Genomic DNA, 57671 nt, shown 5'->3' on the forward strand with positions numbered 1-57671 from the left:
TAATGGTCATGCCGTCTTTAATGCTTCGTAACACTTGTTTGCGAAAGTCGATTGAATAGGTCATCGTTTATTTCACTAAATGAATTGGTTATAAATATTGTATCGGTTTTATCTAAGATTGACTATATTGCTAATTATGTATCATGGAGTTTTATAATGAAAAAGAATGTTTTATCATTAATCGTCGGCGCCAGCCTTGTATTACCAACTATGGCAATGGCAGCACCCGTTAACAATAGCGATCTAATGCTAGCAAATATGCGTAATGCTGCTGTCGAGAGCACTTTACAGGCTGAAATAGAAGGTCCTGATGGTGAGTTGTTAGCGACCCAACCTGGCGCTGTAGATGTCGATATGGACATGGGTAATGAAGCAGATGAAATGAACGACGAAACTGACGATATGGATAATGAAGCAAGCGACGATAACGCAGCTTTGATGAACAACGCTCAAGCAACAACCAATGCGGCAGCAATGACTACTGCTACAACTGCTCAGGCTCCTGTACAGAAAGCTCAAGCGCCTAACATGCAACACAGCAATGCAGGCTATCAGCCTTTAATCGCTGGTGAATCGGCTACTGAGAATAACGTTGCAGATGCTGCTAGTACGTTGCAAGAAAAGAAAAAAGACAAGCGTGGTGAGTTATTAGCTACTCAGCCAGCAAACGTACAGTTCAAAGAAAACCGTCGTATCGCTGTATCACGCTAAGCAGATAGGTAGTTTGTTTGATTAGTTTGTAAGCGTACTACTTATATAAAAAGGCAGCCATATGCATATGGCTGCCTTTTTTTTATACCAAACTATAAATTTTAGCTATTTTTAGCAGTATTTACTTCTTAGTTTTAGTCACGCCAGCTTCTTGTAATAAAGCGCCGAATGTACCCATTTTACTTGGGGCTTCAGCTTTATCATTTTTTACTGGCTTACTACGATTGCTCGCGTTGTCTTTATCCTGACGCTTGCCACGTGGCTTAGACGGACGTTTGTCAGCAGCTGGACGGCTATTATTTGGACGGTCACTATTTGCATTATTATTGCGTGGACGACTGGTTTTCTCGCCATCTGTACTAGCTGTCGTAGACTTGGCAGCCGTACGGACAGGTTTTTCAGATTCAGGTTTCATGCTAAAGCCGATACGACCACGTTTCTCATCGATGGAGATAACCCGTACCGATACGATATCGCCAGGTTTGACACGGTTCATAGGATCTGCGACAAAGTCATTGGCCATCTGCGAGATATGTACCAGACCATCCTGATGTACACCAACATCAACGAAACAACCAAAGGCAGTTACGTTGGTGACTACCCCTTCTAACGTCATACCTTCGCTCAAATCTTTGATGCTATTAACATCATCACGGAAATTGGCCGTTTTAAACTCAGGACGAGGATCACGAGCAGGTTTAGCGAGCTCTTCGATGATAGCTTTGACACTGATATTATCATCATTTGCCGCTAGTGCAGTGGTGTCGAGCGTGTTTAGTACACCGTCGTTACCGATGACTTCTGGCAATGCTTTACCGGTTTGCGCCAGTAAGCTATCGACCAGCGCATAGCTTTCTGGATGCACACCAGTCGCGTCAAGTGGATTACTACCACCATGTATGCGTAAGAAGCCTGCTGCCTGCTCAAAGGTCTTAGCACCTAAACGCGGAACGTTTTCGAGCGCCTCACGGCTATCAAATGCGCCGTGCTCTTTACGATAAGTGACGATTTGCTGGGCGACATTTTTATTCAAACCTGCAATATGCGCCAAGATAGCAGGACTTGCCGTATTCACATCAACCCCAACCGCGTTCACGCTATCTTGGGTCACTTTATCCAAGCTATCAGCCAACTGGTTTTGGTTGACATCATGTTGATATTGACCAACACCAATGGCTTTTGGATCTACTTTGACCAGCTCTGATAACGGATCTTGCAAGCGACGAGCGATAGAAACCGCACCGCGTACAGATACGTCTAAATTACCAAGCTCATCAGTGGCCAGCTCACTGGCTGAATAGACAGAAGCGCCTGATTCATTAACGATAACCGCTTTGGCTTTTAATTCAGAATTGGCGGCCAAAATCTCTTTAATCATCGCATCTGTTTCACGGCTCGCCGTACCGTTACCGATAGCGACTAGATCGACGTTGTAAGTACTTAATAATTCATCAATGACTTTTTTGGCTTCATCCATCTTATTATCAGGGGCGAATGGATAAACGGTTGCGACGACAGGCTTGTCTTCGCTGTCTAGCATGACATGGCCTTGGGCAGCGACAATCGCCATTTTAACGCCATGGCGGATGCCGGGATCCACACCTAAAATCACTTTACGACCAGCAGGTGCTGACATGAGTAAATGCTGTAAATTATTGGCAAACACATCAATCGCGTCAGCTTCAGCAGTTAGGCGTTTTTCCGTCAATAAGCGATGCTCGATATGCGGACGCCATTTTTCTTTCCATAAGCTACTAGCGGCTTCTGTTAAAAACTCACGGCGCGCGTCAGGTGCTTTGGCATTAACATCGAAATGCTTGATAGTTTTTTCGATAAAGGGGGCATCTTCGCCTTCGATTTTGAGACCCAAAACATTCTCTTGGCGACCACGTAGCATTGCTAATAAACGATGGTTTGGCAGACGCGCAAGGCTTTCACTATGTTCAAAATAATCTTTGAATTTCTCACCGACTTCGCGTTTTTCTTCGCTCGCAACCGCAGATACGATACTCGCCGTTTTGGCAAAACCACTACGTAAATTATCTAGCAAGTCTAGTGCTTGTGTCCACTCATCAACGATGATGGCTTGCACGCCCGCCAATTGCTTATCGATATCGCTAAAGTCGACTTCAATCTCGTTACCGCTGTCGTCAGAGATGCTAGATGGCGCTTGATAGTCAGCCAGTGCCTCTGTTGGGGTAATCTCTTGCGTCAGTACCGCCTGAGCAGCAACGTCGAGACCAGCAGCACGTGCTTTGGCAGCTGGTGAACGGCGACGTGGACGATATGGCAGATAGATGTCTTCAAGCTCAAGCTTAGACGTCGCATTATCGATACGCGTCTGTAGCTCGTCAGTCAGATTGCCCTGTGTGCTTAGCAGCTCAGTAATTTTGAGGCGACGTGTTGCCATGTCACGCTCATAATTAAGAGACTTTTCTAAAGTACGTAGCTGCGCATCATCAAGATTCTGAGTCTTCTCTTTGCGATAACGCGCAATAAAAGGAACCGTCGCGCCTTCATCATAAAGTTTGACAAACGCATTGACTTGAGCAGTCTTAATGCCAAGCGCGCGAGCAAGCTTGTCGTGAATATTCGCGTGTGTGGTTGCATCTAAAACCTGTGCATTTGTCGAGGTTTGAGATGACGTTAAGGTATCAGTGCTACTCATATACGTATCAATCGTTGAGAAATGTAGCTTTGCATTATAGCAAAAGCTGCATGAATAAAAATCCTTTTTATCTTTTCGTTATTTATTGCGCATTTTAGGACGCAAATCATTCTATATCACACATCCTATGGACTTGTTAAACAAACGCATACAGCATTTATTATCATGGGTGATGCAATTCTCGGTGCAATCTTATACACTAAAGTATCAATAACACAAATATTGATATGTGCTGACATATTGAACAATAGTTTTTAATTTTATGAAGTGCTTATTCGTAACCAATAATTAAATAATGATAATTAATGGCAGTGTTTTTGCTCATAGCTATTTACTTGTAGTTTCTGATAACAATAATTTTTATAAAAGGATGCCTGTATGACTGATAACAACAGCCCTGACACGTTGACTCAGCGTATTTTAGTCGTCGATGATGACGCTCGTCTGCGCTCTTTGTTGCAACGCTTCCTAGAAGACGACGGTTTTGTCGTTCGTACCGCTCATGACGGCAGTCAGATGGACAAACTCATGCAACGTGAGCTTTTCTCTTTAGTCGTGCTCGATTTGATGCTACCAGGCGAAGACGGTATCAGTATCTGTAAGCGTCTGCGTGAAGACAATGCAGATATTCCTATCATTATGCTGACTGCCAAGGGTGGGGATGCAGACCGTATCGCAGGTCTAGAAGCAGGTGCAGATGATTATCTACCTAAGCCTTTTAACCCAAAAGAGCTATTGGCTCGTATCAAAGCTGTACTGCGTCGTCAAAATCGTGAGTTGCCAGGTGCGCCAAGTCATCAAATGGAAGTGGTCGAGTTTGGTCCATGGACATTAGATCTATCGACTCGTACGCTCAAACGTGATGGTAACGTAGTCACTTTGACGACAGGTGAGTTTTCAGTACTAAAAGCGCTCGTACAGCATCCACGTGAGCCATTGACCCGCGATAAGTTGATGAACCTTGCCCGTGGTCGTGAATGGGGTGCGATGGAGCGCTCTATCGACGTTCAAGTATCACGTCTGCGTCGCCTGATTGAAGACAACCCTTCACAAGCACGTTATATCCAGACCGTATGGGGCGTTGGCTACGTGTTCGTTCCTGATGAAGCTGAGGTAGAAACCATCAAAAGCGAATAACTTTTGACTGATCTAATTCCTTTTAATATAGGCCGTGTTTGTTTACTCACAAACACGTGCCAATATGATGAGCCTATTTGTGAAAAACCCAATTCTTTTTCAAAACATACCCTGCACGTTAGTGACAGGGTTTTTAGGTGCTGGTAAAACCACCGTAATTAATCAGTTACTGGCCACAAAACCTGATGACGAACGCTGGGCTCTCTTAATCAATGAGTTTGGTCGTATCGGTATTGATGGCGCACTCCTAGCCAGCTCCCAAGATAACACTCTTGAGCAAAAAAATATCGCCATTCGTGAAGTCAGTGGTGGCTGTATTTGCTGCACTAGTCAGCTGCCCTTACAGATTGCAATCAGTCGTCTGCTCAGTGAGCATCATCCACAGCGATTACTCATTGAGCCGACAGGATTGGCACATCCACGTGAGCTGATACTACAACTTAGTGCACCGCATTGGCAAACTGCCCTACAAATGAATGCGGTGATAACCGTACTGAGTGGCGAGCAGTGGCAACAGATTAAGTATCGTGATCATGATGGTTTTCAAGCGCATGTCCGTGATGCCGATGTGCTGATAATCAATCGTTATACCCAATTAGATACTAGCGAAAAACAAACCTTGGTAGAATGGATAACCACGCTAAATTCACAAGTAAAAATCATTTGGGCAGCATCAGAACTAACGGCACCTGAGGCAATAGACTCATCAGATGTCCATTCATCAGATAAGTTTGTAGCAAATAAACTTGTAGCAGGTACATACTCGACTACGTTAAACGACCAACTGAATCAGCCCAGCTCTATCATTTCGAAACAACGAAAAGTCAGTATCTCTAATCCTACAAAATCTATGATTGGTTTACAGTCTCAAGCCAATTCTTTAGCAACTGTGCCATCATCGAGTCTATCTACCGATGAGAGCGAGGCTCAGGCCAATCCTCAGACCAGTGCTGATAGTGATCTCCCCTATCGCTACCATGAAGAGCAGCAAGATTTTCAATTGGCTGGATGGCGACTACCTGCACACTACATACTAAACGCTGACGATTTACAGGATTGGTTATTAGCATTGCCAAACTGGCAACGTATCAAAGGCGTGGTACATACTTCTGATGGCTGGATGCAGATCAATTTTAACCCTGGTAGTCTAACCACCAAAACCATTGACCCACAGACGGATAGTCGATTGGAAATTATTTTGCAATTAGGCAATACTGTCGATAAAGCTACAGGAAAATCAGAAACTGAGAATGATGCCAAAGTGTCACTAGCCTTGATAGATTGGGAAGAGTGCGACCGCGAACTGATGGCACTGGTCATATAGCAATAAGCATAAAAAGGGCAGGCATTGCTATTTTATCTAGCAATGTCCGCCCTTTCTTTTTTCAACGCAACTAGGGCGTGTCCTCATTTTAAAAATGGTGATAAACATGAGATAAATCGCAGTCAAACAAGGAAAATAGCGCAGATAATATCGAGATATTAGTCAGCTATTTGACGCCGTTTGGCAAGATTTAGCCATTTTTAACCCATTTAGATGACTATCGATTGAATTGAGGACACGCCCTAACTATTTTTTAACGCAATTGACTGTCTTTACTACCACGACGATTAAACAGCTCAGCCGCTTTTGCTTCTTGTTCAAGCTCCGTCTGACAGCTAACACAATGCTGAATACCAGGCACCGCCAGTCGCCGTGCTTCTGGAATCGGCTTACCACATTCGTCACACAGCTCAGCACTTACACCTGTCGGTAACGAACGTCGCGCGCGTTCCAATGCATCATTTACCGTTGCATCCATCTGTTCGTGCTCAGCACCATCTCTTGACCAGCCACCTGCCATAATCTTATCCTATTTTTTATTCATTATAATCAGACAATACAAATATCTTTAATAACAAATAGATGGGGCTAGCTATGGTTAATTGCAACCTGCGATAGTGTATAAAACCATCAATAAAGAATGACGTAATTATTTTGACTCACCTTAAAACTTTGCTACTAGTCTTTTGGTTGTAGCTCAATGACCTGACCTCGTACGCCAATGCTCTCATCACTCATCAGGCAGACATAGCCTGCCATGATATCTTCAGGTGTTTTTAAGCTCATAGGGTTTTCACCTGGATACGCATGCGCACGCATATTGGTACGAGTACCACCTGGATTAACGCAGTTAAAACGTAGATTGGTTGTGTTCTGCGTCTCTTGAGTAAAGATATCACTCATACCTTCTACTGCTTGTTTTGATAGCGCATAAGCCCCCCAAAATGCGCGAGGATGTGTACCTACAGTGCTAGAGGTAAAGACAACAGACCCATGGTCAGCATCTTTTAATAGCGGCAATAACGCTTGAGTCAGCATAAAAGCCGCTGTGAAATTAACTTTCATCACTTGGGCAAAAGTATCGACGTCATACATCTCAAGCGGCGTCAGTTGTCCTAATACACCAGCATTATGCAATATGCCATCTAACTGGCCGACTTCTTTATTAATTAGCCCTTCGAGCTGCTGCATTTCGGCGTAAGTCGCCCCTTCTAAGTTCATCGGCAGCATAGCAGGCTGCTTACCACCAAGACTCTCAATCTCATCGTAGACGTACTCAAGCTTGCTGCTAGTGCGTCCTAACAATAAAACTGTGGCACCATAACGAGCATAGGTCAGTGCGGCAACACGGCCAATACCATCCCCCGCACCAGTCACCAAAATAGTCTTACCATCTAAGCAATTACTGGACGGTACAAAGCTACGAATATCATCATGAGTCAAAGGCTGAATAGGACTTTGAACAGTTTTTTTATTGTCTTGTGGATCGACTGATTGATTATTATTGTCACTCATGGCATTGCTCACTACTTATCATTAAATCGTTGAGGATATGTGCTTATAGTTGTAAAACTGGTGATATATAGTAGTCTATAAATACTCAAACTTACCAGACGATAGCAGTAATTTATTTAACTGCTCAGGCGTGTCAGTAATATAGTCGGCGCCCCATTTTTTCAAAGACTTTTGATCTTCAGGTGGAATATATCCATAAGCGGCCAAAATCGTTGGCATGCCAGCAGCGTTGCCAGCTTCGATATCGCGTATATGGTCACCAACATAGAGCACGCAGCCTGCCGCGCCTCGAGGGATACCCAGTTTTTCTAGCGCCATATACATTGGCTCTGGATCTGGTTTGGTACGTGATACATCATCTGGACAGACCAAAACTGCACAGCGCTGATCCAGTTGCATCTCACTTAATAGCTTTTCGGCTAAATAACGCGGCTTGTTGGTAACGATACCCCATGGCACGCCCTTTGCTTCAAGTTCAGTCAGTACCGCTTCAAGCGCCTGAAACACGCAGCTATCGACACAGATATCTGCTTCATAATCATCTAAGAACTGCTGACGAAACTCAAGCAATGCTTCCTCGCTGACTTCGAGTTGATCGTTATGTCTTAGCATCAATTGCACCATGGCCGAGGCACCCGCAGAGACTTGCTCGCGGATTTCCGCTTCAGGCGGTGCCTGCCAGTCATTTTCGAGACTCATTTTACCAATGATACGAACAAAATCAGCAGCAGTATCGATTAATGTCCCATCAAGGTCAAATAAAACAGCTTTTACAAATTGGGTCATAGTGAATGCTCTTGAGATTGATGACGTGTTTAGTGAAAGTATGGCAAATAAATGGCTGCGTGCAGCATTAAACCAATGGCTTTTGTACGGCTATCATATAATTAACATCGACGTTTTGGGCAAGCCAGTAGCGTTTGGTCAGCGGATTATAATGCAAACCGATAATATCCTGACGAACAAATCCAGTATTGAGTGCCATTTTGTCTAATTCTGCTGGCGTGATAAATTTGGCATAGTCATGGGTGCCGCGATCAAGCAACCGCAGTACATACTCTGCACCAACGATGGCAAACAGATAAGACTTAGGATTGCGATTAATCGTTGATAGTACACAGACACCGCCAGGAGCTAACAACTCATAACAAGCCTGCACGATCGAGCTAGGATCTGGCACGTGCTCTAGCATCTCCATACAAGTCACTACATCAAACTGACCAGCATGTGTTTTTGCTAACTCTTCAACAGGTATATGCTGATAGCGAAGCGTATTCTCTAACTGGCTTTGCTCTGCATGTAACGCAGCAGCTTTTAGGTTTTCTGTACCTAAATCAATTCCTGTCACATCAGCACCGCGGCGTGCCATAGATTCTGACAATATTCCGCCGCCGCACCCTACGTCGAGTACTTTTTTGCCAGAAAGTCCTTGCTCAGTGGTTTTATTAGCATCGTTTTGATAGCCACGTTTGACGTTTTCTTCTATCCAGTTTAAACGTAATGGATTGATCTCGTGTAGCGTTGCAAACGCCCCTGTGTTGCTCCACCACTCACTCGCCAAGTTATTAAATTTTTCGACTTCGCTAGGATCTACGTTGATGGTGGTAGACTCTGTACTATTGAAAGCGCTATTATTATTTTGATCATTTGAAGTTGATGAAGAATTTAAAGCAGAGCTCATGGTATGTTCCTTGATTGTCACTATCGTTATTATCGTTTACAGTGCATGATTATGTGCTTAATATTAGCATGAGAGTAGCAGTTTTGTCGTAAGCACATCGTCAGCGATTGTGAATAGGCTTAAACTTTACCCTGTTTTTTGGGCAGTATCTTGATATAGAAAAGATACGTATCTTTGTGACAATATCGCATTCTGATACTTTTGAATCTCTTAAGTTCCATATAGAAATAAAGCAGACACTTGAGAAACAGTAGATTCAAAAAGTAACAAGCAATATACCTTAAATAATAGCTAACAGCTTTACAACTATCGGTTAAGAATGCGATTCACAAGTACATACATTTTACGTTATCATAGTCGATACTTTGTTATTGTTCGATTATACTCGACACTGTCTGGTTTAGACGCTTTAAAAGCTATATATTTTAGAGTGTCATATGTTTAACAACCATATAGACACAAACCTCTTAACCCATTCTAAGTCTCCACACCTCAAGGATAAAGTATGAAACGTGTCATCACACTGACTGGTCTAGCCATGGCCATTGGACTTGCCTCTATGGGCGCACAAGCTGCAGAATATGTCGCTGGAAAAGATTACCGTGTGCTAGACAACCCAGAGAAAATCAGCGGTGATGCTATCATTGTTCGTGAATTCTTTTGGTATGGTTGCCCACATTGTAATGTGCTTGATCCGCATATGGAAAAATGGGCAAAGACTAAAGACAAAGATGTCGTATTCTTCAAAACACCAGCGGCACTTAACCCTGTTTGGGAAGCCAATGCACGCGGTTTTTATGCGGCTCAGCTTTTAGGGTTCGAAGACAAAACTCATTCTGCATTATTTGATGCTATCCACAAAGATGGTAAAAAACTGTTTGATCAATCATCATTGAGCAAATGGTATGCATCAAAAGGCGTGAATGAAAAGAAATTTAACAGCCTATATAACTCATTCGCTGTTGGTACAAAAATTGGTCGCTCACAAGAAGGCGCTAAACGTTATCAGCTTTCTGGCGTACCAGCTGTGGTGGTGCAAGGCAAATATGTAGTCACTGGTGAGAGTGCTAAAGTACCTAAAGTCGTCGACTACTTGGTCGACAAAGCCCGTGCTGAAAAGAAATAACTTAAGCAATAAATACTTGAATAATAGACATAACGCACAGTACATCCGTACGTCATGCACAAAAAAGCCAATCATAAATTGATTGGCTTTTTTGCATCTTAACATTTTAGCTATACGTCTTTTAATTACTCATTTTTAACTACTAATCTTTCAACTAATAAAATTCTAATTAATAGATTTCTAGCTTGGTTATAGATGCTATTTCTTCAGCTGCGATAAAATAGCCACTTCACGAATATAACTTGCCAAATCTGCTTTAGATTCTGCCAGCAACTCATCATCTTGCATATGTTTGGCATACTCTATCCACAATAATAACTGATACATACTGTGGTGCTCAGAAGCTTTATATTGCTTCACAAACTGCTTAAGCGTACCTTCATCATTGATATTCAGGCGCTCGTACCAGCTCTCTATTTTTGAGACTTGTTCTTTAGGAAAAAAGGCATCAAATAGTGCCTTTATCAGCTCATGGCGATTCTCTTCAATCATAAGCTTGCCAACACGTTTGGTCTGACGATTACGAGCATTGGCGCTGGTAATATCAGCCAATGCCATTAGCTCCGCCATAAAATAATCACTGGCAGGTAAGGCTTTTAGCTGTTTTTTCGATAAGCTAGCAAGCGGTATAGATAACTGCTGTAAGCGCTCATGGGCTTTTTTGAGTTCTGTGCGCGAGACGCGCATATCCTGTTCTTTCCAGTCAATCATAAAAGCTTTCCAAAATAATAATTAATAAATTAAATAGTATCTGACATCACTACCAACGACTTTTTTCGCGGTGTTTTGCCAATACCTTCACACCTTTAGGCATAGCGTCAGCAAGGCGGCGTTGTAGATGATCAGTGATAAAAACAGAGCGATGTTTTCCGCCCGTACAGCCTATGGCAACTGTGACCGTATGACGATTATTGTGCAAAAACTCTGGTAGCCAACGAGTTAAAAACTTATCAATGTCATTCATCATTTCTGCTACTTCTGGATAATCTGAGAAGAATGCGCCTACTTCGGTATCCAATCCTGTCGAGTCACGTAACTCAGGGTTCCAATGTGGATTCGGTAAAATTCTAACATCGAATACAAAGTCAGCATCGATAGGACTACCGTATTTAAAACCGAAAGACAGTAGATTGATGACAATCTGATTGTCCATGCCTATATGTTCACGCAAGCTGTCTTTTAATTGATGAATATTTAGGCTACTGGTATCAATCCTAATATCAGCATGACCAGCAATTGGCTCTAATAGCTCAACTTCTTTTTTGATAGCAGCAGGTAAATTAAAGGCTATATGCTTAGCGTTATCACTATCGATATCTTGTGACATCAAAGGATGTACACGGCGCGTCGCGTTGAAACGGGCTATCAGCGTACTCTCTTGTGCAGTCACATATAAAATTTGTACCGCATGAGATCCATAAGTTTCCTTGAGAGAAGCATACGTTACTGCAAAGTTAGATAAATCAGCACGTGGCGTTCGAATATCGACACCCAGCGCAATACGATAAATGCCGCTTTCATTGACCAGTTTATGAGCAGCATTAGGTAACAAAGACAGCGGCAGATTATCAATAGAGTAATAGCCTAGATCTTCTAAGATATTCAATACTGAGGTTTTACCAGATCCTGAACGCCCTGAGACCACCAATATACTGAGCTTATTCGTAGACGTTTGATCCGCTATCGTTGCTGCTGCATTACTATTTTGATCCTGACTTACACCCATGATCTACTCATCCAAGTCTATTATATCTAGTCTACTGCTACGTCATAAAAGCTAATTTACCACTACCAACTGATTGTCTAATAAGCGTGCTCGTCCTAGCCATGCTGCGACTAAAATAACGATGTTTTTGTTTTCTATATTAAAGGTTGTAGAGTCGCTCATAATAGAACCTAACTCATCAGTCTTTATTTCCAAATAATCAATAACAAAGCCTGCGTCACTAATACGTGTCCGCGTATCTACTAATAGCTTATCAAATGCTTGCTGACTAAGAGCCGTACTTTTCAAACTCTGCGCTAATTCTTGCAATGCTTGATGTAATACAGGAGCTACTTGTCGCTCATTTGCACTTAAGTATTGATTGCGCGATGATAGCGCTAAGCCATCATCAGCACGAACAATAGGCGCACCAATGATATTAATAGGATAACTCAAGTCACGTACCAACTGCTTAATGATAGCAAGCTGCTGATAGTCTTTTTGTCCAAATACTGCCACATCTGGTTGTACGATATTGAACAGTTTAGCGATCACAATACCAACACCATCAAAGTGTCCAGGACGTGATTGACCACATAACTTATTGGCAATAGCACCAGCCAATACAGCAGTAGGTGGTGGTAATACTGGATACATTGCATCAATACTAGGTGCAAACACGTAATCTGCATCCACTGTCGCAAGCTTAGCCACATCTGCATCTAGCGTACGGGGATAGCTGTCAAAATCTTCCCCAACGCCAAACTGAGTAGGGTTAACGAAAATACTGACCACCACTACATCTGCATGCTGCTTGGCAATTTTTACCAGCTCAAGATGACCGTCATGCAGATTACCCATCGTTGGTACTAGCGCAATGCGCTGCTGACGGTCTTGTTTGTCACGTTGCTGACCACGATAAGACTGCAGCGCTTCACGTAGTGACGAGATATCATGATAAATAATTGGAGACATGATTACTTTTCTTCTATTCACACGTTCTGTTGTTCAATAACTTTAATAACTTCAAAATCAGCTAAATTGGTGCTGCTCAGTAGGGAAGCTGCCTTCACGTACTGACTGCTGATAGAGCGCAAAAGCACCTTCGATACTGTGTGCGCTATTGCGCTCATCGGTTAAAAAGTCATAGACGAAACGTGGCACTCGACCATGCGCCATACCTAGCATGTCATGCATAACCAATACCTGACCATCAGTATCGGCTCCAGCACCAATACCAATAACTGGCACGGCAACAGCTTCAGTAACGGCTTTTGCAAGCGCGGCTGGAACACATTCTAGTACTAGTAATGCAGCACCAGCATCGACGACTGCTTTGGCATCGGCAAGCAGTTTATTAGCCGCCTCATCACCGCGGCCTTGAATTTTATAGCCACCAAATACGTTCACAGACTGCGGGGTCAAACCAAGATGTACACAAGTTGGTGTGCCTGCTTGTGCCAAGGTCGTTACCAATTCACACAGCTCTCTACCACCTTCGATTTTTATGACATGCGCCCCTGCTTGCATTAATGTGCGGCTATTAGCGACGGCTTCTGGCAGTGTCACATAACTCATAAACGGTAGGTCAGCCAATATCAGCGCGTGTTTGTTGCTACGGGCAATATTGGCAGTGTGATAAGCCATATCATTGACTGTTACAGGTAATGTTGAGTCATGGCCTTGTACAACCATGCCCAAGCTATCCCCAATTAAAATCGTATCAATTTCGGCTTTTTCCATCATTCGTGCAAACATCGAGTCATAGCAGGTCAAGCAAGTGAACTTAGTACCGTCTTTTTTAAACTTATTTAACGTAGATAATGTCGTCATATGACCCTCAATTAATCTGCAATGCCTTTGATTATCAATACTGCTACTATTCTAGCTGTGATCGAGATGTCTTAAACCAATCTCCCATCACTTAGCATCATTTACTTATAATCAATCGCTTGATAGTAATGTTAAACCTGTCCAATCGCGACTTTGTGCATAGTCACTTATCAACTTACCTGCGATGGTTAAGTTTGGTGCTAATTCTCGCAGTGGTATTAAGACAAAATTGCGCTCACTTAAGCCAGCGTGCGGTATCGTCAGTGTTAGATCAATAATCTGCGTCTCACCGTATAGCAAAATATCAACGTCCAGACTACGTTCGCCCCAACGGCGTAAACGTGCTCGCTTAGCCATGCTCTCTAACTGCTGACAAAAAGCAAGCAGCTCATAAGGAGTAAACGTTGTCTCAAAACCAGCCACTGCATTGACAAAATCTGGCTGATCTTGTGGCCCCATCGGTGCTGAAGTGTAAAAAGAAGAGACACTTACCTCACGTACCTGCTCATGTACTCGCATCATTGCAAGCGCCTGCTGTAAATGATCGGTAGGCGAACCCAGCTCATTAGCGAGGTTGCTACCCAAGCCTACATAACAGGTAACCCAGTTACTATTATCTGTACTGTTATCCATATTATACGCTTTCAGTACTAGGCTGACGGCGGCGGCGCTTCGATGGTACAGGGCCTTTGTTATCAGTTACTTTCACAGCAGGCATCTGATCATTCGTATCTTGCTTCGCTTTAGCAGCCTTTGCAGTAGTTGCTTTCACCGATTTCTTGGCTCTCGCAGGTGCAGCAGTTTTTGTAGCGTCTTTGCTATCTACTGCCTTGCTAGCTGCTACCTTTACATTTTTAGTATCGCTTTTAGCAGTTGATTCCATTGCAGGTTTAGGCGCTTTTTTCGCATACTTCGCTGCTGGCTGTGCTTTGCCATTACTGCCCTTCGCATCGCTATTGCCTTGTATTTCGATATTGCTCGTACTATCTACAGTAGGTTGACGACGGCGACGCTTGTGTGGGATCGGCTCATTATTCATACTGACTAGCGCAGGTGATCTTGCGATCGAGCGAGTTGGTCTAGCTGATGCCTGAGCTTCTGGCTGGTCAGTATTAGACGGCTGAACATTATTTAAGCGTTCAGACTTAACCGCTTGCTGTGGTGCATCTTGATCGGTTGATGGTGACTTTCGCACAGGTGTTTTACTACGCTTCGATGTATCATCAGCTGACAGTTGCTTCTGTAATGGCGGCACAACGTTCTCGTGCTCTATAACAAATAATGGCTTAGGCTTTGCCTGTTGACTTGCTGATTGTTTGTTATTGGCAAGAGACAACTGCTGTAGCTGAGCAAGCTCGTTATTGTCTTGCTCTACTTGCTGCACGTTATGTCTTCCGCTGTCATTGCGACCAGCTTTAGATTGACTGGCAGCGCGGCGGCGACGGGCTGGAATATTTGACGAATCATTTACCATTGTTTGATCATTTCTACCTTTTTCAGCACGGTCATCGGCTTTGTTTTGCTTTGTACTGTTCTGATTGGGTGCTGCATTATCAGTAGTCTGTGTTTTTGATTCTTGACGATTACGTCCGCGACCACGTTGCCCTTTTTTATAAGCACCTCGGCGAATATTTTCGTCAAATTCATCAATCGCCTGCTGTTGCTCTTGTTCAGACAAGGTTTGATACGTCTGCCACCAGTCACCCATATCGTTGGTTGACTCTGATAGCGGATGCTCTGCATCGCCACATTGCTCACGTAATAACAAAAAGTCAAAGCCAGCACGGAAACGCGGATGCTCAGATAGCTGAACGATTTGTTTGCTACGTGGGGCTGCAAGTTTCGGCTGCAATATCCAGATATCACGGATAAACTGCTCAGCAAATTTCGGAATAGCGGTTTTGATACGCTGACGGTCGATGACTTTACCAGCAGCATGCATTTGCGCTTCGGCAAATGGCATATTGCGTTTCTTAGCTTTTGCCAATTGATGCAGATAGTTTTCCCACAGTAAGGCAGCATAGAAGAAAGCAGGGTTGATACTCTTGCCCGCTGCAATACGCTTATCGGTATTGATAGCTACCTGATTGACTAAAGCACTTGGCTCAGACGGTGGATAGATAATGAGACTATCAATCGCACCCGATTCAAACAATAATGGCAATAGGGGTACTAGATAGCCACCGGTAAACATCTTTTGCGTTTCATCATAGAGACGATGCGGTGATATTTGCTCAAGCAGCGCCCAGTTCCCATCATTAAATTGAGCAGACAACGCTTCATCAAACTCAAAACCCAACTTGGCTTTGAAACGTAAGGCACGGAGCAAGCGCACAGGGTCTTCTTCGATACGTACTGGCGCATTGCCCAATAGACGAATGATTCTGTTATCAATATCATCAAGCGCGCCGCAGAAATCATGAACGATGCCTTTGAGCGGTTGATAATAAAGCGCATTAATAGAGAAGTCGCGACGGGAGAAATCTTGTTGGATATCGCCCCAAACATTGTCGCGTAGAATCATACCGTCTTGATTGGTATTAGCATCACTGGTTGGTGGACCACGGAAAGTAGCAACTTCAATCAACTCGCGACCTGAATATACATGCGCTAACTGGAAGCGGCGACCGATAATGCGGCAGCGCTTACCAAAGACATCTTTAATCTCATGCGGCTTGGCATCAGTGACGGCATCAAAGTCTTTCGGGCGCAGACCTAATAAAGTATCGCGCACCCCACCACCGACGATATACGCATCAAACCCAGCACGGGTCAATGTGGCAATCACTTCAGTAATGGAATTGGGTAATTCAGATTTGTTCAGTTCTAACTGCTTGGCGGCACGCTCGGCCATGCATCTACTCCTCGCCGGTATTCTTTAACTACCCCTGAATAACACAGCGTTTATCAGGCGGATGTACCCGCTAGTTTAACAAATTTTGGACCTACTGGGGGTGTTATGACATTTACTTACATGCTATTTTGTCAATATTGGGGTTAATTAATGCAAAACACCGTCATTAATCGCGCACGCTTAAACGTCTTTGGTTTTTCTCGACTGTTTTTGCGCCGATACCTTTCACTTTTGCTAACTCGTCCACTGTCTTAAAATCGCCAAACATATCACGATATAAAATTATCGCCTGCGCTTTACTGCTGCCGATACCATCTAACGAAACTAACTCGCTTTCATTGGCTCGATTGATATTTATAATTTTCTGCTCACGCGCTTGTGTAACAGCTTTTTCTTTCGCGATTAAATACTCATAAGCACGCTGAGGGTTGTCAAAACAAGGATCTGCATTCGCATTACTGAGTGCGACCACAGACAATACGAGACTAAAAGCGGTGGTCGTCAGTAAGCTGGCAAATGAAAATTTACGATGAGCGTTCATGTTGTTTCGCCGCTTCCCACAGTGCATCCATTTCAGTTAAGTCACTGTCCTCTAACTGCTTGCCAGCGAGTTCTAACTGCTCTTCAATATAACCAAAGCGAGATTTAAACTTGTGCACGCAGGTTAAGGTTGCTGTCTCTGCATCCAAATTTAATTTGCGTGCGACATTGACCAGTGCAAACATACAGTCGCCTAATTCTTTTTCAACCTCTCTGATGTTAGCTTTGACCTCAGCTGTAGACTTATCTGTCAGCTCATGTTTTAGCTCGGCAATCTCTTCATCTAGCTTATCCACTGCCCCTGCAATACCTTCCCAATCAAAACCCAACTTTGACGCTTGCTTTTGTACATCCTGCGCCTGCATCAAGGCACTACCCGCTTTGACTTGGTCCAAGCGTCGTTTTGATTTACCACGTGCTTCGCGTGCCTGCTGCTCCTCGAGCTTAATCTCATCCCATCGTACTTTTACTGCCGCATCATCTTCAAGGGTTTCGGCTTCAAATACATGTGGATGACGGCGAACCAGTTTTTCTTGTAAGGTCGTAATGACATCACTCATATCAAAGCGCCCTTGCTCCGCATACATCTGACAATGAAACACCACTTGCAGCAGCACATCGCCAAGCTCACCTTTGATGTCCTCATCATCGTCGCTTTGTACCGCTTCGCCTAGCTCGTAAGCCTCTTCAATGGCATACGGAATAAGACTATGATTGGTTTGCTTTTTGTCCCACGGACAGTCTGTCCTTAGTCGTGCCATCAACGCTAACAAATCATCAAGCTGGCCAGTAGCGTCTGGAGTTCCTTGCACGGGCTTGGGCACGGTAATTTTATTGTCTGAAATACTCATAAGGATGGCTCTTATCGTTTTATGTGTTGTTTGCTGATTCGTCTAATAGTTAGTGTATCATTGAACACAGCTTGGCTTATAATTGTGCTACTGACGACTTCATTTTACCACTGCCCATGCGAGAGGAACTTTATCATTATGTCCACTTCTGCGACTACCAGCTATCAACCAGCCGCAAAATTCGACCCTATTACTATCAGCTCATTTAAGGCCTATGATATTCGGGGTGAGCTTGGGGTCAATCTCGATGAAGAGATCGCCTACCGTATCGGGCGCGCGTTTGCACAGATTTTGTATCAGCGTTATCAGGCAGCGGCTCAAACCCAAGCCGATGATGTAGCAACTCTAAAACCTGCTATCGTTATCGGTAGTGATATTCGCCACTCTAGTGAGCAATTAAAACAAGCCGCTATCAAAGGCATCGTTGATGCAGGCGTTGATGTTATTGATTTGGGCATGAGTGGTACTGAAGAAGTATATTTTGCCACCAGTCATTATCAAGCGTTAGGTGGTATCGAAGTGACTGCCAGTCACAATCCTATCAATTATAATGGCCTAAAACTGGTTAAAGAACATTCAAAACCAATCAGTGCCGATGATGGTTTGGCAGAGATTCAAGCACTGGCAGAATCTGGGCAATTCACTACGAATAACCAAACAGGTAAATTACAGTTATTGACGGATAAAAGCGCGTATATCGATCATGTCATGACTTTTATCGATACTGATAAACTAAAACCACTTAAACTGGTCGTTAATTCAGGCAATGGTAGTGCAGGTCCTGTGGTGGATTTATTAGTTGATAAATTAGCACAAGCAGATGCACCGATTGAAGTGATTAAATTGCATCATACACCAGATGGTAGCTTTCCTAACGGCATCCCTAATCCAATGATAGAAGCCAATAGAGTGGCTACCCAGCAAGCCGTTTTGGAAAATAATGCTCATCTTGGTATTGCTTTTGATGGTGACTTTGATCGCTGCTTCCTATTTGATGAACAAGGTGAGTTTATCGATGGTAGCTACATCGTCGGTATGCTCGCTCAAGCTTTTTTAAATAAATACCCAAGTGAGTCAATTGTCTATGATCCACGAGTAATTTATAACACCGAAGCAGTGATAGAAGAACATAATGGTAAGGCTGTCATTAGTAAATCTGGACACTCATTTATCAAGCAAGTCATGCGGGACTCAGGTGCTGTATATGGCGGTGAAATGTCTGCACATCACTATTTCCGCGACTTCTTCTATTGCGATAGTGGCATGATTCCATGGTTATTGACCATTGAGCTGTTGTCTATCACTGGTAAAACACTATCCGAATTGGTCACAGGCTATATTGCTGCCTATCCTAGCTCAGGCGAATTAAACTTTCGTCTCACAACCTATGACGCACCAACAATTATTAGCGCAATTGAAGCTAAATTCAGCAACGAGCAACCAATTAAATCAACACTCGATGGTTTAAGTCTGAATTTTGGTGACTGGCGCTTCAATCTACGTGCATCGAATACCGAACCGCTTATCAGATTGAATATCGAAAGTCGCGGTGAGCAGCCGTTACTGGCTGCTAAAATTCAAGAAATTCAGCAATGGCTAGCAACGCAAGGTGCCGTACCAGCATAAAGTCATTAACTCAGTAAAAATCATTCTGATTGTCAGTCGAAAAAGGCGCGCTGATGAGTATTAGCGAGCCTTTTTTCTATACACAGAAAACCTTAAACCAAACTATTTAGTTCGACCAATACCCATATAGTCACCTACTAAGCTATTAATTTGCGAGCGTGTCAGGGCATTTTGCGCATCAAATACTGGCATGGCTTGCTGATTGATTTTGGCAATATCTAATTGATCTCGCGGTGACCAACTAATAATAAAAATAGCATGGGTATCGCAAAGCTGTTGATAGGGACTAGTAATCAGCTCAAGCAATGACTGTTGTTGATAAAGCTCGGCAAGCTCATGCTGTGCCTTATCGCTATAAACCAGTGTGCGAATATTATAAGACCACAGTAATGCTAACAATGGATGGATAGCTGAACCAGCGGTACGTCCTGAACCTGATTTATAACTACCGCCCCAAATCATGACTGTTTTATTATCAATGAACCCATCAAAATATTGCCAAAATTTACGGAATATCAGCTCTTTTTGATCTTCATTGATATGCACGATAGATTGCAATAGAGGCATATCCAAACTGTGTGTACGGCTTGATTGTTGCAATTTAGCCAGCTCGGTAGGCAAAGTATTACCACCGAAGCCCCACCCTGCTTTTAAATAACTGCTGCCTACCCGCTCATCCAATCCCATAATGCGACTGACTTGACTGATATCAACATTTTGACTATCAGCCAAACGTGACATCTCATTCATAAAGCTCACTCTAGTCGCTAGCATCGCCATGATACTACTGCGAGCAAACTCTATCGTTGCGATATCAGCATGATGAGTAGCGCGTGCGTGCTGCATCAAGGGCTTCAATACATTCAAGTACTGGCTGCTACTCGCTGTCTTTTCACCCAGTAGCCATAACGAAGGATTCAACATCGAGCTATACGCATCGCCATCTTGTAAGAATACAAATGGCACATAGTAGACCCAAGCACGCTGTAAACGCTGAGCCAAATCGGCTACATGGCCTAATTGCTCAATGCCGCTCATAATTATAGGTAACGCCTGCTGATGGCTTTGATTAAAAGCGGTAATCCAACTCTCTTCCATCCACGACGGCTTAATACTATCTAAAAATAACCAATAAAGCGTCACCGTATTTTGAGCATCAGTTTTGTCATGGCCTACTGCTTCATAGCCTTTTATTAGCATATCGGCACTAACTGGTAATTCCTTACTAGTAATAACCTGCTGCTGCTCATACATTTGCCACAGCGCTTGCAGATGATGCTCAAAACCATACTGTTGTATCTGCTGCGTCAGTAGCGCCTTGTCTGCGTAAAGATGCACACACTGACCGAGACTTGCCAGCACTACTGCACTGGTAATCGCCTCTATACTGTGACCAATAAGCACACAAACTGTAGAGTCAGTTAATTGGTTTGGTTCAGATTTATTGTTATATTTATTCATATGGCTACCATCTAAAGCCGTTTCCATGAGCGTGCTTTCCTATATTATTGACACACCATTATCGCTAGGACAGCTGTTTGATACGCTGTAGTAATTGGTCAGTAGACGTATCGAATAGACCTTGAGAATCTTTCTGCACGTGCTGCATAGAATGGTGTACGGAGTCTGCCATTTGCTTGCCCATCTCGACGCCCCATTGATCAAACGGATTGATATCCCAAATGCTGGCCATGACATAGACCTTATGCTCGTAGAGCGCTATCAATGCTCCTAAGCTATGCGGCGTCAGCTCATCAATCAATAATGTGGTTGACGGTTGATTCCCATGGTAGTACTTATATTTATCCGCATGAGATACTGTCTTTGGATCGACCAGATCTGTTACAGCAGCATTGCCAAATGCCAATACTCGACTTTGCGCTAGACAGTTGGCTAAAGATAATTCGTGCTGTTGTTGCAATGAGGAGTTTCGCGCCTCATCACCGTAGCGTCGCACGCAAGCGATAAAATCACAGGAAACCTGCTGCGTGCCTTGGTGTAGCAGCTGATAAAATGCATGCTGCGCATTTGAGCCAATTTCACCCCATAGAATTGGACACGTATCATAGTCAATATGATCCCCATTTCGAGTAACGGACTTACCATTACTCTCCATCTCTAGCTGGGTAAGATAACTTGGTAAATAGCCTAGCCTGCCATCATAAGGCAATACAGTGTGCGCATTTACTTGTAAAAAAGTACTGTTCCAAACAGCAAGTAAGCCTAGCAATACTGGTAAATTATCAGCAAAGTCAGCCTGTGAAAAATGCTCATCCATACTATGAGCACCACTTAATAATGCCTTAAAGCCACTCATACCAATACGAATAGCAATGGCAAGGCCTATCGCCGACCATAAAGAAAAGCGACCGCCGACCCATTCCCAAAGCTGCAACTGATGCTCAGGATGAATTCCCCAAGCACTCATTTTTTCCCTATTGGCTGAGATGCCGATAAAGTGTCGACGCAATACACTATCTTCTGTACCTGCACGGAGTTTTGCCGTCGTAAGTAGCCAAGATAATGCCGTCTTAGCATTCGATAAAGTGTCAACCGTACCAAAGGATTTGGACGAGATAATAAATAGTGTGGTCTCAGGATTTAAATGCTTGAGTAGATTATCAAGCTGCGTACCGTCCATATTGGAGACAAAATGCACTTCAATACTGGTATCTGCCCATTCGTCGAGCGCTGTAGTCGCCATGAGTGGGCCAAGATCAGAGCCACCAACCCCAATATTGACAACATCTGTAATTGCCTTGCCCGAAAACCCGCGCCATGTACCATTGCGGACGCGGTCAGATAGGCGTGCTACTTGTGACAAACTATGATGTACATCAGCGACGATATTTTGTCCATCGACTTGTAATGTCGCTGTCTCTGGCAAACGTAGCGCCGTATGCAACGCAGCACGCTGCTCGCTGGTATTTACCATCGCCCCTTGTAGTAATGAATCAATACGAGCATCTAGCTCACAACTATCGGCCAAACTCAGTAAGTTAGACAATACTGTCTGATCGATACGCTGCTTACTAAAGTCCATATACAGCGTACCAGCCTGTACACTAAAATGCTTGGCACGCTTATCATCTTGCGCAAATAACTGTGTAAGCGACCACGGATGTTTTGCAAGCGTTTGTAGTTGCTGCCAGTATTTAGAATGTCGAGCACTGCTATAGGCCTTATCGCCCTTTATCTTATTCATCAGCTATTCATCATCTGCTAATTGCTGCTCGGCAAAGTAGATAAATGCCTGCATATACGAGCGCATATCGCCTGCGTCGTAGCTATCACCGTGCATGGTCGTGACATGGACACCATATTCACTGATGAGCGCGTCAATCGCATCTGTCAGCTGAATCTCACCGCCAACTGAAGCTTTAGTATTGGCTAAGTAATCAAAGATATGGTTACTAAATACATAGCGCCCTACCACAGCCAGATTTGAAGGAGCATCAGCTAAATTGGGCTTTTCTACAAAACCAGCCACTTTAAAGCTAGCATTAATATTTATTTCTTCATCAATCTCATTAGTATTGCTGAGTTTTTCATCTAGTTGAGCGATACCATACTTATGTACGTCTTCATCCGCTACTTGATCAACCAATATCTGTGAATGACCATCTGTAGCAAAGGCATCTAACATAAAGGCCAAATTATCAGCAGACATGTTAGTGGTAAATGGATCAAGCACGACATCAGGTAACAATACGGCAAAGTCATGCTCACCAATGATTGGTCGCGCTGCCAGTACTGCATGTCCCAAACCTAACGCTTTACCTTGACGTATCATCGATACTGTTACGTCTTCTGGCAACCAATTTAAGCTATCAGCCAGCTCATCTTTGCCTTTATGACGCAATTGATTGTCCAACTCCGCATTGATATCAAAATAATTTTCAATCGCGCTCTTTTGCGCATGACCGACCAAGACAATATGCTTAATACCTGCTGCAATCGCCTCTTCAACCACGTAATGGATCGCAGGGCGATTGCCAAGCGGCAACAACTCTTTTGGCACAGATTTTGACAATGGCAGCATACGTGTACCAAAGCCTGCGACAGGAATAACGGCGTGAATGATTTTTTTCATATAAATAAGACTGTTTCAAAAGTTAAGTGAGAATAAGGTAGTAGATAAACGATGATAGCTTAACAAGTATCAAGATACATTGTATCCATTCGGGTTCATGCTCTGCCAACGCCATGTATCTCGACACATATCAGCAATCGATAATTCAGCTTGCCACCCTAACAGGGTTTTCGCTTTATCGGCACTGGCATAGCAACTGGCGATATCCCCTGCACGACGTTCTACAAACTGATAAGGAATGCTCTGACCAGATACATCAGAAAATGCAGATACCAATTCCAATACAGAAGTACCTTTACCAGTTCCTAAGTTAATAGGTAAAAAGCCTATTGAGTATTGTTGTGTCGTACCATCTTCACTTGGTCTGGTTTGTTTATCTAGATAATTCAATGCAGCCACATGACCTTGAGCCAAATCAGTAACATGAATAAAGTCACGGACACCTGTTCCGTCGACAGTAGGGTAATCATTACCGAAGATACTAAGCTTATCAAGTTTGCCGACGGCCACTTGAGAAATATAAGGCATCAAGTTATTAGGAATATCATTGGGGTCTTCGCCAATCTGTCCGGATATATGCGCGCCTACTGGATTAAAATACCTAAGAGCAATCAGGTTCCAACTGTCATCAGACACAGCTAGGTCTTCTAATATGTATTCAACAGCTAGCTTACTTTGTCCATAAGGATTGGTACAAGAACGCTTCGAGCTCTCATCGATAGGTAAAGATTCAGGGTCACCATAGACAGTGGCAGATGATGAAAAAACGAAGTTTTTTACATCATACTCTTCCATAATTTCTAACAAGGTTATGGTACCGCTGACATTGTTATTGTAATACAGCAATGGCTTTGCTACTGATTCCCCAACTGCTTTTAACCCAGCAAAGTGAATCACGCCAAAGAATTCGTGCGAAGCAAAAACTTCTCTCAGTAACTCAGGATCTCGTATATCCCCTTCGATAAACTCAATTGTCTGTCCAATAAGAGTAGAGACACGGTTAATCGCTTCACGGCTACTATTAGATAAGTTATCGTATACAACAATATCATAGCCTGCTTCGTGTAGTGCTATACAAGTATGGGAACCGATATATCCAGCACCGCCAGTAACTAATATTTTATTTTTCATAACATCGATCCGTTACTTTATGAATTAGTTATTCGTCTTTGCTCATAAATGCAACTATACTGGGAACTATAATACATTGCCAACGTAAATATATTAATAATATATATCCAATTTTCCGCTACCAATCCAAGCCGTCGACTACGTCATGAAATTCAACAACTACTTTAAGCCACTATTGTCAGGTTACTATAAACACTATCGCTACCCTAACCAGCGTTTGGCGCTAGTGGTTGGTATGCTGCCATGGAAAGATATCGTCAACGAATGGGTGTTTGAGTCGGCACATGTACAAATACAACGACACTTTGATAAGCAATATTTTAATCTTTGGCTCAAACCTTTTATCCAAAAGGTAAACCCTGTCATCTATATTTGGGGATATAAAGCGCCTCAATACTTTATTGAGTATGTCCGCGCCCAAGGTATAGACATTTTTTTCCTAGAAGATGGTTTTATCCGTTCAGGTCCTGATGATGATAGTAGCGTGCCACCATTATCTATTGTAATGGATAGCCAAGCGCCATATTTTGACACAACGCGACCAAACGATCTGACAGACCTCATTGCAAATTTTGACTTTGAGCAGGATAACTATGATGAGGTGCTAGCACAAGAGATGCTTGATTATTATGTATCGCATAGAGTGAGCAAATATAATCATCAACCTTATGTCGATGTCGCACCAATATATGGTACTAAGGATAAAGAACGTATTCTGGTATTAGGTCAAGTACCACATGATGACTCACTGAAATACGGTAGCGGTGAGGGTATTACTTTACTTGATGTAGTGAAGAAGGCAATCAAAGAAAATCCTGACGCTCAGATAATCGTCAAACCACACCCAATGACGTTAGACAACCCTGACATTGTCAGTACACTCATTGAGCTAGATTGCCTTATCCTTACTCAATCTATTCATTTGGTCGATGCACTGGAAACTATCGATCATGTCTATACGATTACGTCGTTAGGTGGATTTGAGGCTATGTTAAGAGGAAAAGAGGTTACGGTGTTGGGGCAGTCTTTTTATAAAAGCACTAAACTAAACCCTAGACAGTTATTTTATATCTTGAAGCAATATACTCTACTCTGAAATACCAAAAATTTCAGGTATCTATCGCTTAACTATATTGAAAAAATTAGTAATGCTAACTATTAATTTTCTTCTAAGCTTAAGTGATAGAGGTCTATTACGCATGTTCAACTCTCTATTTTTGCTCACCAAATTAAGATTTTCTTTAACAGTCTCTCTAATATACTTTTGACTCTGAGTCAGTACGTACTTATTATTTAACAAATTATCAATTTCTAATAAAAATTTAGAAGGTGTATTATAACTTTGTGAGAAAAGCTGCTCTCTTAATGAATCTTGTACATGAGTATATGGAGCTTGAAATAATAAAGCTTTATTAATACCCTGCTCTAACCCAGATACACTCTCAACAACCGTCCCAATATCTGACCTTCTAGAATACTCCAAACTATGCTCATCTAGCTTATTACTATAAAGTGCATCAGAATTATTTAATAAGACAATTGGTTTTCGAAAATAAAGCGCATCAAAGATTGCACCACTATAATCGGAAATCAGAACGTCAGACACAGCTAACAACTCTAAAATATCACTATACTCGCTGAAAACAATGCAGTTTTCAAAAAAACTAGAACCACTTCCCTTCTGCTTAAAAATTGAAGTATTGTGATGAGGCTTAATTAAAACATTGTATTTACAAGTAAGTCTTGTAATAGCGCCTTCATATGCGTCAATACTACTTAACTCTCCCCATGTAGGTGCATACAAAATTGTTTTCTTTTTCGAATCCAGAATCTCACTATATTTTTTATAGACTGTTAATTTATAATTTGTATTTTCCCATACATCATAATTTGGATTCCCTATAGATACAGCGGGAGAGAAAGGCTTTATTTTGGATTTCGCATAATCACCATATGTTAGGTTTAGATCAGCTAAAGTGCGCCATGTGCCATAGTTATGCGGTTCTTTAGCATAACCATACTGAATCATAACTATTTTAGTATCTTTAAATTTTACGATATCATCAAACGGTGTTTGGCATACCATTATATCAAATCTTCCATCGACTTCTATAATTCTATTTTTTGGTAATTTTATAACTCTATCACCAAACTCTGCTAATATATTTGGATCAAAAAAACATTGCTCATCATTTCTATATTCAATAATAAACGTAGAGCTTGGTATAGCCCTCAATAGAACGGAGACATGGTTAAATTGAAAAAGGTTCCAACCGATGAAAGCAATCTTAAAATTTTTCATCATTTTTTATACTACTAAGTTTCAAAGTATTTTCAATAAGTTTTCTTGCGGAAATATCATTCATCAATCTATTATTATCTTCTGACTCTAAAGCTTCTAGGTAGGCCAACCTCCCAATAATACTTTCCAATTCTGCATGTGCATAATATAATTCTTTATTAACTATCTCATCAGTGTAGTTATCCTTACCCTCTTGCCCAATAATTAAGCCTTTAATTCCAAGTAACTTAAGTTCATAGCTCAACGCAGAACCTTCAGATACACTTATATCTAACTTAGAAGCTAAGATATTGAGAGGCATTTGATCTAATAAATCATTAATGATCACATTATCAAGGTAGTCAAAATCAAGAATTTTGAATTTATGACCTTTGGGATGATGTCTTATTAACCATGTATATTTATTACTAGTAGATTTGATTACATTAAGCAAATATTGAGGTAGCTCTCTTTGTTTTTGAAGAACAAAGAGAATTATTTTTTGTCCTGAACATAAATTTTCTAGAAAATCTAAGTAAGAATCCCGACTCTCACGACTTATTGTACTTTCATTTAACCAAGAATAGCCCATTAGTAAAGGTCTATGTTTAGATTTCGACCTGAAATTATATTCAATATTTTGTACATCCAGTTTTGAGTAGACGGCAAAATAATCAGGTAATGCTTGATAACTTCTATTAGATACCTCTTCAAATCTATTATAAAGCGGCGTCCAACCTCTCTGTATCCCATGTTGTAAATCTACAGTTAAAATCCCTAAATGCTCAGCAGCAGAGATGAGTGGTGCATATCGATGATAAAAGTTTAGAAAAACAACTTTCGGGTTAATTGCTTTTAATAGTTCAATATAGTAAAGTCTAGCACTTAACTCATAGTTTAAAATATCTAACAAATCTTTTTTAGTCAATGTTTTTAGTATAGGTATATTCTCACGCATACAATTAAACAATGATTTATCATAACTAATTTCAGCACTAAAATCGTTTACAAATTTCTTGGACAAGACTAAAAGCTTTGCTGGAATTTCATATCTATCCCAATCTTCTGCTAAATTACTAGTCCTGATCACTTCATACTTTTGAACCGTTGTAAGCTCAGAAGCAGCCTTGTAATAATAATCTATATATTTATGACTTATAAGACCATCTCTTTCTAGCTTTTCTGTTGCATTCTGCATGACAAAAAAAAGTATATCTGTCTGGATTAAGTTTTTGAAGTTTTTAGCTTGAACTAACTGAGAATTATTTTGCAGTTTATTCCTTATTTTAGGGCTAAAATCCTCAAAAAAAGTCCCCTGTATTCTTGAAGCTCGCAATATATAATCATCAAAGCTTCCTAATGATACCGAGTTGATATTTGCCCATAAGTGATTACGTAGATATGGCCATAGATGCTCATCTTTATACATCAAATCATTAACAGGATAATATTGTTTAAAAGAGATCAACTGATTAAGATTCTTTTGTATATCATCATGACCTTTTAATTTATATCGTTTTAGGTAAATATCATGACATGATAAAACTGGGTGTTTGACAAACTTAATCAGCTTTCTAGCAGTTTTTCTTAAGTCTAGATTAAAATAGCTCAAAACTTATAATCCGTATTAATACGTGAGATAATTTCAGTACTTGAGATACTGACAGTTCTATCAAGATATATCACGTCACAAATATCTTTAAGCTCATCAAACTTATCTTGCCAATCACATCCCATGACTAGTACATCAGCATTATATTCAGATAAATACTTACGTTTAGCTTCCATTGATTCTTCTAAAAACACGCCATCAACGCAGCTTAGTGCTGATACTATACTCATTCTTTCGAATTCATTATAAACTGGTAAACGCCCTTTCTTTTTAGCACTAAATGCATCACTAGATATACCTACATATAACTTATCACCACACTCAGAAGCTCTTTCTAAGAGCCTAAGGTGACCATAATGAAAAAGATCAAAAGTACCGAACGTTATCACACATCTCATAATAGTCTCAACAGTTATACCCAAAAAACAGAACTGGTATGTTAGCCACACCTATCAACATACGACTAACTAAGAAGTAAATGTCTGCACTTATATTAAGGAAACCTTAAGTTTAATCACTTTAAACTTACAGAATAACGATAAGTTCTGTAACTTACCATTTTAAGTGGATTATACATATTTACTAGCTCCAATCCGCACTTATGATTTTTTAATATGAAACCACTTAATGTCCTTAGAACTCTCAAGTACATACTTTTTAGATAAATATGATATGCACTAATATTATAAACATATACTGATTATTTATGATAGTTTTGAGCTTTACTTAAAACGAAAAAGAGTAGCTTTGCAGACAGATAACAAACCATCTGTAAAGCTACTCATAAAATTAATAAACTGATTATACTAAATCTGAGCTACTGTAAACTTGTTGTAAAAGCCTTTTTTTCCTATATTTTGCTAATTGAATCTCAATGGTTAGCTACAACTTATGCAAGCACTACTCTATAATAAAAAACTACTAATCACTATAGTTAGCTATTTTTCTGTAAACATCCATTAAACTAGCTTGCTCATCTATTGAACAGTGAAGACTAAAGTCTCCGTTCAAGAATGTTTCTGTCTGCTTAAATAGCCCAGGTTTGAAATCAATGTCTAGCTGTTCATCAAGTACTATTTCTTCTTCATTGAAAGTACCAGCCCTCATTACTTTCAGCTTTTCCATTGGTTTGAAAATCAATCTATTCTTTGCTGTTAAAACCTCAATCGACCAACGGCCAGGTGCACCCCAATCAGCAAAGTAGCTAAACATAATACTGTTATTAGTTATACCAGAACCACAAAATTTGTCGGCACTATGATGCCAGACTAGAGACCCTTGTGAATATGTTGTTATTTCACTAGGCTTACCAATGAGGTGAAAAGTCAGATCAACTACGTGCGTTGAATTCGCAATAAACCAATTTTGTTTAACAATATCAGGCTTATCTAAACCTTCAATAACATTAGAACGTTCAGTAAACTCAAAAAAACAAGACCTAATACCACCGTCTTCTTCAATTATTTCTCTAGCTTTATATACCGAGGAAAAAAATCTTCGATTATAGGCGATTAATAAACTAGTTTCGTACTTATCTGCAAGCTCTTTTAAGTGAGAGATTTCGTACTGATCTAACCCACCTGGTTTCTCTACCAGAATGTTCTTAACACCATATTTAATCAATGCTGCTGTGCACGAATATAGATCTTCTACATTTACAGAAACAATTGCATGCGATGGGATAGCTGGTTCAGTAGCTAAAAAAGTGTATAATCCACCTAGGTATATAGTCTTTTGTGTGATTTTCTTACATTCTTCAGCTGATTTTTTTCCACGCCCAACTACAATAAAGTCTGAGGATAATTCTTCTAAGACCTTTACGTACTCTCGAGCCATTAAACCAGCACCAACTAACCAAGTAGTATTCATTGATAAACCTCATTGATTTTTTTCTACTAGCTTATTAAGCAAGTAGTGATTGTATCATTAACTTCTGATTTTAAAGTACCTAAAACCACTTCTATAAATGGTTCATGCAGCAAGCACGCATCCTTATATGTAGGTAGGTTACAACGACTATTCACCAGAATGTCCTCCACAATATGAGGGGTCAAGTCACTTTGATGTTCTATGATAGCGATTTTCTCTTGTACCCACTTCCAATCATTAGTAATTGATGCATAAGACACCTCACCTCGCGCCTCATCAATACAAAACCTAATAGTATCTGTATTAATATTAATTATAGTGTCAACACGATTATCATCTGTATGCCTACAATCTAAATTAACACTTGCTTTACCAATTTTACCATTTAGATTACCAAAGACTTCATAATAACCCTTTCTCTTAGCAGGTAGTACTTGTTCCACATCAATATTCAAGTTAACATTGGGACAATTCTCTGACTTTGATTGCTGCAAGAACAAAATCAAATCTAAAAAGTGCAATCCATTACATGCCAATCCCCAGTTTATACCACTTACGCTAAAGTTTATAAATTTGCTTTTACTGATATCACCCACGATATTTTTATAAAAACTAAATTCACGTCTAGAGTGATTAACCCATACGTTAATATCAAGATTGGAAAACTTATCTTTGAACTCAATATAATCCTCTGGTTTTTGGAAAAGCACTTTTTCAAGGATTAGATTCTTAACTTTTTTCTGAAGTAAAAGCTCTCGTAATATCTCCGCTCTTATTTCCGCTGCTGTAGCAATAATTACTAAATCTAAGTTATTCGATAAGCTTGCGATATCTTCACAAAACTCAACTGTGATACTTGTATTAAGATTCTCGACTATTTCATTAAACCTATTGATAGCTAACGCTCTAGCTTTTTCATCATTTTCAATTAACTGAACTTTTAAAGAACTATTTTTTAAGTTGATTTTTTTTATACCCTGTAGATATCGACTACCAAATTGTCCAACTCCAACAAGTGCTACTGTATATTCTAGTTTGACTCCGCCATCTAACTTAGTAAGAATTTCATTTGAAAGCGTTTCATGTCCTATGGAAGATAAATGCATGTTGTCCTCGAGCATACAATTGTCCTTGCCTTCTTGTATAAATGCACTCTCAAGATCTATCAAATATGCATTGTCATTTGTATTAACAACGCTACTAATAATTGCGTTATACTTTTGGGTATTAATAAAACTACGAGGTGTATTTATCTCATGCGACTTAGGGAAAGAAATAATATTCACAAAACTAATCGAGCTAGCACCCTCTTCATTTGCAAGGTTTATTATTTCCTGAAGATTACTTCCGAACTGATCAGGGCTGACATAATTAAATTCGTACTGATTTGAGATAATATCTTTACGATACTTCTTCCCAAAGTCAATAATTTCTTTCTTCACATTTAGTTCTAGCAGATCCATACCGAGCCTTTGATGCTCTAGAAATATTCTTTCAGAGCTATCATTGAGTCCCAAATGCACGATTAAATGTTTATTTTCTAAATGACCGACTATCTTGCTCCATGAGTCAATCAATCTAGATGTTGTAAGATATCTTTGCGCCCAGATACCCATCTTGTGCCCATTAATTTGTGACAGGGCATTCTGATTAAAATGCCATGCTGTAGTAGTTTTTGCGCCAAAATCATTTCTCACTGTTTCATTCGGTCGTGGTAAACCAAGTGAATCAGCTACCATGAACACATTCTGATTTTCTTCACCGAATTCAGAATTTATAATATTTTTAAAAATTCTGGACTCTTTTGCGAAATATTCATGTTCATTTTCACACAGCTTTGCAATAGCAGGTGCCTGTCCTAAAAGCTCTCTCAGTTCATAGAATACTTCGACCGCTTTAATTTTATAGCCATCAGCAAGGTAGTTATTAATTAAGTCTAGCTTAGCACCCACATTATCTTGAAATTGTTTTATTAATATCTCATTTGTAAAAACAAAGGGATTCCTTGGTATATCTTTGCGATTTGAGATTTCTAGTGTTTCCTTAATAAAATCAAATAAATTAACATTTTCAAATGGCAAATATTCGTTCACTTTAGAGTCAAAGTCAATAGTATTAAAAATTGAATTAAAACTATCAACATCATGAACATAGTAAAAACTATCAGTTTCAATCTCATCGGCAAAATTCTTAGCGGCATAGTCGCTAAACACAAAGTTTTTTATACCGTACTGGCTAGCTTCATAAGCCAAAGCAGAACCTTCCGATAATGTAAAATTAACCTTGTCAAATAATGCTCTTATATTAGCTTGATCAATAGATTCGTCTATCAATACTTGGTCATTTATTAATCCGTTGATGAAGTCATAGGCTTTAAAAAACTTCCGACTCGTAGGATGATGTCGGACCAACCAAAAAACTTGGCTCTCGGTACTTTTAATTATATTTTTATATAAGTCTTGTATTTTTTCTTGGTCTTGTAACACAATTAATCCAATTAAGCGTTTCTCACTATCAAGTTTTTTGGTCACAGAATCTGGAAACTCATACTCAAACTCTTCGAGCTTATTAAGCCATGGGTTACCTAATAATATTGCCCTATGACCCTTATTAGGGAAGTTACGTTCTATATTTTTTAACTCCTTATTTCCCCAGACTGCAAAGTAGTCTGGATAAGATTGATAACCTTTCTCTGGAATTTCCTCATGATGGTTATATAGAATGCCATCGCCTGCCTGCAATCCATGCTGAATATCTATTGTTAATATTCCTAGTTCATTAGCTGCTGAAATCAAAGAAGCGTGATAATGAAATGATGTTAAAAATATTACTTTAGGTTTAATCTGTTTTAATACAGTTAGCATCCATTCTCTAGTATGCATTTCATAATCAACAACTGAATTTAAAATATGCCTATCAACTGACATTTGTGTTCTGAATAACCCTTTGAAATTTATAAAGAAACTTTCATCATATGTGCAAAGGTTATGATAACCAACTTTTTGAAACTCTGGAGGGAGAATAGAGAGGGTTTTATATTTATATTTATGCCAAATATCAATAAAATTAGTATTAGGATTAGAGATAAACTCTATTTTTTTGCTGGACGTAATAGTTGAAGCAGCTTCAAATAATGGATCAATTAAACGATGATATATTTCACCATCAACTTCAGTACGACCAAAGCCACTATGCTGACAAATAAATAATATATCTACTTCTTCGTTTTCAAGGTTGTCAAAGGGTTTGGCACTAATAGATGCCATACTATAATCTCTAGTATATTGTGTAAATTTCGAAAAATGTGCTGTAGATAAAGCTAATGGATTTAGTTGCTTATAACTTTCTCGACCTCTCCACGTAGCATAGAGATTTACTAGCATATGGTTACGTATGTAGGGCCAGATGTATTCATCACCCCGCTTAAAGCTATTAACATTATACCGCTTGGTAAACTGATACAGCTGATTATTATAATCTGTAAGGTTGACAAATTTTAAATCTGAATTCTGAGATAGGATTTGCGATTCTTTAGACGCATTTTGTCTTAGTAATTCCTTTACCTCTGCTTTGTTTTCGTTTTCATAATATTCAAATATTAAATTTAACGCGTTTTTCAAAGGTGGTATATTTGGCACTCTTTTATTTGTGAAGTCTTTAAAAAATAGTTTAGGATCTCTTGATATTTTTTTTAAGTTCCTATTTATGTGATCTATATCTAATTTCAACATATTATTTTACCATCGTACGTGTATAGTAGATTCACAGCTATTATCTTACAAAGTAAACCCATCATCTACTGATATGGTTTGTCCGTTTATATATTCACTATTATCACTTAAAAGAAATACTAATAGACCACTGATATCAGAAGGATCTAACATCCCTTTATTCAAACATTGTTCATTATATTGAGCTAGAAACTTTTCATTCTGAGAATCAAATATACCACCTGGACAAATCGCATTCACTCTAATATTTAAACCTTTAAAATATTTAGCCATATATTTGGTTAAATGCAATAGAGCAGATTTAATGACTGCATATTCAACCACTAAAGTCATTTCCGTGCCATCATACACTTCAAACTTAGGGGCAATCACACCATAAACCGAGCCCATATTGATAATATTACCATGCCCTTGTTGCTTAAAAAAAGCACCAAACTTTTGAGAACATAAAAAATAACCACCTATATTCAGGTTGATGTTTTCACAAAAATCGTCATATTTTACATCGAAGAAATGTTTCCCGTAATTCCTATTTCTCGGATAGGCATTGTTAACCAGGCCGTCGATTTTACCAAACATATTAAATATAGAGGCAATAGATTCATTAACAGATTCTTCATCATTAATATCTAATTTAATAAAATATGGTGGTTTTGGATAACCACATGCTACACATTCTGCAATAACTTTTTGTGCTCGATCTTCGTTAATATCTGCGATTATAGCTTGCCAACCTTGCTTAGCTATTTCTTTAATAAAAGTACTACCTAATAAGCCTGCGCCACCAGTTACTACAATTACTTTATTATTATTTTGCATTATCAATACCCACTTTTTTGGATAATAAGTAAGAAACCACTTCTAAATCAATTGGATTATCAATATCTATTGAGCGCTCTTCAGGCATGATAAATAATCCTGTATTTTCATGAATTACACTTTGTCTTTTTAGCAATCCGTCACGAGTCCATGCATAAATTGATGCATTCATATCATATGTCTGAGGTGCATCCTGTCGCCTAACAACAAGAGCATCAACTGACTTACTTGTTTTCAATTGCTTGTTTTCGTCGAACTCCACCATATTAAAATATGGACTACGGCGGCTAACCGATGCAGTAATAACGTTTTCATAGTTATTCTTAATTAGGTGTGCATATGTATCTATAATATCTGAAACATCCCTTAAAGGTGAAGTAGCATCTAGGTCAATTAAATAATCGAATTCAATATCATAATATTCTTCACTTTTCTGAAAGGCGTCCTGAATAACCTGCAGCTTACCTGCAGTATCTGAGGCCATTGATTGATCTCGTTTAAAAAAAACTTCAGCTCCATATTCTTTAGCTACGCTTGCAATTTGATCAGAGTCCGTACTAATAACTACATGCTTGAATAGACCGGACTTCAAAGCTTGATCAATAGTATGAGCAATCAATGGCTTACCAGCAATCATAAGTAGATTTTTATTTTTTACACCCTTACTTCCACCTCTTGCACAAATAGTACAAAGTATTTTTTTCATATATAACCTCATAAAGCCTTTATAATTGGATTGTTAATTACAATTTCTGTGTTGAACAGTAATTTTACAAAAGAAAAAAATAATTTTGATAGAAAATGAGTGATTTATCTTAAAAGTATACATACTTGAATATAAAATTTTAAGTTTCAAAAACTCGATTTACCATATCCTCATAACTCTCTTCAGGAGTCATAAATTCTTTTTCTAGAGCACCTAATTTAACATATGGTACATTCCAATTCACGTTAGTTGAACTTCTAACAATACCTATATTTTTTACTGAAAAATCAGCATTCTCTAGGTTTTTAGTATAAAGATATGCAAGTTTCGCTCTATAAATCACTGCCTCACTACTTTCGTCCCAATTTTTTGATTTTTTGATATCGTCATAATAACTTTCTTTACTTGCAGGCTGATACAGGTCGATTGGATAATCTTTATTAGCCCAGTCATCACATACTATAACGTTTGCCTTTTGCTTGGCTAGATTTACTGTTGACGTCCCGTTCCACATTAGGAAACAATCTACATATGGGATGAGTTCATCAAGACCACATTCTCTATGGCCCAACTTATAAATTCCATCTTCATCTGAAAACCAATCTAGAAAAGATTCCAGCTCTACCATCGATATTTCATACTTTATCTCGTGCGGATGCGGTTTAACGATCATAAAGATATCATCATTTTGCAAAACAAATTGATTAGTAGCATTAGCCCAAGCCTTCATATTAGGAAACACACCCTTCATTTCTGGCACACATAGGTCACACAATCTTTTTCCCAAAATACATACAATAGTCTTATTATTTTTTTTAGCTTGTTTTATTGCTTCTAGTAGTGAATCCGAAATACCTTCTCGTTCAATGGTCTCATTAACTTTTCGACGATATTCCTCAACATATGACTCAATAAACTCATTTGAGATATTCTCAACTTCAGACCTTGCCCAAGTGTAGAAATTTTCAGATGATCCGAAAACGGCGGATCTTGAGTTTTTATGCTTAGTAAGATTGAGTGCAGTCATAGTATTATAAGTGAGAGTCTTAAGATCTACTGAATAATTTTCATAGGCTGCAGTAACTTGAACTAGAGATTCTCGTTCAGGCCTATTCAGTTGCAATGATCTGTGATAATAATACGCCCACGGTGCATAGTGATGCATGTTAGCTAGAAAAACTATAGAACTGTTATTTAATTGATTTAATAGTTCTTTATATACATATGCGTTTCTATCTATCCTTCTTTTAAATAATTGAAAATAGTACAGTGACGATGCAGAACTCCAATCAAATGTATAAACTTTTTGGTTACGCGCTATCGTTTCAAAAAAACTTTGATATAAGTTAGTACCGTTACATTCTATAATTTTTTTATCTATGTCTACTCTCCAATCACTAAAATCGTTATTCCAGTGCTTCGGTTGATTGATGACACTCATATTATCAAAGTTAAGAAGCGGTATATTTTGATTACCTAGAATTAGTTCTCTTTCGTTAAAGAAATCAATTTGACCACAAGATAAATTCAAAATAGGAACGCTATGGTTTTGTATTAGGTTACGATATAGATGAAGAGGAGCATACATAGTATTTAAATCATGTAACGGATTAATAACAATCAATCGTTTACTGTTTTTTATATTTATTTTATTTTTTAAAAATTTAAAATAAACTTCTTTTAAAGCTTTAAGATTATTGATTTGGGAGATTTTATATTGCATTGTAACTAAAGGAACAATATTAGCGATACTAATTTTATCTCCTAGAAAGCGTGAGAATATAAATTTGTCATACCAAATATTAAACAAATCTTCACGTTCAACTAGCATACCCAATCTTTCTAGAGTAGCGATGTAGTTTATAGCTCTAAATGTTGAATCGCATTCGAATCTATTAATAAAAAGCTTAAATTCTTTTTTCGCTTTGTCCGTCAATCCGTACTTAATCAAGTTATCAACGTATATTTTATTAAGCCTAAAAGCTATGCTTGTATGAGTAGATTCTTTAGAAATGTGGGAGTGTATTAGATCCATTGTCTTGTGATAGAATTCCTCGTTCTCACTGACCATGTTATATACTTCACTTAATTCAAATTGCGTCATACGACTATAGAAGAAGTTATATCTAGAATAAAAAATATTACACAATTCACTGTTATCAATATATAGTAAATTAGAAATTTTTAAAGCATTGTAAAGGTCTGAAACATTGATTTCCGATTTTAAACGCTCTTTTGCTTTTAATAGCTCATAATTTGCTAATTGAGCATATTCACAATCCTCAGTATAATAAGCCCTTATTGACATCGTGGTTAATATATATAGCTTCCTACTACCAAAACTTTGATAATTCTTTTTCATATGTTTGTTGTGATGAACAATATCGCCGAAAGTAGACTCATACACAGTATAGTTAGTATAGATAATACTTAAATGGCTTTCGCACTTTAATATATCTTCATCTTTCATTAGCATTTTTTTTGAATTTTTGTATTTTAAACAAATATCAAACAATCTATAGAAATCGTTAACTTTTATTAAAATACCTTTCGTATTCATGAAATGTGTGGCAATCCTATTAACATAGGGGAATAATACTTGCAGATTATTCAGTATGCCAAAATACCTATTTCTCACACTCTCGATTTTAATTAATGTTTTTACTTCATCTATGTAAGATACGATGAGATTATTTATTATAACTTCTATGCTTTCAGTATCTGAAATTAAGGTAAAATAAGATAATTTATCAAACGCTGTAGCACTACCGTTTACAACTTTTTCAGATAAACTATTAAAAATATAATCTAATTTATTCTCGTAATTTGTGATGTCCACACCATCGCTATATAACTCTGTTGTAATCTCATTATAAATATATTTTTTCTCTTCGAATGCTATATCTTGTTCTCCAGGAGAGCTATGATTTTCAATGTCTTTATTAAAATAGTTATTTGGAATAACAATTTTTTTTAATATTTGACCCATTGAATTTTTTATTAGCTTACATAGATAATTGAGTTTAATTACTAACATTTATAACCTTCTAATATTTAATATAGTTGATTCAGTTTAAAAAAGATACAAGGCAACCGAGCGCAAATGTATGTGTGATACTTCAAACGATGTTAACGCTGTAAATCTTCTGAAGGGGACTAACTATAGCTATCATATTTTATGGATGCGAATTTAACTTAATGTTAGTAGTTCTATTTCGTATTTTATATTACTCATTAATACGATTTATTATTTTCAATATACTGATAGCCTGTTGGTAAGTTGCTGCGTATAACCTTTCACCCAACACATCTATATGCATATCTCTATACATCATATTTCTATCAAAAGTTTCTGCTATTTCTCTCAACTTGACACCATTTCTATCTTGAACTATAAGAGTATTATTTATTAAATCTACATAAAATGTACTATTCTTACTATGGGCTATAATCTTTCGTATTGGTATCTTACTAAAATAATTTAGAATTATATTGACGTGTGTATTGCGATCAGTTTTTAGATTAAGTACGGCTAAATCTTCTGCTTCTATATCTAACTCAGATACTTTCTCTGTCATACAAGACATAGCGTCTGTAATTCCAAACAACCATTCAACGTAGTCTAATTCATGACTTAAATCTAGTAGAACACCTCCTCCCTTTTTTTTAGAAGCGCTGTAGCTTTTTCTGTAATCACCTTCTATACGCCAGTTGGGTAAGTATGAACCACTCTCAACACTAGAAAAATAAATATTTTCTTTATCTATTATTTGTTTTAAAGTCTTTAGAAGCGGGTGGTAGCGCAAAACATAACCTACATAAATATCATTCTTAGGCTTAAAAAATTTATAGTCTTCAAACAAAGGTTTTTCGCAAAAAATCAACTTATTCTCAACCTTTTGGTTTATATAACTAAGTTGTTCGAAATGCTTAAATGTCTCAGATGAAATTATGAAATAGTCGTATTTTTCAAGCGGCGCTTTATCAAGACTGGGATATACTCGTTTGTCTTTTATATTTTGTTTAGAAACAATATCTATGTTGGAAATACCATCAATCTCTCTAAGAACCTCCTCATGTCTTTTACCTATAGATCCATACCCAATAATCAATACATTCATTCGCCAAAAACCTCTTTAAATTCGTTGTTAGCTTTCTCAAACTCTTCTACTCTTCCAATATCTAGCCAATACTCATGTATAGGGAATGAGACGGCATTCAGGCCCTTGGCAATAACATCTTGAAATAATGTAGGCATATCATAAAACTTATCTTCTGGTATATAATCCAACACACTTGGATTACACATATATATACCAGCACTAACAAAAAAACTATGGTTTGGTTTTTCAGTGACAGACTTAATATTATGGTCATTATGAATTTCAACCACACCAAAAGGTACCTGAAAATTGTATTCTCTTACGCACATGGTTGCATCTGAACTTAAGTCTTGATGATACTTTAAGAGATGATTAAAATTAATATTCGTCAATAAATCACCATTCATTATAAAAAATGGTTCGGTTAGCTTTTCCTTAATCAAGCTTAGAGAACCTGCCGTTCCCATTCTCTTTTCTTCCTTGATATACTCAATATTTAATCCAAAATCTTTACCATTGCCAAAATATTCTTCGATTACTTCAGATTTATAGTTAACGCACAGGATAATATCTTTAAAACCATGAATCTTAAATTGTTTCAGTATGGTTTCTAGTATTGGTTTATTACCAACCTTTAGCATTGGTTTTGGAGTTTTATCCGTCAAAGGACGTAGTCTAGTCCCAAGACCTCCAACCATCAACAAAACTTTATTACTCTTGACTTCATCTAACATAAAGTCTTCAATGAGTTTAATATCTACAACACGATTATCATTATCAACAATAGGTACTTGATAGATAGTATTTTTTAACGCTATATATTTAATTGTTTCTTCACTATCATTTTGGTTAGCTATTATTGGTTTTTTAGACATTATATTTGATGCTGGTTCACTAAGTGGAATACCATTTAGTATGGCTCTGCGAACATCGCCATCAGAAACCGTTCCTATAAGCTGATTATCATCATTTAGCACTAATGCTACATGTATGCCGCCTTCGTCGATAGCTTCAAGCGCTTCTGTAATACTATGATTAGCATTAATTCTTATCTTCTCAAGCCTATTCATAAGTTAACCCTGCAATATTATAAAAACTCTTCTTTAATAGACTGCTGTCTAAACTTATATCTTTCAATACTCTTATTATTTTCTGACTTGCAAAACCATTAGATTCATAAGGATTTTGAGCCTTTTCAATTATTTCTTTGAATTCATTAGAATACAATACATCTAAACTTCTAGTTATATCTGAAGTCGTTGGATCACAATCAATTATACTTAGGGATTTTAATCGGCCTTTTTGACGATCGCCTATATTAATAGTACCTATCTTAAAGCTAGGAGCTTCTGAGATGCCACTTGAACTATTACCAACAACAGCATCAACATATTGTAAACAACTTAAAAACCTGAGCTGCCCAAGTGATGTAAATGCAACAGACTTCTGGCTATTATTAAGCACATACTCATCTATCATAGAGTTTATAACCCTTCCGTCAGTATCGCTATTTGCCTTAGTAAATATAATTCTTGTATTTTCTAGCTTATCCAGTGCATTTAACAACTCTAAAAACTGAGAAGCAGCACTGTTTTGCTCTAAAGTAACCGGATGGAAAGTAACCAAGAGGTTTTTCTCTCCAAGTTTGAAACCGAGCTGCTCTTCCAATTGGTCTTGATCTAGTAAAGTCATTCTATTAATATTTTCAATACCCATACCACCAATGTTAAACACAGTCTGTGGCTGTTCACCTAGTTGAATAACTCTATTTTTATATGCTTCTGCTGCTGTAAAATGTAAATGACTCATCTTTGTAATAGCATGTCTTATAGACTCATCAAATGCACCTTCGGTCGTCTCACCTCCATGCAAATGAACAATAGGTATGTTTGCAATCATTGCAGAGATCGCAGCAGATAATATTTCATATCTATCCCCTAACAAAACAACAAAGTCTGGATTCAGCTCATCATATGCTTCAGCAAATGATATTTGTGCCAATCCTGTTGATTTTGTGACTCCGATTGCCGTATCACTCGAAAGTAAGATTTCAATTTTTTTATTGATCTCAAATTCTATCTCTTGGTATGTTAAACCAAATTCTGGACTCAAGTGAGCACCAGTTGCGATAACTTGCAACTCTAGATCGACACTGTCTGATATCTCTTTCATTAGCCAGTATAACAAGCCGTACTCAGCTCTAGTACCGGTGACAACACATATCTTTCTCATATTACCTTCTTTTTGATAAGCACTTATTACAATTATACTATTAGACCTTTTAGGCAGTACTGCCAGCATCAACTGTAAATGTAGTGCCTGTAATATTCTTTGCGTCTTCAGACAACAGGTATGAAATTGTTCCAGCCACATCATTGACTGTAGCTAGATGGCCAAGGCAGCTTCTACGTTTAATGCTTTCTAATTTTGAACCTTCAAGCCCACTTGTCATTGCTGTCTGCATATAACCTGGTGCCACCGTATTAACCGTAATCTTAGCTTTGCCAAGCTCTCTTGCAAGAGAACGAGTAAATCCACCCATTGCTGATTTTGTTGCGCCGTATACGGACAGACCATTAAATCCTGTAGATCCAATAATTGAACCTATATTAATTATCCGACCTTTCATTTTCATCAACATAGAACGACTAATGTATTTTGTTAGTAATATCGGCGCTTCAATATTAACTCTAATTAACTCAGAAATCTGTGTCTCATGCATAGTACTTAAAACACCATCGTGACCCAAGGCAGCATTGTTTACTAGTCCAAAAATGGCGCCGTGCTCTTTAGTTATGCGTTTTACTAAATCGTGAATACCGTCGATATTATTGAAGTCATAACTGTAAAAGAACAGCTTGTCTTTAAATGTAGATTCGAGCTCTTTAAATTCCTTTGTTTGTCTTCTACTAATACCGACAACTTTAAAGCCATCATTTAATAGCCGAAGAGTTACTGCCAATCCAAGTCCTTGTGAAACACCAGTAACTACTACTAAACCCTTACTCATACTTAACCTCTTTTTATTTTTCCGCTTTGTGTGGTTTCAATATCATCTACGAACTTAATAATGGCTGGAACTTTGTAGGCTTCTAAACCTCTCTTACATTGTGATAGAATTTCCTGCTTTGCTGTCTTTTTATCTTTGTCTAAACTGTTTAATACAACATTTGCGCAAACTAATGAGCCTAGCATTGAGCTGTTTTTGGCATAGACAACGACTTGATTTACTAAGCCTGTCTCTAATATGCAGCGTTCCACTTCTTCTGGCTGGACTTTATTACCACCAACATTAATTGCCCCCGAATCACGACCTAAAAAAATTACTCGATTATCTTTTACTTCAACTAAGTCACCTGTATTAATGTACCCATCTTGATTATGCATGGAGTCCCCAGACATATAATGCTGACTTATTTTATTGGGTTTTATACAAAGCTGTCCTGAATCATCAGTTTTTAAACCAACTCCCGATTCATCCGAATTCAGATAGCTGACGGGAAACCCTGCCTTACCATCATTTACAGAGAATCCTACACCTGCTTCCGTTGAAGCATAGATATGTCTTATTTTTGCCAATGGAAACTGATATCTCAATGATTTAAGTATTTGAGTGTCAGCTATTTCTCCACCCAAAGTAATGTTGGTTAACTTTAACTCATTAGCACTTGGAGACATTAAAGCCTTACGCCAAAATGATGGTGTTGCAGAGATAGTATTGCACTCGCTCTCATAGAAAAAGGAAAGCATCACGCTTATATTCATATCCGACGAAGGTATAATTAGTGCTGACCCCCCTAACAATGCCTGCAGGTATACTTGTATACCTGCAAAACGGTAAATATCGTACACCAATCCCCATGTAAACTTTTTGCCTAGATCGGAGTTAGACTTGATAGTTCGCGTTAACCCATCTAGCTTATGCGCTACTAACTTAGGAACGTTAGTAGTGCCTGATGTGGGTATGATCCAGTCGGTCGAGGCTACCTCAGCTACCTCAGCTACCTCAGCTACCTCATTGTTAGCTACAGTCATATTAGTATTAACAGCAATCAATTTAATACCATCTTCATCACTATATTCAGCAGCATAGTCAACCTGTACTTGATCTATATATTCTTGGTATAGTTTTTTGTTTATATCTGTCGGTAAAAACAGAATTTCTGAGGCTGTCCCATCCAGAAAATAAAGGAGTAATGCAAACTCTTGTCGCGATCTACCATAGATAACAACCTTTTTACCTTTTGTTTCGTTAATTATTGCTCGATATAAATCTACTTGGCTTCTAAGAAATCCATGCTTGATCTGGATGCCTGATGAAAAAATGAAAGCAGTTCGATCATCAGGTATTTTACTAGTGAGGCTTTGCAGTGTAATAGGCATAATCTATCTTTTTATAGTCTTATAAATTAGGGTTCATTTTTTCATAAATGGCAACAAAATCACCGAAAGTTGATGGATAAACAGGCTCATCCATCATAACGAACGGGTCAAAATCTAGATTTTCTTCTAAAGTAGCTACTAAAATTGCAAACCCCAAAGAGCTCAGTCCACTTTCAAGTAATACAGTGCTATCTGTCAGCTCATCAACTGATAACTCAGAATCTGTTTGTTCTAATACTTCAAAGTATGTATCGATAATAACTTTTCTAATACTCATAACTACTCCTAGATTACATGTTAATTTTGATTAAATCGTCTGGTTTATAATCTTTATCTGCAATCTGACCAACTACTTTATCCCACTGCATCGGAGATATACCTGTAGCCGGTCTTTTAACAGTTAGATTATTTTCTGTTAAAAGCTCACCCTTTTTTATAAAACCTTTACTGACTATACTCTTTCGTGCCATTTGAGTATTTTTCTTTTCGGACCCAGAAGGTTCCTTAATGCCACTACCGCTAAGAGCTAACTCAATATTCCTAATGGCCTTTACCATCGCTTTAAGCTCTTCCGGCTCTAGAGATGCGGCATGGTCTGGACCACTCATGTCTCTACTCAAGGTGAAGTGCTTTTCTATAACAGTTGCACCAAGAGCAACTGCCGCAGTTGGCACCTCAATACCGAGAGTATGATCTGAATAACCCACATTCACATTAAAGATATCTTTGATATTTAGCATTGCTTTTAAGTTCACATCCTTCATAGGTGTAGGGTATTCTGTATTACAATGAAGAATAGTGAGCCTTTTCTTATCTAACCCAGCGGCTACAAGTGCTTGGGTTGCGTCTTCAATTTCCTGAATATTAGCCATTCCAGTCGACATAATAACGTCATCAAAGTCAGTAGCAATTTTACGTAGATACGGAAGGTTCGTTATTTCACCTGAAGGTATTTTGGCGATGTTGAATCCTAATGACTTTAAGTAACTCAAGCTATCTAAATCAAAGCCTGTTGAAAAGAACATAATATTTTTTTGTTTACAATATTTTATTAACTCTTCATGATTTTCGTGAGAAAGCTCTAGTTTTTTCAACATCTCAAACTGACTATCAGCTTCTCCAGTTTGGCTTATTTGATAATCAGCTTTTGGTGCAGACTTTACAACACAATTTTCAGTCACAAAAGTTTGAAACTTTACCGCATCAACACCAGCAGCAGCAGCAGCAGCAATTAGCTGCTTTGCTACCTCAATTGAACCGTTATGGTTCACACCAGCTTCTGCTATGATAAATACAGGTTTAATCATTTGTACATCTCCATTGTTTTCATTTTTTGCATCGAAAAAACAATTGAATTATTTGCAATATTTTTAGTAACTAATAAGCCTGCCTGCACCTTATTATTATTACCAATAACTATTGAAGGCATTGTACCTGTTGAAACACCAAAAAAGTTATTACTTCCAACCTTAGTGTAGCCTGTCAGCTGTACATTTGGCGAGAATACATTTCTATCATCGACTTCGCAATTATGAGGAATAGCGCATTGATAATTAATTAGATTATAATCACCCAATACTGCCATACCACCTACAATACAAAATGGACAAATTATAGTCCCTTTACCGATGTTGCTGCTTGAAGCAACAATACTAGAGTGATGAATAAAGCTCACAATACTTACAGTAGTATTTTCCAAATAATCTATGACCTTATTCCTAATCTCTAAGTCACCTATAGCAATCAAAACATTGTCGTCATTAGTAAAATCATAGTCCTTTTCCGACCCTAAAAAAGGAGCATTAAACTCATTTTCACTATATGACTTGTCATCAAAATCAAAAAATCCTTCAATTAAAATTTTTTCTCCAAGATGGCGGTTATTATCTTCTATGTATTCTGCCAACTCCATAGCAAAACCGCCGGCACCAATAATCTTCACTTTCTTATAGTTGTTACTCATAACATCACACTACTAGGTAGGTTAACTAATCGCTGAGCAAACCAGCGGCTATTCTCTAGGTTATTAGTTATACATTCTTCATACATTGGCAAGTCAGTCATAAGCTCCCACACTGGACGCGTCATGACACCTTGCTTATTTGTATGTTCTAGGAATTCGTTTCTCTCATTAATATCTTCACATATTATGGCATTGAGCCAATAATTTGAATGACAGTCTCTTGGCTCTTTAACAAATAGATAAGGAGATTTCGCTAATAACTTCTCATATTCGCCTGCCAGAGCACGCTTATTACTGACGAAATCAGAAAGCTTCTCTAGTTGTGCACATCCAAGAGCAGCATTTAAATTAGGCATTCTAAAATTAAAGCCAGCTTTATCATGAAAGAATTTATATGCGTGTGGCTGTTTTGCAGTAGTTGTAAGATGCTTTAGCTCAATACCATCTTGTTCAGACCTACATAGAATCGCACCGCCACCACCAGTAGTTATAACCTTATTTCCATTAAAACTGATAGCACCATAATGCCCAAAAGTTCCTGTATGTTGTCCCTTATAATAAGAACCGAGTGACTCAGCTGCATCTTCAACTAAGTTTAAATGCCAGTAGTCACATACCTCAACAATTTTATCGATTTCTACAGAGTGACCAAAAGTATGCATTGGCACAACTGCTTTAATTCGCTGACCAGTAGATTTTAGATAACATTGATTATCCTCTCTAAGAACAGCATTACTTTCTAAAAATTCAGATAAAGAATTTGGGCACATACCTAAAGTATCTTTAGAAACATCTACAAAAGCACATTGTGCATTTAGTTGGTTCACTGCATTGGCAGTCGCAATAAATGTCAATGCTTGGGTGATAACTATATCATTTACCCCCACACCACAATGATATAAAGCAGCATACAGAGCACTTGTTCCATTAACAACAGCAATGGTTTTAGTGGATTTTGTATAATCTGTAAGCCTGTTTTCAAACTCATCTACATACTTGCCTACACTCGATACGAATGTGCTTTTAATCGTATTGAGAACCAATTCTTCTTCTCTTGCATTAAACCTAGGTTCATGTAATGGAATAAAATCTTTTGTCTGATAATAATCTCTAATGAATTCAATAACATTATCTTTCATTACATTTTTCCATCCAAATATTTTCCTGTCTCTTTATGTCCAAATTCAGGAAGCATATAAAAGAACAACTTTACAACTTCTTCTTTAGTCCACTTTAAAGAAGATTTCATTGCATTGATTTCATTGGTAAAGTACTCTAATTTCTGATTTAAGTCAGAATCAACGTCGCCTTCATTCTTAATAATACCTAGATTATTGAAGGTATCAAGATCCAAACTTTCTTCATCGGTATAGAACTCTTCAAAATCTTTCTCGCCTGTAGTATCACTATTTACAAACAAACATGGCCAGGTGTTATTATCCGATTTAGAATCAGTAGATAAGTACTGCCGTGCCTCTTCTTCAGAGTCACACAAGTAAGGGGTAATTGCTTTATTTTCCAGATATTTTATCGCAATATCTGAGAAAGTGATTAAATGCAAATCCTCACTAAGCTTTGGGAAAAAAATGTCACCTTTCTTACCGAATATACATGACATTAGACAGAGCTCTCCTGACTCCTGAGGAGTTACAAAATAGCGTCTAATATCAGAAGGAGCTACAATCGGTTGGTTTTTTTTAATTCTTTGCTCAAAGCCATGAAGTAAAGAACCGTCACTAAATGCTACATTTGCAAACCTTGCAGTAGAGATATTTATTTCTTGTGAGTATTTTAACAAAAACATTTCCATGATTCTTTTGCTAGCACCCATCATATTTACAGGGTTAGCTGCCTTATCAGTTGATACGCAAAAATATTTTTTGGTACCATTTTTTATTGATTGTCTTATTGTCTTCTCAGTGTTGAATATGTTTACATTGATCATACGCATAAGAGTAAAAGAATCTTTCTCACTACGTACATGTTTAAGCGCTGATAGGTTCAAGACATAGTCATACTTACCATCATTCTCGATAAAGGCATCATATTCAGTTGAACCAATGTCTAAAGCAAATGTCTGAAAATCTCCGTCAATATAGCCGTAACTACTACGCAAATCTCTTACTAATTCAACTAAATTATTTTCACTTATATCTACGACATGTAATTTTTTAGGATTTCTTTTGAATATTTCTTTAGTAACAGCCTGTCCTATAGAGCCCGCTCCCCCTATTACCAGAAAGCTTGATTTGTTTGTAGTAGTAAGCAATTGCTCTTCTTTGTCAGTAATATCTTGATCGAAGAGTCTGTTTTCTCTTCCAATAAGCTTTAAAATATCTAACATTTTTATTCTCTATAATATAAAAAGACACCCCATTGTAGGGGTGTCTTTATCATATTTCAATATAGATTTAGTAGTTTAACTGTAGACTAATGCCTATCTTACCAACCAGTAACTTCTTTCAGCTTGTCGCCAAGCTTAGATGGGTCACGTGTATACGCGATGCCAGCATCTTCAAACGCTTTGAATTTCTCTTCAGCAGTACCTTGACCACCAGAGATGATAGCGCCAGCATGGCCCATACGCTTACCTTCTGGAGCAGTAACACCAGCAATATAGCCAACAACTGGCTTAGTTACATGGTCTTTGATATAAGCAGCAGCTTCTTCTTCAGCAGTACCACCGATCTCACCGATTAGGATGATAGCTTCAGTTTGTGGATCAGCTTCGAACAGTTTCAATGCGTCAATCTGGTTCATACCAGGGATAGGATCACCACCGATACCGATACAAGTTGACTGACCAAAACCAAGCTTAGTTGTCTGAGCTACGGCTTCATAAGTCAACGTACCAGAGCGTGAAATGATACCTACTTTACCTGGCTGATGGATATGGCCTGGCATAATGCCGATTTTGCACTGACCTGGAGTGATAACGCCTGGGCAGTTAGGACCAACTAAACGCACATCGCCAGCTTCTTCAAGATAGCGTTTTGCTTTTAGCATATCGATAGTCGGTACGCCTTCAGTGATCACAACGATCAACTTAACGCCAGCATCGATTGCTTCAACGATAGAATCTAGTACAAATGGTGCTGGTACGTAGATAACAGAAGCGTCCGCTTGAGTCGCTTCCATGGCTTCCGCCATAGTGTTAAATACTGGTAGGCCTAGGTGCGTTTGACCGCCTTTACCTGGAGTCACACCACCAACTACTTTTGTACCGTATTCAATGGCTTGTTCAGAATGGAACGTACCATTTTTACCAGTAAAACCTTGTACCAATACTTTGGTATCTTTATCGATTAATACACTCATTATATTTCCCTTGTATTCGGTTGTCTTGTAACAGCGGTCTTTACAACTATCATTATCAAATTTTGATAACCAACTTTTATTATGAAAACCACTATTACGATTTGACTACTATGCTTAAGCGTCTATCTCTAAACACTTATGTTTAAAGACTTACGCTTTAACAGCATCGACAATTTTTTGAGCCGCGTCAGATAAACCTTGAGCTGAAATCAATTTCAGACCAGACTCTTCTAGGATTTGTGCGCCTAGCTCAGCGTTGTTACCTTCTAAACGAACAACAACTGGTACTTGTACGTCAACTTCTTTGATAGCAGCGATAATAGCTTCTGCAATCATGTCACAACGTACGATACCGCCGAAGATGTTGATTAGAACGCCTTCAACACTGCTGTCTTCTAGGATGATTTTGAACGCTTCAACAACGCGATCTTTAGTTGCGCCGCCGCCAACGTCCAAGAAGTTAGCAGGCTTGCCGCCATACAATTTGATGATGTCCATGGTCGCCATTGCAAGACCAGCACCGTTAACCATACAACCGATGTTACCTTCTAGAGCAACATAGTTTAGGTCAAATTCAGCAGCTTTAAGCTCACGCTCGTTTTCTTGAGTCTTGTCTTGTAGCGCTGCGATTTTTGGCAAACGATATAGTGCGTTTGAGTCGATACCGATTTTGCCATCAACACAAACGATTTCGCCATTTTCACGAACCGCTAATGGGTTGATTTCCATTAGAGCAAAGTCGTTTTCAACGAATGCCTTATAAGCGCCAGTCATCAATTTAACGAATTGATGGATCTGCTTACCTTCTAGACCAAGTTTGAACGCAACGTCGCGCGCTTGGAAAGGCATTAAACCAACTAAAGGATCAACATTTACTTTGAAGATTTTTTCTGGAGTGCTGTATGCTACTTCTTCGATATCTACACCACCTTCGGTAGATGCCATGAAAGTTACACGACGAGTTGCACGATCAACGACTGCGCCAAGATATAGCTCAGTTTGTACTGGATACATATCTTCTGCAACCAATACGAAGTTTACTGGCTGGCCATCAGCATCAGTTTGGAACGTTACTAGGTTAGTACCGATCAGCTCTTCAGCAACTTGCTTAGCTTCTTCACGAGTTTTAACTAGCTTAACACCACCAGCTTTACCGCGACCACCAGCATGTACTTGCGCTTTAATGACCGCAATGTCAGTTGGGGTTTTATCAAAAGCTGCAGCAGCTTCTTCGCCGTTATGAGCGATGATGCCTTCTTGAATTGGCAAACCGTAGCTTTTTAATAGCTCTTTTGCTTGATACTCATGTAAATTCATTGATTGTATCCTTTATTTTTTACAATTAATAAAAAGTGAAATCAAGTGCGCGCATATACATATTAATCATACGTCTGACGCACTCATGATTGTGGCATCACCAAAATAGCGATACCCCAATCAGGTTGTAAATCGATAATAACTAAACGAGCAACTACTTATTTCTTACGTTTTTTGCGCTGGATAGCGTGGATAGCACGGCCATCTGCAGATAGAGCAGCTTCATGCACTGCTTCTGAAATAGTTGGATGAGCAAATGTCATCAACTGCAAGTCTTCGATACTAGACACAAATTCCATCGCGATCATACCTTGATGGACGATATCACCAGCACCAGCAGCGATAGCATGCATACCTAATAGACGATCTGTTTTCGCATCAGCAACTACTTTCACAGAACCTTGCGCTTCGCTTTGCGCTAATGCACGACCGTTAGCAGCTAAGTTGAAAGAACCTGTTTTAACTTCATAGCCAGCTTCTTCAGCTTCTTGCTCAGTCAAACCTACCCATGCGATTTCTGGGTGAGTATAAATGACATTGATGATAGTGTCATAGTTAACTTGAGGTTTTTCGCCATGAATACGCTCAACAGCCATCATGCCCTCTTCCATTGCTTTATGCGCAAGCATAGGACCACGGACCAAATCACCGATAGCATAAACGCCATCAAGATTGGTTTTGCACTGGTCATTAACATCGATAAGGCCACGTTCAGTCAATGTGATGCCACTATCATCGCCAAGCAGTTTTTCAGAATAAGCACGACGACCAACACAAACGATTAGCTTGTCGAAGCTCTCCTCGCTCGATTCGCCTTTGCTTTCGCTAGTGACGACAACTTGGTCACCTTGAACTTCAGCATTGGTTACTTTGGTATCGACACGGATATCAAGACCTTGCTTCTTCAGCATTTTGCCAGCTTCTTTTGAGATGTCTTTGTCAGCAGCAGCTAAGAAACTAGGAAGTGCTTCATATACGACTACTTCTGCACCTAGACGACGCCATACTGAACCAAGCTCAAGACCGATAACACCAGCACCAATAACGCCTAGACGCTTAGGGACTGAGGTAAAATCAAGTGCGCCAGTTGAATCAACAATACGGTCACCGTCAGTTTTGGCAACAGGAATTTCGATAGGCACAGAACCTGCCGCAAGAATGACATTCTTAGCAGTGATCGTCGTTTCGCTTTCGTCTTCTAGAGCAGTAAATTTGACTTTTTTGTCAGCGCCTTTACCGTCGACCAATGTACCCCAGCCTTGTAGCCAGTCAACACCATTGCCTTTTAGCAACGCGGCAACACCACCAGTCAACTGCTTAACAATACCTTCTTTACGCTCTATCATTTTTTCGATATTGATAGCAACGTCACCAGTACTGATACCGTGCTCGTCAAGGTCATGCTTAGTAGCTTCGTAACGATGTGAGCTGTCAAGTAGGGCTTTTGATGGGATACAACCAACGTTTAAGCAAGTACCGCCAAGTGCTGGCTCGCCTTTATAAACGCGCTTTTCGATACAAGCAACACTCATACCGAGCTGGCCTGCACGAATAGCTGCTTCGTAACCACCAGGACCGCCGCCGATGACGACTAAATCATAATTGTCTTTCATAGTACGTTCCTATTTTTAATTGTATGTGTCATTTAAACTGGTTGTTATCTTGCTGATAGATCAGCGTTATCTACACTGAACAGTTAATACACTATGTCAATGAGATAGACTCACTCATCGATAATCGATAGCAAATCACCATTATTAAATTCATTTAAATACAGTTATCAGCGCATCAAGTAATCGCTGATTCATAAAAATCATTATCTATACCAAAGTTAAAAAGCTTGTATCAGCGGTTGCCAATACAAGCTTAAAAGCTTACAGGTCTAGTAGTAGCATTGCAGGGTCTTCGACCAACTCTTTGATAGTTACCAAGAACTGTACTGCTTCTTTACCATCGATCATACGATGGTCATAAGATAATGCTAGGTACATCATTGGTAAGATTTCAACTTTGCCATCGACAGCCATTGGGCGATCATTGATAGCGTGCATACCTAGGATAGCAGTTTGTGGTGGGTTCAAGATAGGTGTTGACATCAATGAACCAAATACACCACCGTTAGAGATAGTGAAAGTACCGCCAGTCATGTCTTCTAAACCAAGCTTACCTTGCTGTGCTTTACCGCCAAACTCACGGATTGTGCTTTCAACGTCAGCCATGCTCATGCGATCAGTATCACGTAGTACTGGAACAACCAAGCCACGATCTGAAGATACTGCTACACCGATATCATAGAAACCATGATAAACAATGTCATCGCCATCTAGTGAAGCGTTTACTGCTGGGAAGCGTTTTAGCGCTTCTGTCGCTGCTTTTACGAATAACGACATAAAGCCTAAACGTACGCCATGACGTTTTTCAAACTTCTCTTTGTACTTAGCGCGCATGTCCATCAATGGCTTCATGTTCACTTCGTTAAACGTCGTCAACATCGCTGTATCTTGTGATGCTGATAATAGACGCTCAGCAACACGCTTACGAAGACGAGTCATTGGAACACGTTTTTCAGTACGCTCACCCATTGATTCAGCAACAGGACGACCACTGTCAGACTTGATGCTGCTGTCTGATTTCAATGTTGGGTTAGCCATATCAGTTTTGGTTACACGACCACCGCGGCCACTACCTTCAACTTCTTTAGGATCTACGCCTGACTCTTTTGCTGCTTTACGAACTGCTGGGCTTTGATCTTTATGATCAGCTTCGCCTTTCTTATCTGTTGCTTGAACAGGCTCGCCACCATCAGCAGCTTGCTTTGCTTGAACTGGCGCAGCTGGTTGGTCTGGATCTACTGCTGGTGCTTCTTCTGCGCTAGCACCAGCACTTGCACCGGCTTCAAACTGAGCGATAAGCTCATCAGACAATACAGTATCGTCAACTTGCTTTACGATTTTGGTCAATACACCATCATCAGGTGCCACAACTTCTAATACAACTTTATCAGTTTCAATTTCAGCCAATAGGTCATCACGATTAACTTGTTGACCTTCAGTGACGTGCCACTCAACGATTGTGCCATCGGCAACCGATTCTGGAAAAACGGGGGCTTTGATGTCAGCCATCGATATACTCCTTAGATTTGGATATTCATACTTATTATTAAGTCGTGATAGGCAGTCAGTAGTTTTCTAATAACTTTGCGTATATTTTATTAAAAAACACTGACTGTCATCGCCTGATTCATTTATCTTCTATAATCTTTTGATTAGACAAGGTGTTACTGAGCTAATTCATCAACACTTATGCCAAGGCCACCAGCAATGAGTGCTTGCTGTTGTTGAGCGTGTAGTTTCGGTGATCCTGTTGCAGGGGCTGCACTAGGAGGACGCGCTACTGGCTCCATGACTTTTGCTTTGGTTGGATGCGGTACGACAATACGGAACATATGCGGTGCTAAATAGTACCAAGCGCCTTGGTTCAATGGCTCTTCTTGCGTCCATACGATTTCAGTTAGGTTGCTGTACTTTTCGATTTCAGCGATTAAGCGAGTCTCTGGCAATGGGTACAATTGTTCAATACGAACGATAGCCACATGATCAAGACCTAATGCACGGCGCTGCTCTAAAAGATCATAATAAACCTTACCACCACACAGAACCATACGAGTCACTTTATCTGCGTTGTGATCGTCCATCTCTGGCAATACCGTCTCAAACTTACCGTTAGCAAGCTCTTCTAGGTTAGAAGTCGCTAGCTTATGACGTAATAAGCTTTTCGGTGACATAACAATCAGTGGCTTACGAATAGGACGTACTGCCTGACGACGTAATGCATGATAAATTTGCGCAGGAGTCGTTGGGGTGATGACCTGCATATTGTCTTCAGCACATAGCTGTAAGAAACGCTCTAAACGTGCAGATGAATGCTCAGGGCCTTGACCTTCAAAACCATGTGGTAACAACATAGTTAAACCACAAACACGCTGCCACTTGGTCTCACCACTTGAGATGAACTGGTCAATCACAACCTGAGCACCGTTAACGAAATCACCAAATTGTGCTTCCCAAACGATCAATGCGTTCGGTACGGTGGTCGCGTAGCCATATTCAAAGGCTAGTACCGCTTCTTCTGACAACAATGAGTTGTAAGTAGCAAAGCGCGCTTGATTGTCGCTCAAATGAGACAATGGTACATACATGCTGCCATCGTTGACATTGTATATTTCGCTATGACGATGTGAGAAAGTACCACGGCCTACATCTTCACCAGTAATACGTACTAATACACCATCGTTATCAACCAACGATGCATAAGCCAATGTCTCAGCCGCACCCCAGTTAAGAGGCTCTTCGCCCGTTTGCATCGCTAGACGCTGCTCAACGACTTTTTGAACCTGACGTTGTAACTTGTAGCCTTCTGGCATTTCGGCCATACGGCGTCCATAACCTTTCAGCTTTTCGATATCAACACTGGTATCCCAGTCATCAACCAAGTCATGACCTAGATAAGGTTTCCAATCTACAAACAGCTGCTCGTTAGGCTCTTGAACCAATGAGCTAACAACATAATCACCACGGTCTAAAGACTCACGATAATCATCTTCGTACTGTTTCTCTTCTTCGGCATTCAAGATACCTTCTGCGATAAGTTTTTGCGCATAAAGAGTACGAGTAGTCGGAAGCTTCTTAATAACAGCATACATCAATGGCTGAGTTGCAGATGGCTCATCTGCCTCGTTATGGCCATTACGACGATAGCAGAACAAATCAATGATGATATCTTTGTCAAACTTATGACGATAATCTAATGCTAACTGAGCAGCAAATACGACTGCTTCAGGATCATCACCGTTTACATGTAGGATAGGAGCATGAACCATCTTGGCAACGTCAGTACAATATTCAGTTGAACGAACATCTTCTTGACGGCTAGTAGTAAAGCCAACTTGGTTATTGATTACGATATGCACAGTACCGCCAGTGGTATAAGCACGGGTCTGTGACATCTGGAAGGTTTCTTGTACTACACCTTGACCAGCAAAAGCAGCATCACCATGAATCACGATAGGTAATACTGAATTACCACCAGTATTATCTAGTAGTGGCTGATCGTTACGGCGTACTTGACGGGCACGTACTGAGCCTTGTAGTACTGGCGCGACAATTTCAAGATGCGATGGGTTAAATGCTAAAGCCAAATGCGCTTCACCGCCCGGTGTCATCACATTAGATGAGAAACCGTTATGGTATTTAACGTCACCTGAGCCTTTTTCTGGCTGTACTTTACCATCAAACTCATCAAACAAGTCTGCAGGGTTTTTACCTAAGATGTTGACTAATAGGTTTAAGCGGCCACGGTGAGCCATACCAATGACCATTTCTTTTGTGCCATATCCGCCAGCACGTTGAATGATTTCATTAATAGCAGGAATGAAGCTCTCACCACCTTCCAAACCAAAACGCTTAACACCTGTATATTTACGAGCAAGGTATTTTTCTAGACCTTCAGCAGCCGTCAAGCGCTCAAGAATAGATAGACGTTTTTCTTTATCGAATTTGATATAGCCTAGATTAGTCTCTAGGTATTCTTCCATCCAGCGTTTTTCTGTACTGGTGGTAACGTGCATATACTCGACACCGATATGGCCACAGTAAACACGTTCCATGATTTCGATGATTTCGCGCAATGTCGCTTCATTTTTACCAATGACTAAATCATTGGTCGGGAATACGGTATCGAGATCAGCTTCTGACAAATTATGATAAGCAAGCGTCAAGTCTTCTACTTCTGCACGTGGATGCAAATCTAAAGGATCAAGTTTGGCACGGCGATGACCGCGACGACGATATGCTGAGATTAGTTGCTGTACGCCCATCTGCTTAGGATCACAGTTGGCAGAGCTGCTAGAGTCGGTATCAGTACTGCTACTCTTATTTGCCGTTTGATTACGAGCAAGTAGTAAGAACTGATCTTTGATAGCGTTATGCTGAGCATCGTTCTGCGACTTATACTGTTCAAAGTACGTCTGCCAGTCAGTATCAACACTATCAGGGTCTGTTAGGTATTGCTCGTAGAGAGCTTCTATATAGTTGGCGTTATCGGCAGCCAGTTCGGTATGTACTTGGCCAGATTTTTCTTTGGTTATACTATTCATAATAATCGTCTATTTGATAGATAAATGAATGGAATCGTGCTTATTATTGTGTCAGTCGTTGTATGCTCAGGTAGTTAGACAATGTGTCATATCCTGTTAAATACTATTCGATAAAACACTTTTATCCCTAAGTATTGCCATCACCATAGAATATTGCTGTCATTGTCTACAAGAGCAAGTGATGCTAAATAGTGGTAACAAGTCTTATTGCAATACCCGTCTAAAAATAAAACTATTTGTGAACGCTCAGTTTTCTTATCTAGCTCGTTTCACAACATTAATTTATATATACTTCTTTGAGTCATAACCAATCCATTAATGATAAGCTATTAATAGATAATTATATTTTCAACTAACCTATAAACTGGTTATTGATGCTGAATTACCCTAAATTTGCTGATAAATCCTGCCTTTTCAGACAGACATACATTGCTATATAGATTATCATGCCCATTTTTTGCGACATAGTTTGTTTGTTCAATACTAGGTATTTATGTAATGAATATCTATCATCAATTATAAACGCATAATCATTGTGCGCATAGTATTTTAGCCTGATAATGTCATAATCTGCTCAAACGGCACATATTAAGCGCTAAAAAAGATGCTTTGATCATCTT

46 protein-coding genes are annotated in these 57671 nt (G+C 39.1%); 6 read left to right on the forward strand and 40 right to left on the reverse strand.

The genetic code is table 11. The features are described from left to right. Window positions 1–156 precede the first annotated feature (156 nt). Window positions 157–711, forward strand: a complete 555-nt coding sequence (locus tag JMX63_RS07570; RefSeq protein WP_201571856.1) for a hypothetical protein — start codon at window positions 157–159, stop codon at window positions 709–711. 121 nt (window positions 712–832) lie between these two features. Here the strand turns inward: JMX63_RS07570 and JMX63_RS07575 are convergent, their stop codons facing one another. Next, window positions 833–3379: a Tex family protein gene (locus JMX63_RS07575; protein ID WP_201571858.1), complete on the reverse strand. Its 2547-nt coding sequence runs from the start codon at window positions 3377–3379 to the stop codon at window positions 833–835. Between the two features lie 378 nt (window positions 3380–3757). Here JMX63_RS07575 and ompR point away from each other — a divergent pair, with 378 nt between their 5' ends. Further along, on the forward strand, window positions 3758–4516 hold the full coding sequence (gene ompR / locus JMX63_RS07580) for an osmolarity response regulator transcription factor OmpR (RefSeq protein WP_057757943.1): 759 nt from the start codon (window positions 3758–3760) through the stop codon (window positions 4514–4516). A 67-nt stretch (window positions 4517–4583) separates the two neighbouring features. Further along, complete coding sequence (locus JMX63_RS07585; protein WP_201571915.1) at window positions 4584–5840, forward strand: CobW family GTP-binding protein; 1257 nt, start codon at window positions 4584–4586, stop codon at window positions 5838–5840. 253 nt (window positions 5841–6093) lie between these two features. Here JMX63_RS07585 and JMX63_RS07590 read toward each other — a convergent pair whose 3' ends face one another. The 4 genes from JMX63_RS07590 to ubiG all read right to left on the reverse strand — a co-directional run bounded on the left by JMX63_RS07590 (window position 6094) and on the right by ubiG (window position 9036). Continuing rightward, window positions 6094–6360, reverse strand: coding sequence for a DksA/TraR family C4-type zinc finger protein (locus tag JMX63_RS07590; RefSeq protein WP_101204603.1), 267 nt, complete (start codon window positions 6358–6360; stop codon window positions 6094–6096). A gap of 158 nt (window positions 6361–6518) precedes the next feature. Next, the gene (locus JMX63_RS07595; RefSeq protein WP_227673286.1) at window positions 6519–7355 is read right to left on the reverse strand and encodes a YciK family oxidoreductase; all 837 of its coding nucleotides are present in this window, start codon (window positions 7353–7355) and stop codon (window positions 6519–6521) included. A 75-nt stretch (window positions 7356–7430) separates the two neighbouring features. Next, window positions 7431–8141 carry an HAD family hydrolase gene (locus JMX63_RS07600; RefSeq protein ID WP_102091401.1) on the reverse strand — a complete coding sequence of 237 codons (711 nt, stop codon included), beginning with the start codon at window positions 8139–8141 and terminating at the stop codon, window positions 7431–7433. Window positions 8142–8208: 67 nt separating this feature from the next. Continuing rightward, window positions 8209–9036, reverse strand: a complete 828-nt coding sequence (gene ubiG, locus JMX63_RS07605; protein WP_134292303.1) for a bifunctional 2-polyprenyl-6-hydroxyphenol methylase/3-demethylubiquinol 3-O-methyltransferase UbiG — start codon at window positions 9034–9036, stop codon at window positions 8209–8211. 505 nt (window positions 9037–9541) lie between these two features. Between ubiG and JMX63_RS07610 the strand changes: the two genes are divergently transcribed. Continuing rightward, window positions 9542–10162 carry a thiol:disulfide interchange protein DsbA/DsbL gene (locus tag JMX63_RS07610; protein WP_201571860.1) on the forward strand — a complete coding sequence of 207 codons (621 nt, stop codon included), beginning with the start codon at window positions 9542–9544 and terminating at the stop codon, window positions 10160–10162. Between the two features lie 198 nt (window positions 10163–10360). On the opposite strand, the gene yjgA is transcribed toward JMX63_RS07610, so the two are convergent. The 8 genes from yjgA to mazG all read right to left on the reverse strand — a co-directional run bounded on the left by yjgA (window position 10361) and on the right by mazG (window position 17945). Then, entirely contained in the window at window positions 10361–10873 is a 513-nt protein-coding gene (gene yjgA / locus JMX63_RS07615) for a ribosome biogenesis factor YjgA (protein ID WP_057757930.1), read from the reverse strand. Window positions 10874–10922: 49 nt separating this feature from the next. Then, window positions 10923–11888 (reverse strand): RNase adapter RapZ, encoded by a 966-nt coding sequence (rapZ, locus tag JMX63_RS07620; protein ID WP_160021439.1) that lies wholly within the window; start codon window positions 11886–11888, stop codon window positions 10923–10925. Window positions 11889–11939: 51 nt separating this feature from the next. Further along, window positions 11940–12842 carry a pantoate--beta-alanine ligase gene (gene panC / locus JMX63_RS07625; RefSeq protein ID WP_201571862.1) on the reverse strand — a complete coding sequence of 301 codons (903 nt, stop codon included), beginning with the start codon at window positions 12840–12842 and terminating at the stop codon, window positions 11940–11942. Window positions 12843–12899: 57 nt separating this feature from the next. Beyond that, window positions 12900–13700 carry a 3-methyl-2-oxobutanoate hydroxymethyltransferase gene (gene panB, locus JMX63_RS07630; RefSeq protein WP_201571863.1) on the reverse strand — a complete coding sequence of 267 codons (801 nt, stop codon included), beginning with the start codon at window positions 13698–13700 and terminating at the stop codon, window positions 12900–12902. Between the two features lie 111 nt (window positions 13701–13811). Then, window positions 13812–14333 carry a 2-amino-4-hydroxy-6-hydroxymethyldihydropteridine diphosphokinase gene (gene folK / locus JMX63_RS07635; RefSeq protein ID WP_201571864.1) on the reverse strand — a complete coding sequence of 174 codons (522 nt, stop codon included), beginning with the start codon at window positions 14331–14333 and terminating at the stop codon, window positions 13812–13814. Window position 14334: 1 nt separating this feature from the next. Next, window positions 14335–16554 carry a polynucleotide adenylyltransferase PcnB gene (gene pcnB / locus JMX63_RS07640; RefSeq protein ID WP_201571865.1) on the reverse strand — a complete coding sequence of 740 codons (2220 nt, stop codon included), beginning with the start codon at window positions 16552–16554 and terminating at the stop codon, window positions 14335–14337. A gap of 166 nt (window positions 16555–16720) precedes the next feature. Continuing rightward, window positions 16721–17095 (reverse strand): ComEA family DNA-binding protein, encoded by a 375-nt coding sequence (locus JMX63_RS07645; protein ID WP_201571866.1) that lies wholly within the window; start codon window positions 17093–17095, stop codon window positions 16721–16723. Continuing rightward, window positions 17079–17945 carry a nucleoside triphosphate pyrophosphohydrolase gene (mazG, locus tag JMX63_RS07650; protein WP_201571867.1) on the reverse strand — a complete coding sequence of 289 codons (867 nt, stop codon included), beginning with the start codon at window positions 17943–17945 and terminating at the stop codon, window positions 17079–17081. Before mazG ends, JMX63_RS07645 begins: the two co-directional genes overlap by 17 nt. Window positions 17946–18083: 138 nt before the next feature. Here mazG and JMX63_RS07655 point away from each other — a divergent pair, with 138 nt between their 5' ends. Further along, a complete protein-coding gene (locus tag JMX63_RS07655) occupies window positions 18084–19571 on the forward strand; it encodes a phosphohexomutase domain-containing protein (protein ID WP_201571868.1) in 1488 nt (495 codons plus the stop codon). A gap of 102 nt (window positions 19572–19673) precedes the next feature. Here JMX63_RS07655 and JMX63_RS07660 read toward each other — a convergent pair whose 3' ends face one another. The 4 genes from JMX63_RS07660 to galE all read right to left on the reverse strand — a co-directional run bounded on the left by JMX63_RS07660 (window position 19674) and on the right by galE (window position 24795). Further along, complete coding sequence (locus JMX63_RS07660; RefSeq protein ID WP_201571917.1) at window positions 19674–21032, reverse strand: UDP-glucose/GDP-mannose dehydrogenase family protein; 1359 nt, start codon at window positions 21030–21032, stop codon at window positions 19674–19676. Window positions 21033–21096: 64 nt separating this feature from the next. Beyond that, window positions 21097–22776 (reverse strand): glucose-6-phosphate isomerase, encoded by a 1680-nt coding sequence (pgi, locus tag JMX63_RS07665; protein WP_201571869.1) that lies wholly within the window; start codon window positions 22774–22776, stop codon window positions 21097–21099. A 3-nt stretch (window positions 22777–22779) separates the two neighbouring features. After that, window positions 22780–23664 carry a UTP--glucose-1-phosphate uridylyltransferase gene (locus JMX63_RS07670; protein WP_201571870.1) on the reverse strand — a complete coding sequence of 295 codons (885 nt, stop codon included), beginning with the start codon at window positions 23662–23664 and terminating at the stop codon, window positions 22780–22782. Between the two features lie 69 nt (window positions 23665–23733). Continuing rightward, window positions 23734–24795 carry a UDP-glucose 4-epimerase GalE gene (gene galE / locus JMX63_RS07675; RefSeq protein WP_201571872.1) on the reverse strand — a complete coding sequence of 354 codons (1062 nt, stop codon included), beginning with the start codon at window positions 24793–24795 and terminating at the stop codon, window positions 23734–23736. 145 nt (window positions 24796–24940) lie between these two features. On the opposite strand from galE, the gene JMX63_RS07680 reads away from it, so the two are divergent. Beyond that, window positions 24941–25891 (forward strand): capsular polysaccharide export protein, LipB/KpsS family, encoded by a 951-nt coding sequence (locus JMX63_RS07680; protein ID WP_201571874.1) that lies wholly within the window; start codon window positions 24941–24943, stop codon window positions 25889–25891. Window positions 25892–25912: 21 nt separating this feature from the next. Here the strand turns inward: JMX63_RS07680 and JMX63_RS07685 are convergent, their stop codons facing one another. The 23 genes from JMX63_RS07685 to JMX63_RS07795 form a co-directional block, all read right to left on the reverse strand. After that, entirely contained in the window at window positions 25913–27100 is a 1188-nt protein-coding gene (locus JMX63_RS07685) for a CDP-glycerol glycerophosphotransferase family protein (protein WP_201571876.1), read from the reverse strand. After that, on the reverse strand, window positions 27084–28688 hold the full coding sequence (locus tag JMX63_RS07690; RefSeq protein WP_201571878.1) for a hypothetical protein: 1605 nt from the start codon (window positions 28686–28688) through the stop codon (window positions 27084–27086). Before JMX63_RS07690 ends, JMX63_RS07685 begins: the two co-directional genes overlap by 17 nt. After that, on the reverse strand, window positions 28685–29086 hold the full coding sequence (locus JMX63_RS07695; RefSeq protein ID WP_201571879.1) for an adenylyltransferase/cytidyltransferase family protein: 402 nt from the start codon (window positions 29084–29086) through the stop codon (window positions 28685–28687). Before JMX63_RS07695 ends, JMX63_RS07690 begins: the two co-directional genes overlap by 4 nt. A gap of 523 nt (window positions 29087–29609) precedes the next feature. Further along, the gene (locus tag JMX63_RS07700; RefSeq protein WP_201571880.1) at window positions 29610–30557 is read right to left on the reverse strand and encodes a Gfo/Idh/MocA family oxidoreductase; all 948 of its coding nucleotides are present in this window, start codon (window positions 30555–30557) and stop codon (window positions 29610–29612) included. Between the two features lie 26 nt (window positions 30558–30583). After that, window positions 30584–34288, reverse strand: a complete 3705-nt coding sequence (locus JMX63_RS07705) for a Gfo/Idh/MocA family oxidoreductase (RefSeq protein WP_201571881.1) — start codon at window positions 34286–34288, stop codon at window positions 30584–30586. A gap of 45 nt (window positions 34289–34333) precedes the next feature. Continuing rightward, window positions 34334–35107: an oxidoreductase gene (locus JMX63_RS07710; RefSeq protein WP_201571883.1), complete on the reverse strand. Its 774-nt coding sequence runs from the start codon at window positions 35105–35107 to the stop codon at window positions 34334–34336. Then, window positions 35097–35813: an acylneuraminate cytidylyltransferase family protein gene (locus JMX63_RS07715; protein ID WP_201571884.1), complete on the reverse strand. Its 717-nt coding sequence runs from the start codon at window positions 35811–35813 to the stop codon at window positions 35097–35099. Before JMX63_RS07715 ends, JMX63_RS07710 begins: the two co-directional genes overlap by 11 nt. Window positions 35814–35952: 139 nt before the next feature. Next, entirely contained in the window at window positions 35953–38850 is a 2898-nt protein-coding gene (locus JMX63_RS07720) for a hypothetical protein (protein ID WP_201571885.1), read from the reverse strand. Between the two features lie 190 nt (window positions 38851–39040). Beyond that, complete coding sequence (locus tag JMX63_RS07725) at window positions 39041–39934, reverse strand: Gfo/Idh/MocA family protein (protein ID WP_201571886.1); 894 nt, start codon at window positions 39932–39934, stop codon at window positions 39041–39043. Beyond that, the gene (locus JMX63_RS07730) at window positions 39931–40986 is read right to left on the reverse strand and encodes a nucleotidyltransferase family protein (RefSeq protein ID WP_201571887.1); all 1056 of its coding nucleotides are present in this window, start codon (window positions 40984–40986) and stop codon (window positions 39931–39933) included. Before JMX63_RS07730 ends, JMX63_RS07725 begins: the two co-directional genes overlap by 4 nt. Further along, a complete protein-coding gene (neuC, locus tag JMX63_RS07735; RefSeq protein ID WP_201571888.1) occupies window positions 40979–42148 on the reverse strand; it encodes a UDP-N-acetylglucosamine 2-epimerase in 1170 nt (389 codons plus the stop codon). Before neuC ends, JMX63_RS07730 begins: the two co-directional genes overlap by 8 nt. A 49-nt stretch (window positions 42149–42197) precedes the next feature. Then, window positions 42198–42926: an SDR family NAD(P)-dependent oxidoreductase gene (locus JMX63_RS07740; protein WP_201571889.1), complete on the reverse strand. Its 729-nt coding sequence runs from the start codon at window positions 42924–42926 to the stop codon at window positions 42198–42200. Window positions 42927–42928: 2 nt separating this feature from the next. After that, the gene (locus JMX63_RS07745; protein ID WP_201571890.1) at window positions 42929–44299 is read right to left on the reverse strand and encodes an AMP-binding protein; all 1371 of its coding nucleotides are present in this window, start codon (window positions 44297–44299) and stop codon (window positions 42929–42931) included. Between the two features lie 19 nt (window positions 44300–44318). After that, on the reverse strand, window positions 44319–44576 hold the full coding sequence (locus JMX63_RS07750) for a hypothetical protein (protein ID WP_201571892.1): 258 nt from the start codon (window positions 44574–44576) through the stop codon (window positions 44319–44321). A 13-nt stretch (window positions 44577–44589) separates the two neighbouring features. Then, window positions 44590–45606, reverse strand: a complete 1017-nt coding sequence (gene neuB, locus JMX63_RS07755) for an N-acetylneuraminate synthase (protein ID WP_320157863.1) — start codon at window positions 45604–45606, stop codon at window positions 44590–44592. Then, entirely contained in the window at window positions 45603–46262 is a 660-nt protein-coding gene (locus JMX63_RS07760) for an acetyltransferase (protein WP_201571894.1), read from the reverse strand. The genes neuB and JMX63_RS07760 overlap by 4 nt, the downstream gene beginning before the upstream one ends. Continuing rightward, complete coding sequence (locus tag JMX63_RS07765; protein ID WP_201571896.1) at window positions 46259–47401, reverse strand: LegC family aminotransferase; 1143 nt, start codon at window positions 47399–47401, stop codon at window positions 46259–46261. The genes JMX63_RS07760 and JMX63_RS07765 overlap by 4 nt, the downstream gene beginning before the upstream one ends. Further along, window positions 47401–48606: a UDP-N-acetylglucosamine 4,6-dehydratase gene (locus tag JMX63_RS07770; RefSeq protein ID WP_201571898.1), complete on the reverse strand. Its 1206-nt coding sequence runs from the start codon at window positions 48604–48606 to the stop codon at window positions 47401–47403. The genes JMX63_RS07765 and JMX63_RS07770 overlap by 1 nt, the downstream gene beginning before the upstream one ends. Before the next feature lie 98 nt (window positions 48607–48704). After that, entirely contained in the window at window positions 48705–49580 is an 876-nt protein-coding gene (sucD, locus tag JMX63_RS07775; RefSeq protein WP_101204626.1) for a succinate--CoA ligase subunit alpha, read from the reverse strand. A 150-nt stretch (window positions 49581–49730) separates the two neighbouring features. After that, a complete protein-coding gene (sucC, locus tag JMX63_RS07780; protein ID WP_201571900.1) occupies window positions 49731–50897 on the reverse strand; it encodes an ADP-forming succinate--CoA ligase subunit beta in 1167 nt (388 codons plus the stop codon). Window positions 50898–51055: 158 nt separating this feature from the next. Beyond that, a complete protein-coding gene (lpdA, locus tag JMX63_RS07785) occupies window positions 51056–52510 on the reverse strand; it encodes a dihydrolipoyl dehydrogenase (RefSeq protein ID WP_201556063.1) in 1455 nt (484 codons plus the stop codon). 261 nt (window positions 52511–52771) lie between these two features. Beyond that, window positions 52772–54019, reverse strand: coding sequence for a 2-oxoglutarate dehydrogenase complex dihydrolipoyllysine-residue succinyltransferase (gene odhB, locus JMX63_RS07790; RefSeq protein ID WP_101204629.1), 1248 nt, complete (start codon window positions 54017–54019; stop codon window positions 52772–52774). Between the two features lie 155 nt (window positions 54020–54174). After that, on the reverse strand, window positions 54175–57051 hold the full coding sequence (locus tag JMX63_RS07795; RefSeq protein WP_201571902.1) for a 2-oxoglutarate dehydrogenase E1 component: 2877 nt from the start codon (window positions 57049–57051) through the stop codon (window positions 54175–54177). Between the last annotated feature and the right edge of the window lie 620 nt (window positions 57052–57671).

Origin of the sequence: Psychrobacter nivimaris, assembly GCF_904846365.1 — a bacterium.
GTDB classification, from domain to species: Bacteria; Pseudomonadota; Gammaproteobacteria; order Pseudomonadales; family Moraxellaceae; genus Psychrobacter; species Psychrobacter nivimaris_B.

Coding starts and splice junctions, on each gene's coding strand:
- JMX63_RS07570 (WP_201571856.1), top strand. CDS start 157: ATGAAAAAGAATGTTTTATCATTAATCGTCGGCGCCAGCCTTGTATTA.
- JMX63_RS07575 (WP_201571858.1), bottom strand. CDS start 3,379: ATGAGTAGCACTGATACCTTAACGTCATCTCAAACCTCGACAAATGCA.
- ompR (WP_057757943.1), top strand. CDS start 3,758: ATGACTGATAACAACAGCCCTGACACGTTGACTCAGCGTATTTTAGTC.
- JMX63_RS07585 (WP_201571915.1), top strand. CDS start 4,584: ATGAGCCTATTTGTGAAAAACCCAATTCTTTTTCAAAACATACCCTGC.
- JMX63_RS07590 (WP_101204603.1), bottom strand. CDS start 6,360: ATGGCAGGTGGCTGGTCAAGAGATGGTGCTGAGCACGAACAGATGGAT.
- JMX63_RS07595 (WP_227673286.1), bottom strand. CDS start 7,355: ATGAGTGACAATAATAATCAATCAGTCGATCCACAAGACAATAAAAAA.
- JMX63_RS07600 (WP_102091401.1), bottom strand. CDS start 8,141: ATGACCCAATTTGTAAAAGCTGTTTTATTTGACCTTGATGGGACATTA.
- ubiG (WP_134292303.1), bottom strand. CDS start 9,036: ATGAGCTCTGCTTTAAATTCTTCATCAACTTCAAATGATCAAAATAAT.
- JMX63_RS07610 (WP_201571860.1), top strand. CDS start 9,542: ATGAAACGTGTCATCACACTGACTGGTCTAGCCATGGCCATTGGACTT.
- yjgA (WP_057757930.1), bottom strand. CDS start 10,873: ATGATTGACTGGAAAGAACAGGATATGCGCGTCTCGCGCACAGAACTC.
- rapZ (WP_160021439.1), bottom strand. CDS start 11,888: ATGGGTGTAAGTCAGGATCAAAATAGTAATGCAGCAGCAACGATAGCG.
- panC (WP_201571862.1), bottom strand. CDS start 12,842: ATGTCTCCAATTATTTATCATGATATCTCGTCACTACGTGAAGCGCTG.
- panB (WP_201571863.1), bottom strand. CDS start 13,700: ATGACGACATTATCTACGTTAAATAAGTTTAAAAAAGACGGTACTAAG.
- folK (WP_201571864.1), bottom strand. CDS start 14,333: ATGGATAACAGTACAGATAATAGTAACTGGGTTACCTGTTATGTAGGC.
- pcnB (WP_201571865.1), bottom strand. CDS start 16,554: ATGGCCGAGCGTGCCGCCAAGCAGTTAGAACTGAACAAATCTGAATTA.
- JMX63_RS07645 (WP_201571866.1), bottom strand. CDS start 17,095: ATGAACGCTCATCGTAAATTTTCATTTGCCAGCTTACTGACGACCACC.
- mazG (WP_201571867.1), bottom strand. CDS start 17,945: ATGAGTATTTCAGACAATAAAATTACCGTGCCCAAGCCCGTGCAAGGA.
- JMX63_RS07655 (WP_201571868.1), top strand. CDS start 18,084: ATGTCCACTTCTGCGACTACCAGCTATCAACCAGCCGCAAAATTCGAC.
- JMX63_RS07660 (WP_201571917.1), bottom strand. CDS start 21,032: ATGAATAAATATAACAATAAATCTGAACCAAACCAATTAACTGACTCT.
- pgi (WP_201571869.1), bottom strand. CDS start 22,776: ATGAATAAGATAAAGGGCGATAAGGCCTATAGCAGTGCTCGACATTCT.
- JMX63_RS07670 (WP_201571870.1), bottom strand. CDS start 23,664: ATGAAAAAAATCATTCACGCCGTTATTCCTGTCGCAGGCTTTGGTACA.
- galE (WP_201571872.1), bottom strand. CDS start 24,795: ATGAAAAATAAAATATTAGTTACTGGCGGTGCTGGATATATCGGTTCC.
- JMX63_RS07680 (WP_201571874.1), top strand. CDS start 24,941: ATGAAATTCAACAACTACTTTAAGCCACTATTGTCAGGTTACTATAAA.
- JMX63_RS07685 (WP_201571876.1), bottom strand. CDS start 27,100: ATGATGAAAAATTTTAAGATTGCTTTCATCGGTTGGAACCTTTTTCAA.
- JMX63_RS07695 (WP_201571879.1), bottom strand. CDS start 29,086: ATGAGATGTGTGATAACGTTCGGTACTTTTGATCTTTTTCATTATGGT.
- JMX63_RS07700 (WP_201571880.1), bottom strand. CDS start 30,557: ATGAATACTACTTGGTTAGTTGGTGCTGGTTTAATGGCTCGAGAGTAC.
- JMX63_RS07705 (WP_201571881.1), bottom strand. CDS start 34,288: ATGTTGAAATTAGATATAGATCACATAAATAGGAACTTAAAAAAAATA.
- JMX63_RS07710 (WP_201571883.1), bottom strand. CDS start 35,107: ATGCAAAATAATAATAAAGTAATTGTAGTAACTGGTGGCGCAGGCTTA.
- JMX63_RS07715 (WP_201571884.1), bottom strand. CDS start 35,813: ATGAAAAAAATACTTTGTACTATTTGTGCAAGAGGTGGAAGTAAGGGT.
- JMX63_RS07720 (WP_201571885.1), bottom strand. CDS start 38,850: ATGTTAGTAATTAAACTCAATTATCTATGTAAGCTAATAAAAAATTCA.
- JMX63_RS07725 (WP_201571886.1), bottom strand. CDS start 39,934: ATGAATGTATTGATTATTGGGTATGGATCTATAGGTAAAAGACATGAG.
- JMX63_RS07730 (WP_201571887.1), bottom strand. CDS start 40,986: ATGAATAGGCTTGAGAAGATAAGAATTAATGCTAATCATAGTATTACA.
- neuC (WP_201571888.1), bottom strand. CDS start 42,148: ATGAGAAAGATATGTGTTGTCACCGGTACTAGAGCTGAGTACGGCTTG.
- JMX63_RS07740 (WP_201571889.1), bottom strand. CDS start 42,926: ATGAGTAAGGGTTTAGTAGTAGTTACTGGTGTTTCACAAGGACTTGGA.
- JMX63_RS07745 (WP_201571890.1), bottom strand. CDS start 44,299: ATGCCTATTACACTGCAAAGCCTCACTAGTAAAATACCTGATGATCGA.
- JMX63_RS07750 (WP_201571892.1), bottom strand. CDS start 44,576: ATGAGTATTAGAAAAGTTATTATCGATACATACTTTGAAGTATTAGAA.
- neuB (WP_320157863.1), bottom strand. CDS start 45,606: ATGATTAAACCTGTATTTATCATAGCAGAAGCTGGTGTGAACCATAAC.
- JMX63_RS07760 (WP_201571894.1), bottom strand. CDS start 46,262: ATGAGTAACAACTATAAGAAAGTGAAGATTATTGGTGCCGGCGGTTTT.
- JMX63_RS07765 (WP_201571896.1), bottom strand. CDS start 47,401: ATGAAAGATAATGTTATTGAATTCATTAGAGATTATTATCAGACAAAA.
- JMX63_RS07770 (WP_201571898.1), bottom strand. CDS start 48,606: ATGTTAGATATTTTAAAGCTTATTGGAAGAGAAAACAGACTCTTCGAT.
- sucD (WP_101204626.1), bottom strand. CDS start 49,580: ATGAGTGTATTAATCGATAAAGATACCAAAGTATTGGTACAAGGTTTT.
- sucC (WP_201571900.1), bottom strand. CDS start 50,897: ATGAATTTACATGAGTATCAAGCAAAAGAGCTATTAAAAAGCTACGGT.
- lpdA (WP_201556063.1), bottom strand. CDS start 52,510: ATGAAAGACAATTATGATTTAGTCGTCATCGGCGGCGGTCCTGGTGGT.
- odhB (WP_101204629.1), bottom strand. CDS start 54,019: ATGGCTGACATCAAAGCCCCCGTTTTTCCAGAATCGGTTGCCGATGGC.
- JMX63_RS07795 (WP_201571902.1), bottom strand. CDS start 57,051: ATGAATAGTATAACCAAAGAAAAATCTGGCCAAGTACATACCGAACTG.